Source organism: Pseudomonas arabinosi, from assembly GCF_047758675.1.
In the GTDB taxonomy this organism is placed as follows: Bacteria; Pseudomonadota; Gammaproteobacteria; order Pseudomonadales; family Pseudomonadaceae; genus Aquipseudomonas; species Aquipseudomonas arabinosi.
Genome location: NZ_CP180480.1, coordinates 1,081,816 through 1,137,356 on the forward strand (window position 1 = coordinate 1,081,816; position 55,541 = coordinate 1,137,356).

56 protein-coding genes (2 of these 56 only partly in view) are annotated in these 55,541 nt (G+C 60.4%); 32 read left to right on the forward strand and 24 right to left on the reverse strand.

Translation table 11 applies throughout. From position 1 onward, the window contains the following. From ACMXYJ_RS04915 to ACMXYJ_RS04925, 3 genes are all read right to left on the reverse strand, one after another. A protein-coding gene (locus ACMXYJ_RS04915; RefSeq protein ID WP_024164579.1) for an ABC transporter permease crosses the window boundary here: on the reverse strand, positions 1 to 1,167 show its 5' portion. It extends 99 nt beyond the left edge of the window; only the first 1,167 of its 1,266 coding nucleotides appear in the window; it begins with the start codon at positions 1,165 to 1,167; its stop codon lies beyond the left edge, outside the window. Position 1,168: 1 nt separating this feature from the next. After that, on the reverse strand, positions 1,169 to 1,879 hold the full coding sequence (locus tag ACMXYJ_RS04920; RefSeq protein ID WP_415758967.1) for an ABC transporter ATP-binding protein: 711 nt from the start codon (positions 1,877 to 1,879) through the stop codon (positions 1,169 to 1,171). Between the two features lie 138 nt (positions 1,880 to 2,017). After that, positions 2,018 to 2,596 carry a DUF2796 domain-containing protein gene (locus ACMXYJ_RS04925; protein WP_415758968.1) on the reverse strand — a complete coding sequence of 193 codons (579 nt, stop codon included), beginning with the start codon at positions 2,594 to 2,596 and terminating at the stop codon, positions 2,018 to 2,020. Between the two features lie 135 nt (positions 2,597 to 2,731). Here ACMXYJ_RS04925 and ACMXYJ_RS04930 point away from each other — a divergent pair, with 135 nt between their 5' ends. Continuing rightward, the gene (locus ACMXYJ_RS04930; protein WP_415758969.1) at positions 2,732 to 3,073 is read left to right on the forward strand and encodes a hypothetical protein; all 342 of its coding nucleotides are present in this window, start codon (positions 2,732 to 2,734) and stop codon (positions 3,071 to 3,073) included. A 102-nt stretch (positions 3,074 to 3,175) separates the two neighbouring features. Here ACMXYJ_RS04930 and trxA read toward each other — a convergent pair whose 3' ends face one another. The 3 genes from trxA to ACMXYJ_RS04945 are packed head-to-tail and all read right to left on the reverse strand — an operon-like array spanning position 3,176 to position 5,205. Then, positions 3,176 to 4,048, reverse strand: a complete 873-nt coding sequence (gene trxA / locus ACMXYJ_RS04935) for a thioredoxin (protein WP_056743673.1) — start codon at positions 4,046 to 4,048, stop codon at positions 3,176 to 3,178. A 39-nt stretch (positions 4,049 to 4,087) separates the two neighbouring features. Continuing rightward, positions 4,088 to 4,744, reverse strand: coding sequence for a class I SAM-dependent methyltransferase (locus tag ACMXYJ_RS04940; RefSeq protein ID WP_415758970.1), 657 nt, complete (start codon positions 4,742 to 4,744; stop codon positions 4,088 to 4,090). Next, positions 4,741 to 5,205 (reverse strand): YbaY family lipoprotein, encoded by a 465-nt coding sequence (locus tag ACMXYJ_RS04945; RefSeq protein WP_415758971.1) that lies wholly within the window; start codon positions 5,203 to 5,205, stop codon positions 4,741 to 4,743. Before ACMXYJ_RS04945 ends, ACMXYJ_RS04940 begins: the two co-directional genes overlap by 4 nt. A 128-nt stretch (positions 5,206 to 5,333) precedes the next feature. On the opposite strand from ACMXYJ_RS04945, the gene nrdR reads away from it, so the two are divergent. The 12 genes from nrdR to ACMXYJ_RS05005 all read left to right on the forward strand — a co-directional run bounded on the left by nrdR (position 5,334) and on the right by ACMXYJ_RS05005 (position 14,120). Beyond that, a complete protein-coding gene (gene nrdR / locus ACMXYJ_RS04950; protein WP_003228656.1) occupies positions 5,334 to 5,798 on the forward strand; it encodes a transcriptional regulator NrdR in 465 nt (154 codons plus the stop codon). Then, positions 5,795 to 6,928 carry a bifunctional diaminohydroxyphosphoribosylaminopyrimidine deaminase/5-amino-6-(5-phosphoribosylamino)uracil reductase RibD gene (gene ribD / locus ACMXYJ_RS04955; RefSeq protein ID WP_415758972.1) on the forward strand — a complete coding sequence of 378 codons (1,134 nt, stop codon included), beginning with the start codon at positions 5,795 to 5,797 and terminating at the stop codon, positions 6,926 to 6,928. The genes nrdR and ribD overlap by 4 nt, the downstream gene beginning before the upstream one ends. Positions 6,929 to 6,974: 46 nt before the next feature. Beyond that, positions 6,975 to 7,637: a riboflavin synthase gene (locus ACMXYJ_RS04960; protein WP_008042951.1), complete on the forward strand. Its 663-nt coding sequence runs from the start codon at positions 6,975 to 6,977 to the stop codon at positions 7,635 to 7,637. 16 nt (positions 7,638 to 7,653) lie between these two features. Next, entirely contained in the window at positions 7,654 to 8,745 is a 1,092-nt protein-coding gene (ribBA, locus tag ACMXYJ_RS04965; protein WP_033059428.1) for a bifunctional 3,4-dihydroxy-2-butanone-4-phosphate synthase/GTP cyclohydrolase II, read from the forward strand. A 91-nt stretch (positions 8,746 to 8,836) separates the two neighbouring features. After that, positions 8,837 to 9,313: a 6,7-dimethyl-8-ribityllumazine synthase gene (gene ribH, locus ACMXYJ_RS04970; protein WP_074871273.1), complete on the forward strand. Its 477-nt coding sequence runs from the start codon at positions 8,837 to 8,839 to the stop codon at positions 9,311 to 9,313. Next, entirely contained in the window at positions 9,310 to 9,810 is a 501-nt protein-coding gene (nusB, locus tag ACMXYJ_RS04975; protein WP_008153530.1) for a transcription antitermination factor NusB, read from the forward strand. The genes ribH and nusB overlap by 4 nt, the downstream gene beginning before the upstream one ends. Before the next feature lie 18 nt (positions 9,811 to 9,828). Further along, positions 9,829 to 10,794, forward strand: coding sequence for a thiamine-phosphate kinase (gene thiL, locus ACMXYJ_RS04980; RefSeq protein WP_415758973.1), 966 nt, complete (start codon positions 9,829 to 9,831; stop codon positions 10,792 to 10,794). Further along, the gene (locus tag ACMXYJ_RS04985; RefSeq protein ID WP_003228639.1) at positions 10,791 to 11,294 is read left to right on the forward strand and encodes a phosphatidylglycerophosphatase A family protein; all 504 of its coding nucleotides are present in this window, start codon (positions 10,791 to 10,793) and stop codon (positions 11,292 to 11,294) included. The genes thiL and ACMXYJ_RS04985 overlap by 4 nt, the downstream gene beginning before the upstream one ends. Before the next feature lie 22 nt (positions 11,295 to 11,316). Then, positions 11,317 to 12,054 carry a substrate-binding periplasmic protein gene (locus ACMXYJ_RS04990; protein WP_415758974.1) on the forward strand — a complete coding sequence of 246 codons (738 nt, stop codon included), beginning with the start codon at positions 11,317 to 11,319 and terminating at the stop codon, positions 12,052 to 12,054. Positions 12,055 to 12,286: 232 nt separating this feature from the next. Next, positions 12,287 to 12,904, forward strand: coding sequence for a GTP cyclohydrolase II (gene ribA, locus ACMXYJ_RS04995; protein ID WP_027924335.1), 618 nt, complete (start codon positions 12,287 to 12,289; stop codon positions 12,902 to 12,904). Next, complete coding sequence (locus ACMXYJ_RS05000; RefSeq protein ID WP_415758975.1) at positions 12,901 to 13,320, forward strand: MFS transporter; 420 nt, start codon at positions 12,901 to 12,903, stop codon at positions 13,318 to 13,320. Before ribA ends, ACMXYJ_RS05000 begins: the two co-directional genes overlap by 4 nt. Beyond that, positions 13,320 to 14,120 (forward strand): cobalamin-binding protein, encoded by an 801-nt coding sequence (locus tag ACMXYJ_RS05005; RefSeq protein ID WP_415758976.1) that lies wholly within the window; start codon positions 13,320 to 13,322, stop codon positions 14,118 to 14,120. The genes ACMXYJ_RS05000 and ACMXYJ_RS05005 overlap by 1 nt, the downstream gene beginning before the upstream one ends. Positions 14,121 to 14,239: 119 nt before the next feature. On the opposite strand, the gene ACMXYJ_RS05010 is transcribed toward ACMXYJ_RS05005, so the two are convergent. The 4 genes from ACMXYJ_RS05010 to ACMXYJ_RS05025 form a co-directional block, all read right to left on the reverse strand. Further along, a complete protein-coding gene (locus ACMXYJ_RS05010; protein ID WP_415758977.1) occupies positions 14,240 to 16,123 on the reverse strand; it encodes a TonB-dependent receptor domain-containing protein in 1,884 nt (627 codons plus the stop codon). 171 nt (positions 16,124 to 16,294) lie between these two features. Then, on the reverse strand, positions 16,295 to 18,193 hold the full coding sequence (gene dxs, locus ACMXYJ_RS05015) for a 1-deoxy-D-xylulose-5-phosphate synthase (protein ID WP_415758978.1): 1,899 nt from the start codon (positions 18,191 to 18,193) through the stop codon (positions 16,295 to 16,297). 92 nt (positions 18,194 to 18,285) lie between these two features. Beyond that, the gene (locus ACMXYJ_RS05020; RefSeq protein WP_415758979.1) at positions 18,286 to 19,188 is read right to left on the reverse strand and encodes a polyprenyl synthetase family protein; all 903 of its coding nucleotides are present in this window, start codon (positions 19,186 to 19,188) and stop codon (positions 18,286 to 18,288) included. Further along, the gene (locus ACMXYJ_RS05025) at positions 19,185 to 19,427 is read right to left on the reverse strand and encodes an exodeoxyribonuclease VII small subunit (protein ID WP_056743654.1); all 243 of its coding nucleotides are present in this window, start codon (positions 19,425 to 19,427) and stop codon (positions 19,185 to 19,187) included. The genes ACMXYJ_RS05020 and ACMXYJ_RS05025 overlap by 4 nt, the downstream gene beginning before the upstream one ends. A gap of 424 nt (positions 19,428 to 19,851) precedes the next feature. Between ACMXYJ_RS05025 and ACMXYJ_RS05030 the strand changes: the two genes are divergently transcribed. From ACMXYJ_RS05030 to ACMXYJ_RS05060, 6 genes are read left to right on the forward strand one after another with little or no spacing between them, the layout of a single operon-like run. Next, positions 19,852 to 20,643, forward strand: coding sequence for a YfaP family protein (locus ACMXYJ_RS05030; RefSeq protein ID WP_415758980.1), 792 nt, complete (start codon positions 19,852 to 19,854; stop codon positions 20,641 to 20,643). A 37-nt stretch (positions 20,644 to 20,680) separates the two neighbouring features. After that, positions 20,681 to 22,393 carry a DUF2138 domain-containing protein gene (locus ACMXYJ_RS05035; RefSeq protein WP_415758981.1) on the forward strand — a complete coding sequence of 571 codons (1,713 nt, stop codon included), beginning with the start codon at positions 20,681 to 20,683 and terminating at the stop codon, positions 22,391 to 22,393. After that, complete coding sequence (locus tag ACMXYJ_RS05040; protein ID WP_415758982.1) at positions 22,378 to 23,028, forward strand: DUF1175 domain-containing protein; 651 nt, start codon at positions 22,378 to 22,380, stop codon at positions 23,026 to 23,028. The genes ACMXYJ_RS05035 and ACMXYJ_RS05040 overlap by 16 nt, the downstream gene beginning before the upstream one ends. Further along, positions 23,025 to 27,590, forward strand: coding sequence for an alpha-2-macroglobulin family protein (locus ACMXYJ_RS05045; protein WP_415758983.1), 4,566 nt, complete (start codon positions 23,025 to 23,027; stop codon positions 27,588 to 27,590). The genes ACMXYJ_RS05040 and ACMXYJ_RS05045 overlap by 4 nt, the downstream gene beginning before the upstream one ends. A gap of 1 nt (position 27,591) precedes the next feature. Beyond that, positions 27,592 to 29,211, forward strand: coding sequence for a DUF2300 domain-containing protein (locus ACMXYJ_RS05055; protein WP_432760544.1), 1,620 nt, complete (start codon positions 27,592 to 27,594; stop codon positions 29,209 to 29,211). Positions 29,212 to 29,214: 3 nt separating this feature from the next. Then, entirely contained in the window at positions 29,215 to 30,030 is an 816-nt protein-coding gene (locus ACMXYJ_RS05060) for a YfaP family protein (protein WP_415758984.1), read from the forward strand. Between the two features lie 483 nt (positions 30,031 to 30,513). On the opposite strand, the gene ACMXYJ_RS05065 is transcribed toward ACMXYJ_RS05060, so the two are convergent. The 9 genes from ACMXYJ_RS05065 to exaC form a co-directional block, all read right to left on the reverse strand. Beyond that, positions 30,514 to 31,266, reverse strand: a complete 753-nt coding sequence (locus ACMXYJ_RS05065; RefSeq protein ID WP_415758985.1) for a S24 family peptidase — start codon at positions 31,264 to 31,266, stop codon at positions 30,514 to 30,516. Between the two features lie 223 nt (positions 31,267 to 31,489). Next, positions 31,490 to 32,017 (reverse strand): inorganic diphosphatase, encoded by a 528-nt coding sequence (gene ppa, locus ACMXYJ_RS05070; RefSeq protein WP_054052377.1) that lies wholly within the window; start codon positions 32,015 to 32,017, stop codon positions 31,490 to 31,492. 113 nt (positions 32,018 to 32,130) lie between these two features. Then, positions 32,131 to 32,943 (reverse strand): zinc-dependent peptidase, encoded by an 813-nt coding sequence (locus ACMXYJ_RS05075; RefSeq protein WP_415758986.1) that lies wholly within the window; start codon positions 32,941 to 32,943, stop codon positions 32,131 to 32,133. Between the two features lie 6 nt (positions 32,944 to 32,949). Beyond that, positions 32,950 to 33,606, reverse strand: coding sequence for a DedA family protein (locus ACMXYJ_RS05080; RefSeq protein ID WP_095130797.1), 657 nt, complete (start codon positions 33,604 to 33,606; stop codon positions 32,950 to 32,952). Between the two features lie 294 nt (positions 33,607 to 33,900). After that, complete coding sequence (locus ACMXYJ_RS05085; RefSeq protein WP_095130795.1) at positions 33,901 to 34,362, reverse strand: GNAT family N-acetyltransferase; 462 nt, start codon at positions 34,360 to 34,362, stop codon at positions 33,901 to 33,903. Between the two features lie 118 nt (positions 34,363 to 34,480). Beyond that, complete coding sequence (gene eutC, locus ACMXYJ_RS05090) at positions 34,481 to 35,305, reverse strand: ethanolamine ammonia-lyase subunit EutC (RefSeq protein WP_415758987.1); 825 nt, start codon at positions 35,303 to 35,305, stop codon at positions 34,481 to 34,483. An 8-nt stretch (positions 35,306 to 35,313) separates the two neighbouring features. Beyond that, positions 35,314 to 36,708, reverse strand: coding sequence for an ethanolamine ammonia-lyase subunit EutB (locus ACMXYJ_RS05095; RefSeq protein ID WP_415758988.1), 1,395 nt, complete (start codon positions 36,706 to 36,708; stop codon positions 35,314 to 35,316). Between the two features lie 201 nt (positions 36,709 to 36,909). After that, complete coding sequence (eat, locus tag ACMXYJ_RS05100; protein ID WP_046047379.1) at positions 36,910 to 38,280, reverse strand: ethanolamine permease; 1,371 nt, start codon at positions 38,278 to 38,280, stop codon at positions 36,910 to 36,912. 193 nt (positions 38,281 to 38,473) lie between these two features. Continuing rightward, complete coding sequence (gene exaC, locus ACMXYJ_RS05105) at positions 38,474 to 39,994, reverse strand: acetaldehyde dehydrogenase ExaC (protein WP_024164580.1); 1,521 nt, start codon at positions 39,992 to 39,994, stop codon at positions 38,474 to 38,476. Positions 39,995 to 40,436: 442 nt separating this feature from the next. Between exaC and ACMXYJ_RS05110 the strand changes: the two genes are divergently transcribed. From ACMXYJ_RS05110 to ACMXYJ_RS05125, 4 genes are all read left to right on the forward strand, one after another. Further along, positions 40,437 to 42,356: a sigma-54-dependent Fis family transcriptional regulator gene (locus tag ACMXYJ_RS05110; protein WP_415758989.1), complete on the forward strand. Its 1,920-nt coding sequence runs from the start codon at positions 40,437 to 40,439 to the stop codon at positions 42,354 to 42,356. Between the two features lie 95 nt (positions 42,357 to 42,451). Next, positions 42,452 to 43,801: a UDP-N-acetylmuramate:L-alanyl-gamma-D-glutamyl-meso-diaminopimelate ligase gene (mpl, locus tag ACMXYJ_RS05115; protein WP_008152785.1), complete on the forward strand. Its 1,350-nt coding sequence runs from the start codon at positions 42,452 to 42,454 to the stop codon at positions 43,799 to 43,801. Continuing rightward, positions 43,798 to 44,430 (forward strand): flavin prenyltransferase UbiX, encoded by a 633-nt coding sequence (gene ubiX, locus ACMXYJ_RS05120; RefSeq protein WP_415758990.1) that lies wholly within the window; start codon positions 43,798 to 43,800, stop codon positions 44,428 to 44,430. Before mpl ends, ubiX begins: the two co-directional genes overlap by 4 nt. Beyond that, positions 44,423 to 44,707, forward strand: coding sequence for a YceK/YidQ family lipoprotein (locus ACMXYJ_RS05125; RefSeq protein ID WP_415758991.1), 285 nt, complete (start codon positions 44,423 to 44,425; stop codon positions 44,705 to 44,707). Before ubiX ends, ACMXYJ_RS05125 begins: the two co-directional genes overlap by 8 nt. A gap of 85 nt (positions 44,708 to 44,792) precedes the next feature. Here the strand turns inward: ACMXYJ_RS05125 and ACMXYJ_RS05130 are convergent, their stop codons facing one another. From ACMXYJ_RS05130 to ACMXYJ_RS05140, 3 genes are all read right to left on the reverse strand, one after another. Further along, the gene (locus ACMXYJ_RS05130) at positions 44,793 to 45,434 is read right to left on the reverse strand and encodes an oxidoreductase (protein ID WP_415758992.1); all 642 of its coding nucleotides are present in this window, start codon (positions 45,432 to 45,434) and stop codon (positions 44,793 to 44,795) included. Positions 45,435 to 45,461: 27 nt separating this feature from the next. Further along, a complete protein-coding gene (locus tag ACMXYJ_RS05135) occupies positions 45,462 to 47,180 on the reverse strand; it encodes a C13 family peptidase (RefSeq protein WP_415758993.1) in 1,719 nt (572 codons plus the stop codon). Positions 47,181 to 47,292: 112 nt separating this feature from the next. Beyond that, complete coding sequence (locus tag ACMXYJ_RS05140) at positions 47,293 to 47,748, reverse strand: MaoC family dehydratase (RefSeq protein WP_008152797.1); 456 nt, start codon at positions 47,746 to 47,748, stop codon at positions 47,293 to 47,295. A gap of 195 nt (positions 47,749 to 47,943) precedes the next feature. Between ACMXYJ_RS05140 and ACMXYJ_RS05145 the strand changes: the two genes are divergently transcribed. The 4 genes from ACMXYJ_RS05145 to ACMXYJ_RS05160 all read left to right on the forward strand — a co-directional run bounded on the left by ACMXYJ_RS05145 (position 47,944) and on the right by ACMXYJ_RS05160 (position 49,901). Beyond that, entirely contained in the window at positions 47,944 to 48,306 is a 363-nt protein-coding gene (locus ACMXYJ_RS05145; RefSeq protein ID WP_415758994.1) for a CidA/LrgA family protein, read from the forward strand. Next, positions 48,303 to 49,019 (forward strand): LrgB family protein, encoded by a 717-nt coding sequence (locus ACMXYJ_RS05150; RefSeq protein WP_415758995.1) that lies wholly within the window; start codon positions 48,303 to 48,305, stop codon positions 49,017 to 49,019. The genes ACMXYJ_RS05145 and ACMXYJ_RS05150 overlap by 4 nt, the downstream gene beginning before the upstream one ends. Before the next feature lie 10 nt (positions 49,020 to 49,029). Further along, positions 49,030 to 49,620 carry an LON peptidase substrate-binding domain-containing protein gene (locus ACMXYJ_RS05155; protein ID WP_008152802.1) on the forward strand — a complete coding sequence of 197 codons (591 nt, stop codon included), beginning with the start codon at positions 49,030 to 49,032 and terminating at the stop codon, positions 49,618 to 49,620. Positions 49,621 to 49,742: 122 nt separating this feature from the next. After that, on the forward strand, positions 49,743 to 49,901 hold the full coding sequence (locus ACMXYJ_RS05160; RefSeq protein ID WP_415758996.1) for a hypothetical protein: 159 nt from the start codon (positions 49,743 to 49,745) through the stop codon (positions 49,899 to 49,901). A gap of 144 nt (positions 49,902 to 50,045) precedes the next feature. Here the strand turns inward: ACMXYJ_RS05160 and ACMXYJ_RS05165 are convergent, their stop codons facing one another. Further along, positions 50,046 to 51,362 (reverse strand): bifunctional DedA family/phosphatase PAP2 family protein, encoded by a 1,317-nt coding sequence (locus tag ACMXYJ_RS05165; RefSeq protein ID WP_415758997.1) that lies wholly within the window; start codon positions 51,360 to 51,362, stop codon positions 50,046 to 50,048. Between the two features lie 177 nt (positions 51,363 to 51,539). Continuing rightward, positions 51,540 to 52,238 carry a DNA-3-methyladenine glycosylase gene (locus tag ACMXYJ_RS05170; protein WP_415758998.1) on the reverse strand — a complete coding sequence of 233 codons (699 nt, stop codon included), beginning with the start codon at positions 52,236 to 52,238 and terminating at the stop codon, positions 51,540 to 51,542. 189 nt (positions 52,239 to 52,427) lie between these two features. Here ACMXYJ_RS05170 and ACMXYJ_RS05175 point away from each other — a divergent pair, with 189 nt between their 5' ends. From ACMXYJ_RS05175 to mrdA, 5 genes are all read left to right on the forward strand, one after another. After that, positions 52,428 to 53,699 (forward strand): glutamate-5-semialdehyde dehydrogenase, encoded by a 1,272-nt coding sequence (locus ACMXYJ_RS05175; RefSeq protein ID WP_415758999.1) that lies wholly within the window; start codon positions 52,428 to 52,430, stop codon positions 53,697 to 53,699. A gap of 64 nt (positions 53,700 to 53,763) precedes the next feature. Continuing rightward, on the forward strand, positions 53,764 to 54,390 hold the full coding sequence (gene nadD, locus ACMXYJ_RS05180; RefSeq protein ID WP_415760681.1) for a nicotinate-nucleotide adenylyltransferase: 627 nt from the start codon (positions 53,764 to 53,766) through the stop codon (positions 54,388 to 54,390). A gap of 72 nt (positions 54,391 to 54,462) precedes the next feature. Then, the gene (gene rsfS, locus ACMXYJ_RS05185; RefSeq protein WP_033054148.1) at positions 54,463 to 54,957 is read left to right on the forward strand and encodes a ribosome silencing factor; all 495 of its coding nucleotides are present in this window, start codon (positions 54,463 to 54,465) and stop codon (positions 54,955 to 54,957) included. 9 nt (positions 54,958 to 54,966) lie between these two features. Further along, a complete protein-coding gene (rlmH, locus tag ACMXYJ_RS05190; protein WP_415759000.1) occupies positions 54,967 to 55,434 on the forward strand; it encodes a 23S rRNA (pseudouridine(1915)-N(3))-methyltransferase RlmH in 468 nt (155 codons plus the stop codon). A gap of 10 nt (positions 55,435 to 55,444) precedes the next feature. Next, on the forward strand, positions 55,445 to 55,541 hold the 5' end (the start) of the coding sequence (gene mrdA, locus ACMXYJ_RS05195) for a penicillin-binding protein 2 (RefSeq protein WP_415759001.1). It continues 1,799 nt past the right edge of the window; 97 of the gene's 1,896 nt are visible here — the first part of the coding sequence; it begins with the start codon at positions 55,445 to 55,447; the stop codon falls past the right edge of the window.

The window sequence follows — 55,541 nt, forward strand, 5'->3', positions numbered from 1 at the left end:
CAGCGTCCATTCATATTCGCTCGGCCAGGCCAGCGGCAGGTACAAGCCGTAATTCGCTTGCACATAACCTTGGGCCAAGGCGATGCCCACATACAACAGCGCCACACCGGCAATCACCCCCGACAGCGCCAAGGCAAACGCCTCCAGCACCAGCAAGGTTGCGATGTGCCACGGGCGGGCACCCACCGAACGCAGAATCGCCATCTCCCGACGGCGCTCGTTGAGACTGGTGAGGATCGCCGTGAGCATGCCGATCAACCCGGTCAGCACCACGAACAGCGAGACCACGAACAAGGCTTTTTCCGCCGTGCTCATCAAACTCCACAGCTCTTGCAGCGCCACGCCCGGCAGGATCGCCAGCATCGGCTCACCCCGAAACTCATTGATCTCACGCTGTAGCGCGAAGGTCGAAATCTTGCTGTTGAGGCCGAGCATGAACGCGGTGATCGCTTGCGGCGTGAGGTCCATGTTGCGCGCCTGATCGGCACTGATCCGACCGTTGCCGCGCGCCGGCACACCGTTATGCCAGTCGATGTGAATCGCTTCCATGCCGCCGAGGCTGATGTGCAACGTGCGGTCCACCGGGGTGCCGGTGCGTTTGAGAATGCCGACCACGGTGAACGGTTTGTCGTCGTGCTTGACCAGGCTGATCACTGCCACGCCGTGGGCCAGCACCAGTTTGTCGCCGAGTTTGTAATGCAGCGCATCGGCCACTTCGGCGCCGAGTACCACTTCGAAAGGGTCGGTGGCGAACGCGCGGCCGTCGGCCAGTTCCAGGTGTTGTTGATGGCCGTACTGGTAATGCTCGAAGTACGCCTCGGTGGTGCCCATCACTCGATAACCGCGATGGGAGTCGCCGAGGGACATCGGGATTGCCCACTTCACTTTCGGGTTGTTGGCGAAGTGCTCGAAGCTGTCCCAACGGATGTTGTTGGTGGCGTTGCCGATGCGGAACACCGAATACAGCAGCAGGTTCACCGAACCGGAACGTGCGCCGACGATCAGGTCGGTACCGCTGATGGTGCTGGCGAAACTGGCCTTGGCTTCGGTGCGCACCCGTTCCACGGCCAACAGCAGGCAGACCGACAGGGCAATGGCGAACGCGGTGAGGATCGCGGTGAAGCGGCGGTTAGCCAGGCTGGCCATGGCTAGACGAAACAAATACATCTCAGACCTCGGACGGGGTGGCGGCGCGATTGAGATCGGCCAGCGACAAGTGGCGATCGAACAGCGGTGCGAGGCTTTGGTCATGACTGACAAACAGCAGGCTCGACCCGGCTTCGCGGCATTCGGCGAACAGCAAGCGAAGGAAGTTCTCGCGGGCGTCGTAATCCAGGGCCGAAGTCGGTTCGTCGGCGATTACCAATTCAGGCTGACCGATCAACGCGCGCGCAGCGGCAACCCGTTGCTGCTGGCCGATGGACAGCGAATCGGCGCGGCGACTTAGGATGCTTTCATCCTTCAGACCCAAGTGGGCGAGCAGGGTGGCCGCCGCCTGATCGACGCTGCCGTGGCGCTGTTTCGCTCGTTCGGCGCGCAGCTTGGAGAAGTGGCAGGGCAGCTCGACGTTCTCGCGCACCGAGAGAAACGGCAGCAAGTTGAACTGCTGGAAGATGTAGCCGGTGTGATCGACCCGGAAGCGGTCGCGAGCGCCGGCACCGAGGTCGGTCAGTTCCTGGCCCAGCAATCGGATGCTGCCGCGATCGGGCTTCTGCACACCGCCGAGCAGGCCGAGCAGGGTGGTCTTGCCGCTGCCGCTGGGGCCTTTGAGGAACAGGGTTTCGCCGGGTTCCAGGCGAAACGCCGGGATATCCAGCAGCGGCGGATGACCGGGCCAGCTGAAGCCCAGGTCGGACAGTTCGATGAGTGCTTGGGTCATTTAACCAGTTTCATGAATGTTGATGACCTGTAGGAGCTGTCGAGTGCAACGAGGCTGCGATCTTTTGATCTTGATCTTTAAAGTCAAAAGATCGCAGCCTCGTTGCACTCGACAGCTCCTACAGGGGATCGGGGTGGGTCAGAATTTCAGGGCGGCAGCCTTGGCCGTCACTTCTACACCTTGCTGCCCGCTCGGGCTGATCAGTTGTACCTGAATCTTCTGGGTCGCCGGGAAGGTGTTGAAGATGTTTGCCAGGTCCAGGTTTTTCAGCGCGCCGGGTGCCGAGCAGCTGAATTGATAATGCGCGTGGATTTCGCTGTGGTCGTGGTGATGCTCGCCCTTGGCATCTTCGTCGTGATCATCATCGGCATCCGGCTTGTCGCCGAACAACGGGCTTTCCAGTTCCTGAGTCGCAATCACGCAACCGGCGGCTTTCGGCAGGTTGAACAGCACCAGCGGTTTCTCTAGCTGCGCACGAACGGCGGCGACTTTGGCTTTGTCGGCGTCGGTGGTGGCGGCGTGTTCGAAACCCACCAGGTTCATCGCCGGGCTTTCCAGCTCCAGCTCCAGGGTCTGACCATCCAATGCTGCGTTCAGGCGACCGACGCCATGTTCGTGGGCGCTGAGGCTGCCGTGCTCATGATCATGTTCATCAGCGGCGTGGGCGACGGCCAGCGGCAACAGGGCAAACGGCAGAGCGAGAAGCAGACGGCGCATGGCGGGTCTCCGAAAAGTAAAATGAAGAGTTTGTTATGTAATCTTATAACGTAAGTGCCGAGAGTTTGACCGCCTGCTTGGCGTTGCACAAGTCCCATGGGAGCATGCAAGTCAGAAATGTGCAGGGGCAGACTTATGTTGCGTATACGCGGAAGCATTGGCGACTGGCCGGTGGATTTGACGCTGGAGATGGATGACGGCGACTGGGCACGGCTCGGTGCGCAGTTGCAGGTGATGAAACCGGAGGCCAGTACAGCGCCGGCAAAACCGATCAATCAGGATGATGCGCTGTGGCAGATCGCCAAGGACTTACTGCGCAAGGCCGGGCAATTGAGCGGGCCGGATTTGCTGGATCAGTTGGAAGGACTGACCGGCAGTGCGGCATCGGGCAAACGCTTGCTGGTGCGTTTGCGTCACTGCTCTGATGTGCAGGTGACGAGCGGCGGGGATACGCCGCTCTACAGCTGGATCGAGTAAATCGCAAAGATCGCAGCCTCGCTTCGCTCGACAGCTCCTACAGGGAAACAAGATCCCATGTAGGAGCTGTCGAGTGAAACGAGGCTGCGATCTTTTGATCTTTCAATAAAGAGCAGCAAACAACTTGCGGCGGTACGTGGTCACCAGTGGGTGATCGTTGCCCAGCAGTTCGAACACCTGCAGCAAGGTCTTGTGCGGCAAGCCTTCGCTGTAACTGCGATTGCGTACGAACAGCTTGAGCAACGCATCCAGCGCCGCGTCGTACTGCTGGCGGGCCAGTTGCTGGATCGCCAGTTGATAAACCGCTTCATCGTCCTGCGGATTTTTCGCCAGGCGCGCTTTCAGGTCTGCCGCATCCGGCAAATCCTTGGCCTGGCCGAGAAACTGGATCTGCGCCTTGGCGCCGGCCAGGGCGGCCTTGTGCTCATCGCTCGTGACCGCATCGAGCACGATTTGCGCTTCGCCCAACTCGCCACGTTCGGTCAGGCAGCGAGCGTAGAGAATCAGCGCCTTGGCATTGGTGTTGTCTTCGCCCAGCAACACTTTCAGTGTGGCTTCGGCGTCGGCAAAGCGGTTGTCATCAAACAGCGCCTGAGCCTGTTCGAACGGATCGGCAGCAGCCGGTGGCGGCATTTGCACGTGAGGCTCAAGCATCGCGCGCACCGCAGATTCCGGTTGTGCTCCGGCGAAACCATCCACCGGCTGACCGTCCTTGAACAGCACCACCGTCGGCAGGCTGCGAATACCGAAGCGCGAAACGATGTCCGGCTCGACGTCGCAGTTGACCTTGGCCAGCAGCAACTCGCCCTGATAGCTCTCGGCGATGGTTTGCAGCATCGGCATCAAGGCCTTGCACGGCGCACACCATTCGGCCCAGAAATCCACCAGCACTGGTTTGTGGAAAGAGTTTTCGATCACCGACTGCTCGAAATCGGCAGTCGTGGCGTCGAAGATGTACGGCGTTTCCTGACTCATGGGGGATCTCGTAAAAGCGTGAATGGGGCAACTATAAGGCTAGCCGCGCCGCGCGTGGTAGAGGCTCACATGCCGAAACTCTTCGGGTTCGGCCAGATCCGGCAATGTCATCGCTTCCAGCATCTCGATGCGTTGATACAACGGGTGGCGAAAATCCCTTACACGTGAATCCGCCACCAGTGCTTGCTGGCCGCGACTCAGGAATTCATCGAGCAACGGCAGATTCGCCCGGTCGTACAGCACGTCGGCCACCAGAATCAGATCAAAGCGATCCGCCTCGGCGAAAAAGTCCGTTGAGTAGTTGAGGTGTACGTCATTGAGTTCGGCATTCGCCCGACAGGCAGCAATCGCCAGCGGGTCGAGGTCACAGGCCACCACTTCGAGCGCTCCGGCCTTGACTGCCGCGATCCCCGCCACCCCGGAACCGGCGCCGAAATCCAGCACCCGTTTGCCCTCGACCCAGTGCGGGTTCTGGGCGAGATAACGGGCGACCGCCAGGCCGCTGGCCCAGCAGAAACTCCAATAAGGCGGCTCATGCAGAATCCGCCGGGTTTCTTCCGGGCTGAACGCGCGGTCCATGTTGTCGCCGTCGATCAGCCAAAGCTTCAGGTCGGTGTCCGGCAATTCACAGGCAACAAGCTGTGCGTCACCGAGCAGTTCGCCTAACGCCTGTTGCAGGTCGAACGGTGCAATCATGGCGCTTTGACGAATTGCAGCTGACCCAACACTTGCGTCGTTGGCTGGCTGATGACTTGCGATGGCAGATGCAAAATCAGCTGGCCGGACTGGCTGGCGCGGCCGCGCAGTTCAACGCGGGCACCGACCGGGAAGGATTCCGGGTTGAAACGCAGGTGAAACGGCAGAACCTGATTGGTGCCAATCAGGCTGGAACTGGCCAGCAATTGTTGCGGACGGTCCTTGTCGTCGATCACCAGCAGCGCCAGCTCGACTTCGGCACCGGCCGGCACGCCTTGCAGGGTGCCGCTCAATTCACGCTGATAAGCGGGCAGCGGGCCAAGATTGGCTGACTCCCTGGCTTTCTTCTGTGCCTGTTGCGGCGCGGGGCCTGGCGTCGGCGGCTGGGGCTTGGGCGCATCGCTGCTGCAGGCCACCAGCAGGCTGAAAAGACTGAGCAAAACGAGCGGTCTTAGGGACATTTTCGGCTCCAGCAAGGTGAAATCCATGGATCTAGCTCTATAGCCCGTCTGTATACCGCAAACCCTATGGCTTGTCTTGCCACGGGGATGCGCTACCATGGCCCTCCCTTTTTTTGTTGCCTGCCACCATGCACTGTCCCTTCTGCGGTGCCAACGACACCAAGGTCATCGACTCGCGTCTGGTCGCCGAGGGCGAACAGGTGCGCCGCCGGCGTGAATGCCTGGCCTGCGGCGAGCGTTTCACGACGTTCGAGACCGCCGAACTGGTGTTGCCGCGCCTGATCAAAACCGACGGCAGCCGCCAGCCGTTCGACGAAGAAAAACTCCGCGCCGGCATGCAGCGTGCGCTCGAGAAGCGCCCGGTGAGTGTCGAACGCCTGGAATCGTCGTTGGTGCACATCAAACATAAACTGCGCGCCACCGGTGAGCGAGAGGTTAAATCCCTTGTCGTCGGTGAACTGGTGATGGCCGAGCTGCAAAAGCTCGACGAAGTCGCCTACATTCGTTTCGCCTCCGTGTATCGGCGCTTCCAGGACCTCAACGAGTTCCGCGAAGAGATCGATCGCCTGGCCCGTGAGCCGGTGAAAGAATGACCACCTCTGTAGAACAAGCCATCTTCGACGCCCATTACATGGCCCGTGCCCTGGAACTGGCGCGCAAAGGTCATTACACGACACACCCCAACCCTCGGGTTGGCTGCGTGATCGTGCGTGACGGGCAAATTGTCGGCGAAGGCTGGCACGTGCGCACCGGCGAACCCCACGCCGAAGTCCACGCCCTGCGCGCCGCCGGCGATAAGGCTCGAGGCGCCACCGCTTACGTGACCCTCGAACCTTGTAGTCACCACGGACATACGCCGCCCTGCGCCGATGCGCTGGTACATGCCGGTGTGGCTCGGGTAGTGGCGGCGATGCAAGACCCGAATCCGTCGGTTGCCGGTCGTGGCATGCAGCGCCTGGCCCAGGCCGGCATCGCTACCGAAAGTGGTGTGCTGGAAGGCGAAGCGCGCAAGCTTAATGAAGGTTTCCTCAAGCGCATGGAGCACGGCTTGCCGTTCGTGCGGGTCAAGTTGGCCATGAGCCTCGACGGCCGTACGGCGATGGAAAGCGGTGAAAGCCAATGGATCACCGGTCCTGCGGCGCGTTCGGCGGTACAACGCCTGCGCGCCCAGGCCAGCGTGGTACTGACTGGCGCCGACACGGTGCTGGCAGACAACGCCCGTCTCACCGTGCGTGCCGATGAGCTGGGCCTGGATCCTGAGCAAACTGCCCTGGCCATGAGCCGTCCGCCGCTGCGTGTGTTGATCGACGGTCGTCTGCGAGTGCCGCTGGATGCACCGTTCTTCAAGGCTGGCCCGGCGCTGGTCGCCACGTGCATGGCGATCGAAGAGCAATACGCCAACGGTCCGGAATGCCTGATCGTGGCGGGCGAGGACGGCTTGGTCGACCTGCGCAAACTGCTGGTCGAACTCGCCGCCCGTGGGGTCAACGAAGTGCTGGTCGAAGCGGGACCGCGTCTGGCCGGGGCTTTCGCTCAGCAAGGGCTGGTCGACGAATTCCAGATTTTTATCGCGGGCAAGTTTTTAGGTTCGTCTGCGCGTCCGTTGCTGGATTGGCCGCTCGCGCAAATGAAGGATGCGCCTGAACTCAAAATCACCGAAATTCGCGCGGTTGGCGATGACTGGCGAGTCATCGCCATTCCTGTGCCAGCAGCGAGCGTATAATTCCCGGCCTGCGCCAAGCGAAGGTCTTGTTCTCGAGGAGGACTCCATGTTTACCGGCATCATCGAATCCATCGGCAGTATTCGTGCATTGACCCCAAAAGGCGGAGATGTGCGGGTACACGTAGAAACCGGCAAGCTCGACCTGAGCGACGTCAAACTGGGCGACAGCATCGCGGTCAACGGCGTGTGCCTGACCGCGGTTGAATTGCCAGGCAACGGCTTTGCGGCGGACGTCAGCCGCGAAACCCTCGACTGCACCGCGATGAACGACCTGAAAAGCGGCAGTCCGGTGAACCTGGAAAAAGCCCTGACACCGACCACTCGCCTCGGCGGGCATCTGGTCAGCGGCCACGTCGATGGCGTGGGCGAAGTGGTTGCCCGTACCGAGAATGCTCGCGCGGTGGAGTTCCGCATCCGCGCCCCGAAAGAGCTGGCCAAGTACATCGCCCATAAAGGCTCGATCACCGTCGACGGCACCAGCCTGACCGTGAACGCGGTCGATGGCGCCGAGTTCCTGCTGACGATCATTCCGCACACCCTGAGCGAAACCATCATGGCGTCTTACCAGCCAGGTCGCCGGGTGAATCTTGAAGTTGACTTGCTGGCACGTTATCTGGAACGCCTGTTACTAGGTGACAAGGCCGCAGAGCCTACGTCCAGTAACATCACCGAAAGCTTTCTGGCCGAGAACGGCTACCTCAAATCCTGACCCAAGGGGGTGCCTTGTGGCGCTCAATAGCATCGAAGAACTGGTTGAAGACATCCGCCAAGGCAAGATGGTCATCCTCATGGATGACGAAGATCGCGAGAACGAAGGCGACTTGATCATGGCCGCCGAGTGCTGCCAGCCAGAACACATCAACTTCATGGCCAAGCACGCCCGTGGCCTGATCTGCATGCCGATGAGCCGCGAGCGCTGCGAACTGCTGAAGCTGCCTTTGATGGCGCCCCGTAACGGTTCCGGTTTCGGCACCAAGTTCACCGTGTCCATCGAGGCGGCCACCGGCGTGACCACCGGCATTTCCGCCGCTGACCGTGCGCGTACCGTGCAGGCCGCTGCCGCGAAAGACGCCAAGGCTGAAGACATCGTCAGCCCCGGCCACATCTTCCCGCTGATGGCCCAGGCTGGCGGCACCCTCGCTCGCGCCGGCCACACCGAAGCGGCGTGCGACCTGGCGCGCATGGCCGGTTTCGAGCCGAGCGGCGTGATCTGCGAAGTGATGAACGACGACGGCACCATGTCCCGCCGCGCGGAACTGGAAGCGTTTGCTGCCGAACACAACATCAAGATCGGCACCATCGCCGACCTGATTCACTACCGGATGATCCACGAACGTACCGTTCAGCGGATTGCCGAGCAGCCGCTGGACAGCGAACTGGGCCAATTCAACCTGGTGACCTATCGTGATTCCGTGGAAGGCGATGTGCACATGGCCCTGACTCTGGGCACCGTGTGCGCCGAAGAGCCGACCCTGGTTCGGGTGCACAACATGGACCCGTTGCGCGACCTGTTGATGGTCAAGCAACCTGGTCGCTGGAGCCTGCGCGCCGCGATGGCTGCGGTTGCCGAGGCTGGCAGCGGTGTCGTGCTGTTGCTCGGTCACCCGCTCGATGGCGACGTGTTGCTGGCGCATATCCGCGAAACCGCGGAGCACGTACCGGCGAAAAAACCGACCACCTACAGCATCGTCGGTGCCGGTTCGCAGATCCTTCGGGACCTGGGCGTGCGTAAAATGCGCCTGATGAGTGCGCCAATGAAATTTAATGCGATATCCGGTTTCGATCTGGAAGTTGTAGAATACGTGCCCTCCGAATAATGACCGGTTGTTTCCAGTCCTTGATTCGCGGTTAACACATCACTGAGGGACGCGTAGAAAACGCGTCCCGGCTCTTTAAGAGATCTAACGAATGACCCTGAAGACCATCGAAGGTACCTTCATCGCCCCTAAAGGCCGCTACGCTTTGGTAGTAGGCCGTTTCAACAGCTTCGTCGTTGAAAGTCTGGTCAGCGGTGCAGTTGATGCCCTGGTTCGCCACGGCGTGAGCGAAAGCGACATCACCATCATCCGCGCACCTGGCGCCTTCGAAATCCCGCTGGTTGCGCAGAAAGTCGCTCAGAAGGGCGAATACGCGGCAATCATCGCCCTGGGCGCGGTCATTCGTGGCGGTACTCCGCACTTCGAATACGTGGCTGGCGAATGCACCAAGGGCCTGTCCCAGGTGTCCATGGAGTTCGGCGTTCCAGTCGCATTTGGCGTGCTGACCGTTGATTCCATCGAGCAAGCCATCGAACGTTCCGGCACCAAGGCCGGTAACAAAGGTGCTGAAGCTGCCCTGTCCGCTCTGGAAATGGTCAGCCTGCTGGCGCAGTTGGAGGCCAAGTGATTAGCGACGAAAGCGATCGTTTCAACCCGCGCGATCCAAAGCCTGCGGATGCCGGCAAGCCATCGAAAAGCGTCAAGCGTCGCGAAGCCCGTCAGCTTGCGACTCAGGCGCTGTACCAGTGGCACATGGCCAAGCAATCTTTGAACGAGATCGAAGCGCAGTTCCGGGTCGATAACGATTTCAGCGATGTCGATGCCGCTTACTTTCACGACATCCTGCACGGCGTTCCGGCCCACAAGCCTGAGATCGACGCTGCACTGACGCCGTGCCTGGACATCACCATCGAAGAGCTGGACCCGGTTGAACTGGCCGTTCTGCGCCTGTCGACCTGGGAACTGCTCAAGCGCGTCGACGTGCCGTACCGCGTTGTGATCAACGAAGGTATCGAGCTGGCGAAAGTCTTCGGTTCCACCGACGGTCACAAGTTCGTCAACGGTGTACTCGACAAGCTGGCCCCGCGTCTGCGTGAAGCTGAAGTGAAGGCGTTCAAGCGCTAATCGGCGCTTGAATTTGCGATGGGTGAGTTTGAGCTGATCCGCAATTTCTTCGCCGCCGCGCCTTGTGCGCAAGGCGGCGAAGGCGTTGCCCTCGGGATCGGCGATGACTGCGCCTTGCTGGCTGTTCCCCCCGGGGAGCAGTTGGCCATTTCCACCGACACACTGGTTGCCGGTGTGCATTTCGCAGATCCTTGCGACCCGTTTCTGCTCGGTCAGCGTTCGCTGGCCGTGGCCGTCAGCGATCTGGCTGCCATGGGCGCTACTCCCGTTGCCTTTACCCTTGCGCTGACTTTGCCGACGGTGACCGCCGATTGGCTGGACGCCTACGCCCGTGGTTTGAACATCATGGCGCAGCACTGCGGTGTGGCGCTGGTGGGCGGTGATACCACCCGTGGGCCGTTGAGCCTGACGATGACCGTGTTCGGCCGTGTGCCGGCAGGTCTGGCGTTGACCCGCAGCGGTGCGCAGCCTGGCGACTTGCTGTGCGTTGGCGGTGAACTTGGCAACGCGGCGGGGGCATTGCCGCTGGTACTCGGCCAGCGGACGGCTGAAGCCGCCATCGCCGATCCGCTATTGGCACACTACTGGTCGCCGCAGCCGCAGCTTGGGCTGGGAATGGCGCTTCGCGGCAAAGCGACCTCGGCGCTGGACATCTCCGACGGCCTGCTCGCCGACTGCGGGCATATCGCCCTCGCGTCACAGGTCGGCATTCAGGTTGAGCTGGACACGCTGCCATTGTCGAACGCTTTAGTCGCCTTCCTCGGCCAGTCGGGTGCCGAAAAAGCGGCCCTGAGCGGTGGTGATGATTACGTGCTGGCCTTTACCTTGCCGTCCGTCGAGCTGCCGCAATTGTTGAGCGACGGCTGGCCGATCCATGTGGTCGGGCGTGTTGTGACGGGGCAGGGCGTGGTGCTGCTGGACGCCGACGGTCAAGACATCACCCCGCAAGCCCGGGGCTATCAACATTTTCGGGAGACACCGTGACAGATCATCCCAAGCAGGTCCCGGCGGAATTCGTACCGCCGTCGGTCTGGCGCAATCCGTGGCATTTCCTGGCGTTCGGCTTCGGCTCGGGCACCCTGCCAAAAGCACCGGGCACCTGGGGTTCGTTAGTTGCGCTACCCTTTATCCCGTTGTGGCAGATGCTGCCCGATTGGGGTTACTGGCTGATGCTCGGCATCACCATGCTGTTTGGCTTCTGGCTGTGCGGCAAGGTCGCCGACGATTTGCGGGTGCACGACCATGAAGGCATCGTCTGGGACGAAATGGTCGGGATGTGGATCACCTTATGGCTGGTGCCGGAAGGTTGGTACTGGTTGTTGGCGGGGTTTCTGATGTTCCGCTTCTTCGACATCCTCAAGCCGTGGCCGATTCGCTGGATCGACCGGCATGTGCACGGCGGCGTCGGGATCATGCTCGATGACGTATTGGCCGGGGTATTTGCGTGGTTGGCGATGCAGGGGCTGGTATGGATTTTTGCCTGACGGGCAAAACAGGGGACTAGGGATGGCTCGACGCTGGTTGGCTGTGATGATTTTCGCGATGTTTTGCTCGCTCGCCCAGGCGAGTGACGAGGCGACGCCGCCGTCGGTGATTCATCTGGCCAGCGAAGACTGGGAAGACTACACCGCCGCCGATGGCCGCGGTCTGGGCTGGGACGTGTTGCGGGAAGTCTTCGAGCCGGCGGGGGTCAAACTGGACATCCGCAGCGAACCCTACATCCGCTCCATGGGCCTGGCCCAGCGCGGCGAAGTGGATGCCTGTGTCGGCTCCTATCTTGATGAGTCCAGCGATCTGCTCTATCCGCGCTGGAACTTCGATACCGATCACATCTATGCCTTGGGCCTGGCCAGCAACCCCGCGCCGACCCCGGAAACCCTGGGCAGCTATCGACTGGCCTGGGTCCGCGGCTACGATTATCAGGATTACCTGCCCAACGTACGCCGCTATAACGAAGTCATGCGGCGTACCGGGATTTTGTCGATGTTGACCCACAACCGAGCGGACTTTTACATCGACGCGCTGACCGAGGTCGACTATGTCCTCAAGTGGGCCAAGGATCCGTCACAGTTTCGTCGCACCCACATCGCGGAATTGCCGCTGTATCTGTGCTTTGCCAAGACCCCCAAGGCTCGCTCCCTGATGGCGCTGTTCGATCAGCGTATGGAACAACTGGTGAAAAACGGCCAGCTGAAACCGATCTTCGAGCGCTGGAAACAACCCTATCCGTTCGACCCGAACTAAACACGGTCAATGTGGGAGCGGGCTTGCTCGCGAATGCGGTGTATCAGCTAGCATTGATGCCGGCTGACATACCGCATTCGCGAGCAAGCCCGCTCCCACACGGTCGACGGCAGGGTCGATATCTAACTTTTTGATTGTTATGCCCCATAATTCAGCCTAAGCGTCTGTCGGAACGTGCTGTTACAATGCCGCCTCTGCGAATCTCCAGTACTTATTGATCAGGAGCACACCGGTGCCTGTCGTTTTTGTCGCCGCTTCCAAGCTGCCAACGCCTTTTGCGCAATTCACCATGCACGGCTTTCTCGATGAAGAAAACGGGCGCGAGCACGTTGTGCTGAGCCTGGGTGAGTTCGCCGACGGTGCCCCGGTACTCGGCCGGTTGCACTCCGAATGCCTGACCGGCGATGCCTTGTTCAGTCAGCGTTGCGACTGCGGCTCGCAACTCGAGGCTGCCTTGCAGGCCATCGCCCGTGAAGGCCGTGGCGTGTTGCTGTACTTGCGTCAAGAAGGTCGTGGCATTGGCCTGTTGAACAAGATCCGCGCCTATGAATTGCAGGATGGCGGCGCCGATACCGTTGAAGCCAACGAGCGTCTGGGCTTTGCCGCCGACCAACGTGACTACGCCATGTGCCTGCCGATGCTGGAGCACCTGGGCGTGAAATCCCTCCGTTTGATGACTAATAACCCACGCAAGGTCAAAGCCTTGACCGACATGGGCATCGTGGTCGCCGAGCGTGTGCCGCTGCACACCGGTCATAACCCGCATAACAAACTCTACCTGGCCACCAAGGCCAGCAAGCTCGACCACATGATGGGCAACGAGCATCAGGGTGAGGCTGACCGGGCGTGACCCGCGGTCAGGTTCGGCGGCGACTGTCCGTCAATTGGTGGCAATACCTGGCGCTGGCCTTGGTGCCGCTGATTGTGATCAACGGCGTATTTGGCCAGAGCGAGGAGATCCTGCCGGTGCTGGCGATGCCGTTGTTCATCGCGGGTGTGGCGTCGATGTTTGTCAGCCTGAAATTCTTTGGCGGATACAAACACGCGTTGATCGCCACTCAAAAAGCCCTCGATACCCCTGAAGAACCTGCTGCCTGGATCGCCCTGGCTGCCAAGCGTCGCACGGCATTCCTGGCTGCCGGCCTGCCGGCCTGGATCGGCGCGCTGGCGGTATTCGTCGGTCTTGAAGCCGTGCCGTTGATGCTGCTGTCGCTGTCGACCCTGGTGCTGTTTTACCTCTACCGTATTCCGCGTCAACTCGGCTGATGCGACCCGTCTGGCTGGCGGTTTTGCTGCTGGCCGTCAGCGGCCCGGCGGCTGCGGTCGAACGCGTTGTCAGCCTCGCGCCGTCTCTCTCTGAAATCGTTGTTGAGCTGGGTTCAGCCGACCTGCTGGTGGGTGTGCTGGATGCCGGTGAGCGTCCTGACGAGCTCAAAGACCTTCCTTCGGTTGGCCGCTACGGCCAGTTGGACATGGAGCAGTTGCTCAGTCTCAAACCCGATCTGCTGTTGCTCTGGCCCGGCAGCGTTGGCCCGGCCCAGCGTGAACAGCTCAAACGGTTGAACCTCCCGACCTACGTTGCAGAACCCCATAACCTCGAACAACTCACGTCGCAGATTGAGGCGATTGCCTCACAGCTCGGCCGTCTGGAACGTGGCGTTTTATTGGCTGAAAAGTTGCGTCAACGATTGGATTCGCTGCGCCAGCGCTATCGTCGGGATGTGCCATTGCGGGTGTTTTATCAGGTCTGGGATCGGCCGCTTTACACCGTTGGTGGTGGGCAGATCATCAGCGATGCGCTTGAAGTGTGCGGGGCGCGCAATGTGTTTGCCGACCTGACATTGCCGGCGCCGCAGGTCAGTGTCGAGGCGGTATTGCAGCGTAATCCAGACGTGATTCTGGCCAGTGATCAGGCGCAACTCGATGCGTGGAAAGCCTGGCCGCAGGTTGCAGCAGTGGCGCAGGGGCAATTGCTGCTGGTGACGGATAAGGGGCTGGAGCGGCCGAGTGGGCAGATGATCGAAGCGACGGCCAAGTTGTGCCAGGTGATCGCACCCGATCGCTGAAACCGAGGTGCCTGCATCGCGAGCAAGCTCGCTCCCACAGGGTTTTATGCCGATCACAGAACCAGTGTGGGAGCGAGCTTGCTCGCGATGAGGCCAGCCCAAACGCCACTAACCTCAGGTCAGAGCTCCGGCGTCCAGGTCACGCCAAACATCCACGCCCGACCTTCCTCGCGATACCCATTCTGGCTGCCATCATGGCTGTACAGCGCCCGGCTGTAACCCTTGTCCAGCAGGTTATCGACCTTCAGCTCAAGCTTGATCTCACGATTCAATTCCCAGCTACTGCGCAACCCCAGCAACGCATACCCGCCCAACGGCTGCTGATTGTTCTCATCGTCGTAGCTGCTGCTCACAGCCTGCCAACTGGCGCCGAGTCCTAGCCGGTCGAATTGCCGATCCAGATCCAGACTCAAGGTCCGCCGCGCGCGCCGAGCCAGGGTGTGACCGCTGTCGCGATCCCGTGGGTCGATGATCGCCACGCCGAGGTTGCTCTGCCAGCCAAACAGTTCCTGTTTCAATGCCGCTTCAAACCCGTTGATCCGTGCCGAGGCCACGTTCTGCGGCCGTGAGTTGCTGCCGAAAATAATCGCGTCTTCCAGGTCCGTACGGTAAAGCGAAGCCTCCAGGCGAGCGGTGTCGGTCAGTTGACTGCGCCACTGCAGCTCATAGCTTTTCGAGGTTTCTGGTTTCAGATCAGGATTACTGAAGTCGGGGTAATACAGATCATTGAACGTCGGCGCGCGGAAGCCTTCGCTGTAGGTCAGCAGCACATCGTTGTCCGGATTCAGCGGCAGGGTGAAGGTGCCGCTCCAGCTGTTCTGGCCGCCGAACTGCTGGTTCTGATCCCGGCGCAGGCCCAGTTCGGTGGAGAAACTATCCGCCTGGTAATGATGTTGAATGAACGCGGCACGGTTCCAGCGGCTGTCCTCGTCGAATGGCGTGCTGCTGTTGATCCGGTCTTCGTACCAGTCGCCGCCGAGGATCAGGCTGTTGCGCTCGTCTAGGGTCAGGTCGTTCTGCCAGTTCACCGAATCACGGTAAGTGTTGAACACACTGAGTTCGTCACTGAGCTTGTCCAAAGTCTTCTCGCGGTTTTCGCTGTGGCCGAACTCGACGCGGGTTTTCCACAGGTCATTGATCCGCGCATCGACGTAACTGCTGACGCTGCTGACCGTGAAGTCGCTGTAGGGTTGCTGCTGGACTGACTCGAACGTGTCCATGTCGAAGCGGCCGAACGGATTGTCGAACTCACTTTTGCCACGGTTATCCAGCAGGTTGGCGCCGATTTCGATGTCGTCGGTGAGGGCGTGACTCAGGCTCAAACTCACCGATTTGTTGCGGTACTCGTCATGATCGCCATCGCTGGGATACGACTCACGGGTGCGATTGATCCCGGCGGTCTCATCGAGGCTGGCGCCCAGATTGAAGCGAGTTTGCTCATCGCCGCCGGACAGCCCGAGGCTGCGTTCCCAGGTCTGGTTGCTGCCAAAGCCCACGTGCATTCGCGGTTGCAAACCTTGCTCGCCACCGCGACGAGTGAAGATCTGGATCACCCCGCCAATCGCATCGCTGCCATAAATCACCGAGCGGGAGCCGCGCAGCACTTCCACGCGCTCGACCTGTTCGATGTTGATGTGTTGCAGGTTGCTGTCGCCCGAGGTGGAGTTGCCGATGCGCTGGCCGTCAACCAGCACCAGGCTTTGGGCCGACTTGGTGCCGCGAATGTAAATCCCCGGCAGACTCCCGCGCCCGCCGGTTTGTCCGACCTCCACACCCGGCACACGACGCAGCAAGTCAGTCACGCTGCTCGGTTGCAGACGATCAATGTCTTCGCGGGTGAACACGGTGTTGGCGGCGCTGCTGTCATTGCGCGCTTCGACCTGACGGTTGGCGCTGATCAGCACGTCGGGAAGCTTCAGGGCCTGGTCGCGTTCGAAGGGGGCGGCCAGCAGTTGGCCGGCCGGCAGCAGGGTCAGCGTCAGGGCGAGGGGAGAGAGTTTCATCGACAGTCCATTGGCACTTCAGGCCGAACACAAATTTTGAAGGACACAGAAAACCAATGTGGGAGCGAGCCTGCTCGCGATGACGGTGTGTCAGTCAATGAATAAGTTGACTGTCAGTCCGCTATCGCGAGCAGGCTCGCTCCCACAAGGGGTTTTGCATAAGTCTGAGGTTTAGATGTTCAGCAGTTGCAAGCGCTCACGCACCGAAGCCTCGATCCCGGCCTCATCCAGCCCGCACTCGGCCAGCATTTGCGCAGGCTTGGCGTGCTCGACGTAACTGTCCGGCAAGCCCAGCTGCAGCATCGACTTGAGGATGTTTTCGCGGGCGAGAAACTCGCTGACGGCGCCACCGGCACCGCCCATGATCGCGTTCTCTTCGATGGTCACCAGCAACTCGTGGCTGCCGGCGATCTCGCGAACCAGTGCTTCATCGAGCGGTTTGACGAAACGCATGTCGACCACGGTGGCATCCAGCGTCTCGGCGACTTTCAGCGCCTCGGCCAGTTGCACGCCGAACACCAGCAGGGCGACTTTGCTGCCCTGACGACGAACCACACCCTTGCCGATTTCGATCGGCTCGAGGTTTTTCTCGATCGTCGCGTTCGGGCCAGAGCCGCGCGGATAACGCACCGCCGCCGGGCCGTTGAACAGGTGGCCGGTGGTGAGCATTTTGCGCAGTTCGTTTTCGTCGCTCGGGGTCATCACCAGCATGCCGGGGATGCAGCGCAGGAACGACAGGTCGAAGCTGCCCGCGTGAGTCGGACCGTCTTCGCCCACCAGGCCCGCGCGGTCGATGGCGAACAGCACGTCGAGGTTTTGCACCGCGACGTCATGAATCAATTGATCGTAGCCACGTTGCAGGAACGTCGAATAAATCGCCACCACCGGCTTCGCGCCTTCGCAGGCCATGCCGGCCGCGAGGGTCACGGCGTGTTGCTCGGCAATCGCCACATCGAAATAGCGCAGCGGGAAACGCTCGCTGAAGGCCACCAGATCGGAGCCTTCTTTCATCGCGGGAGTGATGCCGACCAAGCGCGGATCAGACGCGGCCATGTCACACAGCCATTCACCGAACACACCGGAATACTTCGGTCCGCCCGCTTTCTTCGGCGCGGCGGCCGGAGCGTCCAGCGGTTCGAGTTTGGTGATCGCGTGGTAACCGATCGGGTCGACTTCCGCCGGGGCGAAGCCTTTGCCTTTCTTGGTGACGATGTGCAGGAACTGCGGGCCTTTGAGATCACGCATGTTGCGCAGGGTGGCGATCAGGGTCGGCAGGTCGTGGCCATCGATCGGGCCGATGTAGTTCCAGCCCAGCTCTTCAAACAGCGTGCCGGGAACCAGCATGCCTTTTGCGTATTCTTCGGTGCGACGGGCGATTTCCCAAGCGCCGGGCAGGCGCGACAGGACCTTTTTGCTGCCTTCACGCATGCTCGCGTAAGTGCGGCTGGAAAGGATTTTCGCCAGGTAATTCGACAGCCCGCCGACGTTGCGCGAGATCGACATGTCGTTGTCGTTGAGAATCACCAGCATGTTGGCGTTCACTTCCGGCGCATGGTTCAGCGCCTCGAAAGCCATGCCGGCGGTCAGTGCGCCATCGCCGATCACGGCAATCGCCTTGCGATCACTGTTTTGCAGGCGGGCGGCAATGGCCATGCCCAGCGCTGCGCTGATCGACGTGCTGGAGTGGCCGACGCCAAAGGTGTCGTACTCGCTCTCGGAACGACGCGGGAAGGCTGCGACGCCGTCCTTCTGGCGCAGGGTGCCCATGCGCTCGCGACGGCCGGTGAGGATTTTGTGCGGATAGGCCTGATGACCCACGTCCCACACCAGCCGGTCGTCCGGGGTGTCGAAGACGTAATGCAACGCGATAGTCAGCTCGATGACGCCCAGGCCGGCACCGAAATGCCCGCCGGTCTGACCGACCGTGTAGAGCAATTCCTGGCGCAACTCATCAGCCAGGGTTTCCAGCTCGGCTTCGCCTAACCGGCGCAGGCCGTCCGGCGTGTTGGCACGGTCGAGCAGGGGCGTGGTCGGGCGCTTGCGGGGAATCTCATGAAACGTCGTGGGCATCAGGCGAATCGTTATAGGTATAAAAGATGCGGCAGTTTACCTGATGCATCGCCCCCTGCCCACGCGTTGCTTTTAACTTGGCGGATACGCCATCAGCTGCGCCGGTCAACGATGTACCGGGCCAGATCGCGCAACGGCTCGGCCGCCGCGTCAAACGGTCGCAGCGCATGCAGGGCCTGATCGCGCAGTTCCAGGGCGTAGGCCTTTGCTGCGTCGAGACCGAGCAGGGCCGGGTAGGTTGGCTTGTCGCGTGCGATGTCGGCGCCCTGGCGTTTGCCGAGGGTTTCGGTATCGCTTTCGACGTCGAGAATGTCGTCCTGCACTTGGAACGCGAGGCCGATGGCCTGTGCATAAGCCTGCAAAGACTTCAGTTCGTCCTTCTCGGCACGACCGCTGGCCAGGGCGCCGAGCTTGACGCTGACTTCGATCAGCGCGCCGGTCTTGTGCCGGTGCATGTATTCGAGGGCTTTTTGATCGAGTTTCAGACCGACCGAACCGAGGTCAATGGCTTGACCGCCGACCATGCCGGCCGGGCCTGCGGCCAATGCGAGAGCGCTGACCATTTGCAGGCGGAGGTGATCGGAGGTGAGAGCAGCGTCAGAGTTGCTCAGGCGTGGATCAAGCAGGGCGCTGAAGGCCAGGCTCTGCAAGCCGTCACCGGCCAGAATCGCGCAGGCTTCATCGAATTTTTTGTGAGTGGTCGGCTGACCGCGACGCAGATCGTCGTCGTCCATGGCCGGCAAATCGTCATGCACCAGGGAATAAGCGTGAATCAGCTCCACCGCGCACGCCGCACCGTTGGCTTGCTCAGCCTTGCCGCCCAGCGCTTCGCACGCGGCGTAGGCCAGCAGCGGGCGGACCCGTTTGCCGCCATTCATCACGCTGTAGCGCATGGCTTCGTACAGACGCGCGAGCTCAGGGCTCGGCGCGTTGAACAGGGTTTCCAGTGCAGCATTGACGCGGGCCTGGCTGGTCGCCGAATACGCTGCAATCATTCTGGCTGATCCGCTTCGAAGGGTTCCTCGGCCAGCTCGCCATCACGCTCGAGCAGCACCTGAACCTTTTGCTCGGCCTGGGCCAGCGCCGCCTGGCAATCGCGGGTCAGACCGATGCCTTGCTCGAAAGCCGTCAGCGAGTCTTCCAGCGACAATTCGCCGTTCTCCAGACGCTCTACCAGCGTTTGCAGGTCAGCGAGAGATTGTTCGAAATCCAGTGCAGCTTTTTTGCGGGCCATGGCGGCTATTTCCGGTTGACGTTAAACCGGCGCGACACTAGCAGACATGGGGGGTATGGGCAAATGAGACGGGCATTTCGGCCACTGCGCCGGCGGCAACTGGTTCAGCTATGACGCACTCTTTGTAGCAGCTGGCGAAGCCTGCGTCCGGCTGCTACAGATCGCATTACGGCTTAACGGAGCGATCTTATTCGGCTCATTTTGTGAGCCGAATAACCTCGCTATTCGGCTCACGCCCAACAATCACCGTGAATCCCACCGCAAATATAGATGTATCCGATTGTTAAAAAACCGCCGAATGGCTAATCTTCGCGCCTTCTACGACCCGATAGTCACGGGTCTTTCTGACGAAACGCAGTTTTTGGATCTGTAACGCGCCGAGGATCGGGCGCAAGGTTTCGTTATGCATGGCAGGAGGCGTCACATGCGTTCATTTCTTCTATTGCTGATGGGGCTCGTCTGCGCGACCGCGGCGTTGGCCGAGCCTTCGGCCGAGGTGTCGGAACCGGTGGGTGGCTGGCGTTATTCCGGCCTGCTGGACCGCAGTGAAAATCCTCAGGTCGCCTATCCCACGCCACCCATTGATCGCGGTGTGCAGCGCAATCGCACCATGATCCAGGGCCAACTCAAGGCCATCGGCACCCAGCGAGGGCCGCACACCCTGGCCGTCAACGGCAATCCGCTGAATCTGTACACCGACGACCAAGGGCGTTTCGCCCGGCCGTATGCGTTTGGCGCTGGCTCCAACAGCGTTGAAGTGCGCAGCTCTGAAGGCAAGTCGCTCAAGCGCGTTCAATTCTACGAAGCCAACAACCTGCGCACGCCGGCGCGGATTCGCGTGGTCCTGGGGTGGGATGACCCGAAGGCCGAACTCGACCTGCACATCATTACTCCCGACGGCCAACACGCGTTCTGGGCTCGCCCGGCGATGAGCAACGGCGGCGGTCTGGACCCGGACGGTGTAGATGGCCCCGGCCCGGAAATGTTCACCATGACCGCGCCGATGCATGGCACCTATCTGGTTTACGTGAACTATTGGGGCAACTTCGGCAGTGGCGGCTATAACTTCGATGAGACCAGCAACCAGAACGAGGTGATCACTTCGCAGATCAACCTGGTGCTCAACGAAAACACCGTCGACGAAAAACGCGAGACCTTCATCGTGCCCCTGCGGGCCATCGGTGACCTGCTGCTGGTCAAGACTTTCAACTATTAAGCATCCCGCTCCACGGATGACATCGGGTTTTGTGAACATGAGCGATAACACTGTTTCTCCGGCCGCCGAAACGCCTGCAGCCAAAACTCCTCGCCGCTGGCCGGCGCTGTTGGTCGGGCTGGTCCTGGTGGCCGGTGTCGCGGCCGGGTTGGGCTGGTTCATGCACAAACCCAAGGCGCCTCCGGCGGAGTTGGCCAGCGACAAACTGGGCATGAGCCGGCCGGACGGTCTGCTCGAAACCCATTCCTTGAGCCAATTGCCCAAGGACTTGCTGGCGGTGCCGTTCCTCAAGGAAACCCTGACCGAAGATTTCGTCTTCTATTACGAAGCGCATGCGGATCGTCTCGGTTTGATCGGCAGTCTGCGGCGGATCATTTACGAGCATGACCTGAAGTTGCAGGACAGCCTGATCGAACAGATCTTCGATCAACCAGCGGATGTGGCGCTGTGGCGTGGGGCGGATGGTCGCCTGAAAGACTTTTTGTTGGTGATGGATCGCGGTGGTCTGGCCAAGGTGCTGGAGCCGCTGGCGAAAGTGGCGCTGGATGATTCGCAGTTGAGCAAGCTCAGTGAAATCAAGGTCGCGGGCGATGTGGTGCCGCTGTATCAGCTCACTTACAACAACAGCAAAGCGCTGCTGTTCGCGTCCCATGGCGACAAACTGGTGGTGTTGTCCAACCCGGCGAAGCTGTACGAGACCGGGCACGGCCCGGTCGATGAGCCCGGCATGGTCTCGATGGAATCCCTGGAAGCGTTGCTTGGCGGCCAGAAACTGTTTCCCGAAGCCTTTGGCCTGCCACCGCGCGCACCTGAAGTGAAACAACGCCTCTCGGTCAACTCCAGCGTCCTGGCCATGGGATATCAGCGTTTTATCCCGAACTTCGCCGGCCTGCGCTTCGACATGGACGACAAGGGCTGGCACAGCTTCCTCGCCATGGACGAACTGGACGACCAGCCGGACTTCGATTTCAAACCAATCTGGCAAGCCATGCCGATGGGCGCCAGTGCCTGTGTCGCCTTGCCGCTCGCCGCCGAACAACAGAAACCGCTGCTGGTGAAACTCGGCGCCGAAGAGTCTGTTGCCCAGGCCCTGACCGAACACATGGCCGGTGCCGCCGGCCTGTGCTGGTACGCCGATTCGCGGTTGTACACGCCGTTGCTGGTGGCCAGCCTGAACGATGATGACAGCGCCAAACTCGACGGCGACCTGGGCAACCTGTTCGGCTCGATGGTCGGTGCTTACGAAGGCAACGTCGAAGAGCACGCGTTCCCGGTGGTCGAGAAACAGGAAGGCCCAACCCACCAATGGCAACGCCAGGTCAGCTCCAACTTCGGTCCTTACAAGGCCAAAGATGCCGAGCAACCGGACGCGATCACCGGCAAGGCGTTCATGAAAGTCAGCCTGGCGCGCCACGGTTCGACGCTGCTGTTTTCCCTCGACGACAAACTCGTGGACAAGGCCCTCGGTACTCTCGACAAACGCTTCCCGCCGATGGCCGACGTGGTGCCGAAAGACCTGCTGATGCCGGTTTACTTCGGCCCGGATTCGATGGCGCAACTGATGCAACAGGAAACCCTCGACAGCTTGCCGCAGGACATGGAACCGGTGTTCTACAACGCCGCGCAAACCTACCTGATCCCGAAACTGCGCAAGCTCGGCGGCTACGGCAAATACGCCCTGACCTTACCGGAAGGCAGCGAACCCGACGGCCACTGGCAATGGCTGCCACTGGAATGGAAAGCCCTGTGACCGCACTCATCCGAGGCCTTGGCCTGCTGGCGATGTTGCTGGGCAGTCGCGCATTTGCCAGTGAAGCCGCAGCGCTGGATCCGCAGCAATCCCAGGTGTTCCGCGCCTGGTTCGTGCGCATCGCCCAGGAACAACTGACCCAAGGCCCGAGCCCGCGCTGGTATCAGCAGGACTGCGCGGGCCTGGTGCGTTTCGCCGCCAACGAAGCGCTGAAAGTTCATGACGATAAATGGCTGCGCAGCAATGGCTTGTCCAACCGTTACCTGCCGCCAGAGCTGCAATTGAGCGAGGCCCAGCGCGGTCTCGCCCAGCAATGGCAGCAGGGCGGCGGCAAGGTCGGACCGTACGTCAACGCGATCAAACTGATTCAGTTCAACAGCCATCTGGTCAGCCGGGACGTGTCGCAAGCCCGGCCCGGTGACCTGATGTTTTTCGATCAGGGCGACGACCAGCACCTGATGATCTGGATGGGCCGCTACATCGCCTATCACACCGGCACCACCACCCCGACTGACAACGGCATGCGCTCCGCAAGCCTGCAGCAACTCATGACATGGAAGGACACCCGATGGATACCCGACGCAGCCAACCCCAACTTCATCGGCGTCTATCGACTGAACTTTCTCTCCCAATGATCGGTGCCCGCATGCTGCGTTTACTGCCTCTGCTGTTGGTCTTAGTGCTTCCTTTTTCGGCGGTCAACGCCGAAGACACCGTCGAGCCGAGCGGCTACACGCCGGTGGCCGGTGAAAGCTTTTTCCTGTTGGCCGACAGCAGTTTCGCCGCCGATGAGCAGGCGATGGTGCGCCTCGAAGCGCCGGGCCGCGACTACCGCCGGTTCCGCATGGAGCCTTACGGTGGCGCCGACATTCGCGTGTACCGCATCGACAAGCCGCTGGATTTTCTCAAGCGCCAGAAGAACCTGCACCGCGTCGTCAGCGACGGCCAGTTCAAGGGCGAAGGCCTGTCGAACACCCTCGCGTACCTGTGGGACAACTGGTACCGCAAATCCCGTCGCGTGATGCAGCGAGCGTTCTCCTACGAATCGCGTAAGCAAGTCACCGAGGAAGTGCCGGAACTAAAGATGGGCACCGCGATGGTCGCGCCAACGCCTTACGACGCTCAGCCGCAATTCGCGCTGATTCCGGGCTTGCCGGTGGTCAGCCAATTCCGCTATCCGCTGTGGCAAGCCAAACCGATCCAGCCGCCTGAAGGCGTGAACCTGGCCGGTTCTTCCAGCGACTTCGTCAGTGTCTCGCCGGGCAACGTTTACATTCCTTTGGGTAACCTGAAGCCGGGCCTGTACCTGGTGGAAGCGCTGATCGGCAAGTACCGTGCGACCACCATGGTCTTTGTGTCCAACACCGTGGCCGTGAGCAAGATTGCCGGTGATGAATTGCTGGTGTGGGCTGCGCGCAAACATGAAGGCAGTTCGGTGCCGAAGGTGAATGTGCTGTGGACCGATGGCCTCGGCGTGATGAGCAGCGGCACCACCGATACCGATGGTTTGCTGCGACTGAAACACGTCAGCCCCGAGCGTTCGTTTGTGATTGGCGAGGACGAAGAGGGCGGGGTGTTTGTCTCCGAAAACTTCTATTACGACAGCGAAATCTACGACACCAAACTTTATGCCTTCACCGACCGGCCGTTGTATCGGCCGGGGGATTGGGTGTCGCTGAAAATCGTCGGTCGTGAGTTCAAGAACGCTCGTGATTCGGTGCTGCCGACTGCAGCCGACGTCAACGTGACTGTGCTCGATGCCACCGGCACGGCGCTGCAATCGTTGGCGCTGAAACTCGATTCCAAGGCGGGCACTCAAGGCCGGTTCCAGTTGCCGGACAACGCGGTGGCGGGCGGTTATGAGCTGCGTTTCAGCTACAAGGATCAGGCCTACAGCAGCGCCTTCCGCGTCGCCGAATACATCAAGCCGCACTTCGAAATTTCCCTGAACCTGGCCAAGCAGGACTACCGCACCGGCGAACCGGTAAAAGGCAGCCTCGTGCTGCTGTACCCGGACGGCAAACCGGTGGCCAACGCCAAGTTGAGCTTGAGCCTGCGCGCCCAACAACTGTCGATGGTCGACAACGAACTGCAATACCTCGGGCAATTCCCGGTGGAGTTGACCAGCACCGAACTGACCACTGACTCCAAGGGCAACGCGACGCTGGATCTGCCGGCTGCCGAGAAGCCGAGTCGCTACATGCTCACCGTGTTCGCCAGCGACGGCGCAGCGTATCGGGTCAAGACCACCAAGGAAATCCTCATCGACCGCGGCGCGGCGAGTTTCAGCCTGCGCGCGCCTAAGCGTTTTAGTGCGGTGGGTGACAAGGTTGCGTTCAGTTACTTGAATGAAGGCGGCAGCGAGCAAAGTAAAGCCGTCACGCCAGGCAGCTACAGTTGGGTGCGTCTGGAAGACCAGTCCACCGGCGAGGGCAAACTTGCCGCGAAAGACAAAGGTTTCACCTTGGCCTTCGACCGTCCGGGTACTTACAACCTGACTTTGAAGGATGACCATGGCCGCGTGGTGGGTGCCACCGGGCATTCGGTCACGGGCGACGGCGTCAAAGCCGTGCCGGGCACCGTGGAAATCGTCCTCGATAAACCCGAGTACAAGGCCGGCGACGAAGCCCTCGCATTGATCACGTTCCCTGAGCCGATCATCGATGCACTGCTGTCGCTGGAACGCGACAAAGTCGAGGCCACAGCGCTGCTGTCCAAGGGCGGCGACTGGCTGAAGATGGAAAAACTCAGCGAGACCCAATACCGCGCGCGGATCTCGGTGAAGGACAATTTTGCGCCGAACCTGACGTTCTCCGTGCTTTACACCAAGGGCGGTCAGTACAGCTTCCAGAACGCCGGCATCAAGGTGATCGCGCCGCAAATCGACGTGGCGATTGCTACGGACAAAGAGTCGTATCAGCCGGGCGATACCGTGTCGGTCGACCTGACCACCCAGTTCGCTGGCAAGCCTGTTCCAGCGCACCTGACGGTCAGTGTGGTGGATGAAATGGTCTACGCGTTGCAACCGGAAGTTGCGCCGACCATCGACCAGTTTTTCTACCACCCGCGCCGCAACAACGTGCGCACCAGCGCCAGTCTGTCGTTCATCAGCTACGACGTGGCATTGCCGGGCAGCCCTGGCGCGCCGGGCAAAGCCAACCGTAGCGAACGGGGCGTGAAAGTGCTGGAGCGACCGCGTCGTGAAGACGTCGATACTGCCGCGTGGCAGCCGGAATTGATCACCGACGCCAACGGCAAAACCCGTTTCACCTTCAAGATGCCGGACTCGCTGACCCGCTGGCGCATCACCGCCCGGGCCATCGCCGATGACGGTCAGGTCGGGCAGAAGAAGCAATTCGTACGCTCGGAAAAGCCGCTGTACCTGAAGTGGAGCGGCCCGACCAAATTCCGCACAGGCGACAAACCGGATCTCGGCGTGTTTGCTTTCAGCCAAGCGGAAAAACCGGCCAAGGCTGAGCTGGTGATTCATTTCGGCGGTACCGAACAACGCGTCCCCGTGACGCTGAACAACGGCATCAACTACATCGCGCTGCCAGCGTTCGCGTTGGCCAGTGGCGAGTGGACGGCTGAGCTGGTGCAAGACGGCAAAACGGCTGATGCCTTGGCTGTGCGGCTGACCGCGACCGGCGAAGGCTGGCAGGTGACCCAGAGCCAAAGCCTGGACGTGGCCAGCGGTGATACGCCGCTGACCTTGCCGGCAGATGCCACGGATATTCGCCTGCGTCTGGACGACAGTCCGCAAGCGTTGTTCCGCTCGGCACTCGACGATCTGTTGAGTTATCCGTACGGCGGCGTCGAACAAACGGCCAGTCGTTTGCTGCCGCTGAGCATCGCGTATCCGACCTTGTCGTCGAACCCACAGATTCGTGATCGCTTGCGCCTGATCATGCAAAACAGCCGTCTGCGCCTGGTGCAAATGGCTGGTCCATCGGCGAGCTTCACCTGGTGGGGCATGGACGGCGAGCCGGATGCATTCCTCACTGCTTACGCTTACTACGCTGACTGGCACGCCAGTAAAGCCTTGGAACTGAGCCTGCCGCCGGAGCATTGGCAGCGGGTGCTGGAGGTCTATTCGAAACAGGCCAAAAACACGCCGCTGTTGCAGCGGGCGCTGATTCTGTCGTTCGCCAAACAGATGCAATTGCCGGTGAACACCTTGCTCAGCGGCTTGATGGATGATCTGGCGAAAGCGGGCGACGGCAATGCGGCGAACCTGATGGACGATGGCGAAGACAGCATCGTCATGAGCGATCCGGATTCGGCGCTCGGTCTGGCGGCTGCTCGTGCGTTGACTGCCTCGTTGGCGAAGCAATCGAAGGTGACTCTGCCGGACGCATTCAATCGTCAATTGCCAGACGCGCAACAACGATTGGCGGTCAGTTCGCAGCCGTTTGCCGAAGCCTTGAACCTGTCGCTGCAAGCCTTCGATCAGGCTCACGCGCAAGCGTTGTTGCAACGATTGTTGCCACAGCAATCGACCCTGGAACGTGCATTGGCGCTGACCTGGTTGCAACGCAGCATCGAGCAGGCTTCGCCCACCATCGCACTGGCTCCGGGTGAAGGCTGGAAGAAAAAATACGGTGATACCGGGGAAACTTATTGGACGTGGCAGGGGGCTGCGCCAGTGCCTGCGGTGCTGTCGCTGAGCGGTGCGCAAGAGCGTCCGTTGCGAGCGGCTTTGAGCTTCCAGACCAAGCAACCGCTGGTTGATCCGATGGCCGTGACCATCACCCGTCGCCTGTCGCGTCTGGTGCCGGGCGACGAAGCCTTCACCTTCAAACTGGAAGCGGTCGGCAACAAACCGTTGTCCAGCGACAGCCTGTATCTGGACGAAGTGATCATCACCAGCAAAGCGGCCAAACCACTGCGCTACGGGATGATCGAAGTACCGCTGCCGCCGGGTGCCGATGTCGAGCGCACCACGTGGGGCATCAAGCTCATGGGCAAGGCTGGCACCGAACCGTCCGCGTTGGAGAAAGCGCGTTTTGAACCGGGGCAAATGGCTTACGCGATTCCGGTGGATGCCTTGAGTGGCGAGTTGCGTCTGCGTCATCTGGTGCGCTTCTCGCAGAAAGGCCAGTTCAACCTGCCGCCGGTGCGTTTCACTCAGGTTTACGCGCCGCAGCATCAGGCTCAGGAACAGAAGCCGGCCTTGGGCCAGGTCACAGTCAACTGACATGACCCGGCGTTTGCTCTGGTGGTGGCTGTGTCTGATCCCTGCGCTGGCGACAGCGCAGGAGGAGCCGCTGCGGCTGGCTTTTAAAGGTGAGTTGCTGTCGTTAAGCCGGACTCAGGTGATCGCGCGCGAGCCGTTGCCTGCTGATGTGCAGACGCCGCTGGGCAGTGTGTGGAAGTTGTTTGTGTATGGCTGGTTGGTGGATACCAACGCCCATGAGCCGGCTTACGAATGTCGCGGTCAGTCGAAAGACGAAGTTTATTGCTGCACGGCGGGCGGCAAGATTGAGCGCGATCAGGCGTTGGTGAAGTCTTGCGGGTTGTACTTTGAGCCGCAGCGATTGGGCATCGCTGACGCTGATTGGCGGGCGTATTGGCAGACACGGCAGGCGCCGGAGTGGTTGATGGACTTGGCTTCGTTGCAGCCTTCCACGCGCGTTTCAGTCACTGAGTTGCTGCGAATGCTGGCCGTGATGCCGGCGCAGGATCAAGCGCGGCGGGTGTTGCTGGATGTGGTGTTGAATGCGGCTGACGGCAATGTTGTGGGCGAACTCGGTGGCCGGTTGCGGGTGAAAACCTGGAGCTGGTTGGGGGATCAGGACCCTTCGTCACGTCAGGGCGGATTTGCTGGGTGGACGGCGGACGGTACGCCGATTTGGGCCGGTGGGCGTGGGACCAGTCAGATGGTCTTGCGTAGCTACGGTGGGGCGTTGGCTTCGGTGTTGCCAGTGAATTGGCCTTTGGAGGCGGGACGCTGTGTTGAGGTGGGGCTGTTTTCACGCTATCCCATCGGGCGCGTTCTGGCGGGGGATCGTATTGTCGAGTCCGGGCCCTTGCAGGGCGACTACCGCGTCGAATTCACCAACGGCAATCAACTCGATATCCACAGCGACGGCGAGCTCTTTTTGCTCAAAGACAAACTCGTCGCTCGCCTGGACCGCGAAGAATATGTCGCCCGCGTCCTCCAGCGCGAAGCCAAACCCGAACCCGCCGAAGCCGCCAAAGCCCTGGCCGTCGCGATCCGCACGTACCTGCTGCAAAACGCCACCCGCAACGGCGACTGCCTGAGCATCGACGACAGCAGCAGCCGGCAACGCGTCGCCCCACGTCCAGCCACCGCCGAATCACGCAACATCGCCGCCTGGACCAGCGACCTGGTCCTCGCCGGCAGCACCGTCACCTACCACTCCGACCAGCCCGGCCCGGACAAGCTCTCCTGGCAGCAAGCCGTCGAACAAGCCAACGCCGGCCAACGCTACGATGCCATCCTGCTCCACGCCTACCCCCGCGCCAGCCTCAGCCGCTGGGACAATCCAGTCGCCTCCTGCGAAACACTCCCCGCCGCGCAAGACTGGCTGCAACACCAACGCCGCGGCTGGCGTCCGCGGTTGGAAAGCGAGGTGGGCTACAACGAAGTCAGCACCTTCGCCGTCTGCCGCCTCGCCTTCGGCCGCCCCTATGTCGACCGCGAACGCCAGCGCATTTACGTGCGCGGTGTGCTGTCGCTGCAAGACCGCCTCGACCTGACCCACGAATACCTGCACCTGGCCTTCGAAGCACACCCCAACGGCCAGGATGAAACCTACATCGAAGGGCTCGCCCGCCACCTCTTGCTGGAATAGGCCATGAAACTCCGTTATCCACAGGTCTTCCTGTTCCTCTGCTCTGTTTGCGTATGGCCGACAACGTTCGCCGCCGAAAGCACCGCCAAACTCGACACACCCGTTGGCGGCTGGCGCACCGGCGCGCCGGAAGGCGAAGGCGAAAGCTTTCGCCAGATCGTCAACTACCCGGCCTCCTCGGTGAACACCCCGGTGGGGCAGGCCAACACGGCACGCATCACCGGGCAAATCAACGCCTCGCCCAAGTCCGGTGAGCCGGGCCGTTTGATCGTCAACGGCGTCAGCATGCCGCTGAAGATTGATCCCACTGGCCGCTTTGATCGCCCGTTCTCATTTCCGAATGGCAGCAACAGCGTTGAAGTCCGCAGCCCCGATGGCCAGCAACGGCATCGCACGCAATTCCTGAACGCCAGCGGCGGGGCCACTCCGGCGAAGTTGCGGGTGCTGCTGGCTTGGGACAGTGATGGCACGGACCTCGACTTGCACCTCATCACACCCGACGGCGCCCATATCTGGTACGGCGACCGCGTTGTTCCCAATGGTGCTGCGCTCGATGTGGACGTGACGACGGGGTATGGCCCGGAAATCTTCGCCATGCCGGCGCCGATCAAGGGGCAGTATTTGGTGTATGTGAACTACTTCGGGGGCGGGTATCGCAGTGATGAGGAAGGGCAAGAGGATGCGGTTCAGCCGCTGACGACGGCGCAGGTGACGGTGATTACGGAGGAAGGGACGCCGAACGAGAAGATGGAGACGTTCCTGGTGCCGATGCGGGCGGTGGGGGAGTTGACGTTGGTTAAGGGGTTTAGTTATCCGTGAGGGGGATTGTGCAAGTAGCTCTTGCACAATTGAATTGGGCAGCAGCTTGCTGCCCGATTGCATGAAGGGTGACCTTGACTCAAAACGCAGACATTAAAAAGCCGGCTTGTGGCCGGCTTCTCGGGGACTGGCTTGGTTCATTTTTGGTAAACCGCGCCAGCCTTCAAAACGTACACCCGGATCTTGCGTCCGGCTGTGGGACTCGGCGAGAAAATCATCTGCCTTGTCGGTGCGATCTGACGCCGTGGGGCGGGTCGATGCGCAAATGTGGGGCGCAGCATACTGATTTTTTTGCAGAATTCCCAGCGTGGCGTGCGCCCTAGAGCGATTGCGGTTACGCGTAGCAGCTGGCGAAGCCTGCGTTCGGCTGCGCAGCAGTCGTGAATCCAGTATCCGCGGTGTACCTGAAACACCGGGTTGGATGGTTATACGACTGCTGCGCAGCCGAACGCAGGCTTCGCCAGCTGCTACACAGTCATGTGTTTACAGAAAAGGTATAGGTGGCCTGCGTTTGTTCAGGGTCGACCACCAGAACACCCATCCCAGAACTCTTATGTTTTGCTCTTCGATTTGCGGAGGTCTGAAGACTTCATCCGGGTATTCGGAGCTGTTGTGGCTGCGCATGCGTATCGCGTTGCCTGGTACCCGGCTCAGGTATTTGATGCGCAACATGCCGTCGTGCTCGATTGCGTAAATCTCTCCGTCGACAATTTGCGTGAGCCCGCGGTCGATGGCGACGATGGAGCCATCTTCAATTTTTTCGGCCATGCTGTTTCCAACCATGCGGGCGCAGATGGCATTGGCGTGGTTGATTTCCAGGGAGTCAAGATCGCTGCGCGGCAGGCGGATCGTTTCGCTGGGGTCTTTGATGACATGGGTTTTGTCGGAGCCGGGGGCCGTGGTCGCTTCTTTGTAAAAAGGTAGTTCGATATCGACTGGGTCGATGACCCGATAGGTGCCCCGGATTGACTGGGCGTCGAAGGTGTTGCCGGATGCATCGATCAGATGCAATGCCCTGGCGTCTTGCGGTCCTTCGCCGGTTTTCAGCCATTCAGTGTTCACGGACAGTCTTCTGGCGACATCCTCCATGCGGTAGTCAGGAACTCCGCGGGTATACCAGTTATGGACAGTTTGAGGGTCGGAAATACCCAGGAATTCGGCAAATCGCGTTGTCGAGATTTGGAGCTCTTTCAGGAGCATTCTGAATCGTGGGCCGCAGGTTTTGTTCTTTTTCATAAACACGAGTCTAGCCTTGCGGCATAAGGCTTTTATTCAACAAAACGTTCAAATCTGGCGTGAAATTTAAGTCCTGATGTAAGACGTCTTTTGTAAAAATTAAACAAGAAAAAACCGCTTTGCCCGCCCGTTAAATGTGCTGTTGAGCATGATTTTCAAACGCCCACAAAAAACCCCGGATCAACCGGGGTTCTTCGTTATAGCCGTTCGTGAGAGACGGCTATCAGCCTTTATAGGCAGCAACCGACTTCATGATCTCGGTGCGAGCGGCTTCTGAGTCGCCCCAACCTTCGATCTTCACCCATTTGCCTTTTTCGAGGTCTTTGTAGTTCGCGAAGAAGTGCTCGATCTGCTGGATCAGCAGCTGTGGCAGGTCGCTGCATTCCTTCACGTCGACGTACAGCTGGGACAGCTTGTCGTGTGGCACTGCGATGACTTTGGCATCGCCGCCGCCGTCGTCGGTCATGTGCAGAATGCCGATTGGACGGGCGCGGATGACCGAACCTGGAGCAACCGGGTAAGGGGTCACGACCAGCACGTCGAGGGGGTCACCGTCGTCAGCCAGGGTGTTCGGGATGAAACCGTAGTTGGCCGGGTAGAACATCGGGGTGGCCATGAAACGGTCAACGAACAGGCAATCGCTGTCTTTGTCGATTTCGTATTTGATCGGCGCGTGGTTGGCCGGAATCTCGATCGCGACGTAGATGTCGTTCGGCAGGTCTTTGCCAGCCGGAATCTTGCTGTAGCTCATTGGGCGTTGCCCCCGTTAGTTGACCAAAAACACTTGGCCGGATTGACCAAAAAGTGGCGGCGATTATAGGCATATTCTGCCGCCGATGCTATGTGCCAGAGGTCGTAGAGACCTTAGTCGCGTGCCTGATAGACCGGGTCTTCGGCCAGAAGTTGCCGCAGCCGGGCCAGAGGGTCCTGACGATAAAACAGCTTCAGTTGCTCATAGACCTGAGGATACGCCTCGTGCAGCAAATCCGGGGCGCTAAAGAAGTATTCGCTGGTGACCGCGAAGAACTCGGCCGGGTTTTCCGCAGCGTACGGGTCGATGGCTGTGTCAGCGTCGGGATTGCGGTCCAGTTGCCGATCAAGGTCGTCGTAGGCCTCTTGCATGACCTTGGCCCAGTCGCTGACCCGCATGTTGGCGTGCAGCGGCGGCAGGCCATTGGCGTCGCCGTTGAGCATGTCGAGTTTATGCGCGAGTTCGTGGATCACCAGGTTGTAGCCTTCCCAGCCACCGCTGGCCATCACACCGGGCCAGGCGAGGATGATCGGGCCTTGCTGCCAGGCTTCGCCGCTGTGTTCGCCATCCCATTCGTGTTCGACGCCGCTGGCATCGCGATGGCGTTGGGGGCTGAGGAAGTCGTCGGGATAGAGGACGATTTCGTGGAAACCCTGATACCAGTTCAGATCGCCCAGGTGCAGCAACGGCAATTGCGCCTGGGCGGCAAGCAGCAGGCGCTGTTCCTGGTGGAGTTCGACGCCGGGCAGGGCGGTCAGGTGTTTGTCCTGGAGGAACAGCACGCTGGCTTCACGCAGCCACTGGTCTTCGGTGGCGCTGAGGCCATCGAGAAAACTCAGGTGATGACGCACCCGCTGCCACATGTCGTCGGCAATCGGGTGTTTGGCCAAGGTGCGCTGGCGACGCCAGGCGCTAAGGGACCACATGGTGAATCAGCGCGATTGAGCTTTGGACGCGGCGTTGCCGAAGCGGCTGCGGATGATGCCGATGATCATCGGCACCAGCGACAGCAAGATGATGCCCACGACCAGCAGCGACAGATTTTGCTTGATGAACGGTACGTTGCCGAAGAAGAAACCGAGGGTCACCAGGCCACCCACCCACAGAATAGTGCCGAGGACGCTGAAGGCGAAGAAACGCGGGTAAGGCATTTTGGCGACACCGGCGACGAACGGTGCAAAGGTGCGGATGATGGGCAGGAAGCGCGCCAGGGTCACGGTTTTGCCGCCGTGTTTGTCGTAGAAGTCGTGGGTTTGCTGCAGGTAGTCGCGGCGGAAGATTTTCGAGTTCGGGTTGCTGAACAAACGCTCACCCGCCGTTCGTCCGATCACATAGTTGGTGCTGTCGCCAAGGATCGCCGCCAGCATCAGCAGGCCGCCCAGCAGCACCGGGTCCATGCCGCCACCGGCCGCAACGGCACCCGCGATGAATAGCAAGGAATCGCCCGGCAGGAACGGCATCACCACCAGACCGGTTTCGCAGAAGATCACCAGGAACAGAATGGCGTAAATCCATGGCCCGTAGTTGGTTACCAGCAAATCGAGGTAAACATCGAGATGCAGGATAAGGTCGAGCGGGTTGAAATCCATGGAGAGCACCTGAGGTGACGGCCCGACTCGGCAGGCCTGTGCGGATGACTTCGCGAAAGGCTACAGACGGGTGTAGTTTTTCTTACAAGCCGGAAAGGTCGGCATTATACGGGCTGAGAGGTGAAAAGCGCGTTGAGTTTGTAGCGGGGGATGTCTAGGGTTCCTCACCGGTTGGAGTGGTGCAATCGATTCCTGTGGGAGCGAGCTTGCTCGCGATTCAGGCACCTCGGTGTGTCAGTCATCCCGAGGAGAAGCTATCGCGAGCAAGCTCGCTCCCACAATGTTCGATGCAGATCAGAGCTCGTCGCTGATCGGCAACACGTAGTTCTTGAATTCGGTGTCTTCCTTGAACCCGATGGATTCGTAGGTTTTCTGTGCGACTTCGTTGTTGCTGCTGGTGGAAACGCGCATGCGTACAGCGTTGGTTTCCTTGGCCATTTTCTTCGCGGTGCGGATGAGGTTGTCGGCCACCAGCTGGCGGCGGGCCTCTTCGGCGACGTAGATGTCGTTGAGGATCCACACGCGCTTAAGCGAAAGGGACGAAAAGCTCGGATATAACTGACAGAAACCCATCAGTTTGTTGCTGTCGTCATCGGCCAGGGCCAGGTAGATCACCGACTCCTTGCGACGCAGGCGCTTTTCAAGGAACGCTCGGGACGAGTCCGGATAAGCCAGGGAGCCATAAAACTCGCGATATTTGACGAACAACGGGGTCAACAGGTCCAGGTGTTCGAGGGTCGCTTGAATAATCCGCATGGTAGGTCTCGTCTTCAAGTGGCTGTCTTCACGTACTGTGACGGCGAACGGTTCTCACTCGGGCGGCCGTGTTTCGATCCTGCCTGAAACTGGATCAGAAACGCAATGCGGAAACGGTTCAGGCATCCGACGAACTCAGTAGGAAATTACCTTTCATGTCCGCTCCTGCGTCCGACTCCAGTGTCAGAACCTGGGCTTCGTCCTTCAGATTGACCCCTGACAGCTGCCGCCGGCAGGCTTCGCGCATCAAATACAGCAAACGGTGTGCCGCCATGCCGTAACTCAGGCCTTCGAGCCGGACATTGGAGATGCAGTTGCGATAGGCGTCCGTCAAACCGACCTTTGGATTGTAGGTGAAATACAGCCCCAGGCTGTCCGGGGAGCTGAGGCCAGGGCGTTCGCCGATCAGGATCACCACCATTTTGGCACCCAGCAGTTCACCGATCTCGTCGGCTACGGCGACCCGGCCCTGTTCCACCAGAATGACCGGTGAGACGGACCAGCCGTCATTCACAATCTGATCTTCCATCCGCGCCAGAATCGGCAAGGTATGGCGATGAACGGCCAGCGCCGATAATCCATCGGCAACGACAATTGCCAGATCAACACCGCCGGGATTGGCCAATGCGTAATCGCGCAGTGTCTGCGCCGAATCATCACTGAGCTTTCGCCCCAAATCGGGGCGCTGTAAATAACTGTTCCGGTCCGTAGCGGCGCTGTGTAGCAGCAGGCTGGCACGCCCGCGTTCCGCCAGTTGTGAGCTGAGGCCCACATGGTCGAACGGCAAGTGCACCGCATCCCGTGCCTGAGCGTGGGCGTACTGGAAGTCCAGCTGCGCGCTGGTCGGCATGCTGGTGCCCGTACGACCAAGGGCAATCCGTGCCGGTGTCAGGCGGCGCAGTTCCAGTAACGGGTTTTCTGGATCAGCAGGTGGTTTGTCCATTTCAACACTCATCCCAGTTGCCCCATCGCTTGGCGGAAAGCCGGCGGCAGGCTGTCGCCGAAGTGAATCTTGCCGTCTGTCTGGGTGAAAATGCCCATTCTCGCCAGCCACTGTTCGAATTCCGGCGCCGGTTTCAGGCCCAGCGTCTGGCGGGCGTAAAGGGCGTCGTGGAACGAGGTGGTCTGGTAGTTGAGCATGATGTCGTCGGAGCCGGGGATGCCCATGATGAAGTTAATTCCGGCCACGCCCAACAGGGTCAGCAGGGTGTCCATGTCGTCCTGATCGGCTTCGGCGTGGTTGGTGTAACAGATGTCGCAACCCATGGGCACGCCCAGGAGCTTGCCGCAGAAGTGGTCTTCGAGGCCGGCGCGGATGATCTGTTTGCCGTTGTAGAGGTATTCCGGGCCGATGAATCCTACAACCGTGTTCACCAGGAACGGTTTGAAATGTCGCGCCACGGCGTAGGCGCGGGTTTCGCAGGTCTGTTGATCGATGCCATGGTGGGCGTTGGCTGACAGGGCGCTGCCTTGGCCGGTCTCGAAATACATCAGGTTCTGGCCCAGAGTGCCGCGATTCAGGCTCAAACCGGCGTCATAGCCTTCCTGCAGCACGTTCAAGTTGATACCGAAACTGGCGTTGGCCGCCTCGGTGCCGGCGATCGACTGGAACACCAGGTCCAGCGGAACGCCGCGATTTATTGCCTCAATGGACGTGGTGACATGCGTCAGCACGCAGGCTTGGGTCGGAATTTCGTAGCGCTGGATAATCGCATCGAGCATTTCCAGCATGGCGCAGATAGAGGCGATGCTGTCGGTGGCCGGGTTGATGCCGATCATCGCGTCGCCGTTGCCGTACAGCAGGCCGTCCAAAATGCTCGCGGCGATGCCGGCCGGTTCATCGGTGGGGTGATTGGGTTGCAGGCGTGTGGATAACCGGCCGCGCAAACCCATCGTGCCGCGGAATTTTGTAACTACACGGATTTTTTGCGCCACCAGCACCAGATCCTGCACGCGCATGATCTTCGACACGGCAGCGGCCATTTCCGGGGTCAGACCGGGCGCGAGGGTGCGCAGGCTCTGTTCGTCGGCGGCATCGCTGAGCAGCCAGTCGCGGAAGCCGCCGACGGTGAGGTGGCTGACGGCGGTGAATGCTTGTTTGTCGTGAGTGTCGATGATCAGTCGGGTGACTTCATCGGCCTCGTAAGGAATGAGTACTTCTTGCAGGAAGTGGCTGAGCGGGATGTCGGCGAGGGCCATCTGCGCGGCCACACGCTCGCCATCGTTGAGGGCGGCGACGCCGGCCAGAAAGTCCCCGGAGCGCGCCGGACTGGCCTTGGCCATGACGTCCTTGAGACTCTCGAAACGATAGGTCTGGGCACCGACGGAATGGGCAAATGCGGCCATGGGACGGAGTTCTCCTGATCTATAAATAATTCAAATACACCACCGAACCATTGTGGGAGCGAGCTTGCTCGCGATAGCGGTGTGTCATTCAGCACATATGTCGGATGTAACACCGCTATCGCGAGCAAGCCCGCTCCCACAGGGGATTGTTGTGCACTTCAATATGGCAGGCGCCGGGAATCAGCCCGGCGCCGGTGCAACTCAGACGCCTTCGAGCATCGCGTCCGCCGGCGCATCGAAGCGCTGCTTGGCGGTCAATTGGAAATACAAGTAACCGACAGCCATAAACCCGAGGAACACACACCCGATCAGTGTGTTGAACCAGGCCATCGCCACCAGGCACACCACCGCCAGAAACAGCGCAATCCCCGGCACGATCGGATAACCCGGCGCGCGGAAGGTACGTTCAAGGTTCGGCTCGGTTTTCCGCAGTTTGAACAGGCTCAGCATACTGATGATGTACATCACGATGGCACCGAATACCGACATGGTGATCATCGCTGCCGTCAGGGTCATGCCTTGCAGGTTGACCAGGCCGTCGCTGTAGATCGCCGCGATGCCGATCACGCCGCCGGCCAGGATCGCCCGGTGCGGAGTCTGGAAGCGCGAGAGCTTGGCCAGGCCGCGAGGCAGGTAACCGGCCCGGGCCAGCGCAAAGAATTGCCGTGAGTAGCCGAGAATGATCCCGTGGAAGCTCGCCACCAGACCGAACAGGCCGATCCACACCAGCATGTGCATCCAGGACGAATTGTTGCCGACCACTGCTTTCATCGCCTGCGGCAACGGGTCGTTGATGTTCGACAGTTGACGCCAATCGCCTACGCCGCCTGCCATCACCATCACGCCGATGGCCAGGAACACCAGGGTCAGAATGCCACTGACATAAGCCCTGGGAATCGTGCGTTTCGGGTCCTTGGCTTCTTCGGCCGCCATCGCCGCGCCTTCAATCGCAAGGAAAAACCAGATCGCAAAGGGGATCGCCGCAAAGATGCCAGGGATCGAGCCCATGGTGAACTCGTTGGCGCCCGACCAGCCGTTAAGCGCGAAATTACTGAAGCTGAAGCCCGGCGCAACGACGCCCATGAACACCAGCAACTCGGCGACTGCCAGCACGGTGACCACCAGTTCAAACGTCGCGGCGATGCTGACGCCGAGGATATTCAAACCCATGAACACGAAATAGGCGCCAACGGCGGCGATCTTCGGGTCCAGTTCCGGGTATTGCACGTTGAGGTAGGCGCCGATGGCCATGGCAATCGCCGGGGGCGCAAAGACGAACTCGATCAGCGTGGCGATGCCGGCGATCAGTCCGCCTTTCTCACCAAAGGCCCGCCGGCTGTAGGCAAACGGCCCGCCGGCGTGGGGAATCGCGGTAGTCAATTCGGTGAAGCTGAAGATGAAACAGGTGTACATCGTCGCCACCATCAGCGCGGTGACGAGGAAACCCAGGGTGCCTGCGGTGCCCCAGCCGTAACTCCAGCCGAAATACTCGCCGGAAATCACCAGGCCGACGGCAATGCCCCATAAATGCAGGGTGCCGAGTGTGGGTTTGAGCTGTGTAGTAGAAGTCATAAGTCCTCGCTGTCTTTTTTATTTTTTGATTTGTTGGACTTTCAAGTGCGACGTTTTCGTGTAAAGCGGGCACGCAAAGCTCGTGCCAGAGCGGCAGGGCAATGTTCGGTGTGTCATTGAGGACGCCATCGCGAGCTTGCTCGCGATGGCCATCTGAAGGGCGACGCAGCAACCTCTGCATCGCCCCCGGTTTTTAGAAGAAGCCCAACGGATTGATGTCGTAGCTCACCAGCAGGTTTTTGGTCTGCTGATAGTGGTCGAGCATCATTTTGTGGGTTTCACGGCCGACGCCGGACTTCTTGTAACCGCCGAACGCAGCGTGCGCCGGGTACAGGTGGTAGCAGTTGGTCCAGACACGTCCGGCCTTGATGGCGCGGCCCATGCGATAGGCGCGGTTGATGTCGCGGGTCCACAGACCGGCGCCGAGGCCGAACTCGGTGTCGTTGGCGATGGCCAGCGCTTCGGCTTCGTCCTTGAAGGTGGTGATGCTCACCACCGGGCCAAAGATTTCTTCCTGGAACACACGCATTTTGTTGGTGCCCTTGAGCAGGGTCGGCTGGATGTAATACCCGGTCGCCAGGTTGCCCTCGAGTTTTTCCACCTTGCCGCCAGTCAGCAGCTCGGCGCCTTCGCCCTTGGCGATTTCCAGGTACGAAAGGATTTTGTCGAATTGCTGCTCGGACGCCTGGGCGCCGACCATGGTGTCGGTGTCCAGCGGGTCGCCACGTTTGATCGACAGCACTTTTTTCATCACGACTTTCATGAAGTCGTCGTAGATCGACTCTTGCACCAAGGCGCGGGACGGGCAGGTGCAGACTTCGCCCTGGTTGAAGAACGCCAGCACCAGGCCTTCGGCGGCCTTCTCGATGAAGGACGGTTCGGCCTTCATGATGTCTTCGAAGAAGATGTTCGGCGACTTGCCACCCAGCTCCACGGTGGACGGAATGATGTTTTCGGCGGCGCATTTCATGATGTGCGAGCCGACCGGGGTCGAGCCGGTGAAGGCGATCTTGGCGATGCGTTTGCTGGTGGCCAGGGCTTCGCCGGCTTCTTTGCCGAAGCCTTGCACCACGTTCAGCACGCCCGGCGGCAGCAGGTCGCCGATCAGTTCCATCAGCACGGTAATGCCCAACGGGGTCTGTTCGGCAGGCTTGAGTACCACGCAGTTACCGGCGGCGAGGGCCGGGGCGAGTTTCCAGGCGGCCATCAGGATCGGGAAGTTCCACGGAATGATCTGCCCGACCACGCCCAGTGGTTCATGGATGTGATAGGCCACGGTGTTGCCATCGATCTCGGCGGCGCTGCCTTCCTGGGCGCGGATGCAACCGGCGAAGTAACGGAAGTGGTCGGCGGCCAGCGGGATGTCGGCGTTGAGGGTTTCACGCACGGCTTTGCCGTTGTCCCAGGACTCGGTGATTGCCAGGACTTCCAGGTTCTGTTCGATGCGGTCGGCGATTTTCAGCAGCACCAGCGAGCGAGCCTGGGCGGACGTGGCGCCCCAGGCATCAGCCGCCGCGTGGGCAGCGTCCAGGGCCTTTTCGATGTCTTCGGCCGTGGAGCGCGGGAATTCGGCAATCGGTTGGCCATTCACTGGCGAGGTATTGGTGAAGTACTGACCTTTAACAGGCGCGACGAACTCGCCGCCGATGTAGTTACCGTATTTGCTCTTGAACGAAACGATAGCGCCTTCAGTACCGGGGTGAGCGTAACGCATGATATTTCTCCTTGGCTTTTGTACTTATAAGGATCAGTACGCAAACGGCCTGCGCGACGATCATGCTGCGTTAAAAACAGGCTCGGAATGCTCATTTAGGTTCCCTAAACTCCGCTTCCTCGCCTGTTTTTGCCTTGCCTGATCGCCGCTCGGCGAGTTTTCGTACCGATCCTGCGGAGGCGCATGTGCGCTTGTTATAAGCGTAGAGCAAAGGTCGGGCCACTGCCTTGTAGGTAAGGAAAATCAAGGCCTTACGCGGTTTATGTCGGACCGACGGCCTCTGCCTGTGACGGTTTTGGTACGGCCCCGGTGACACTTTGTACCGCTTCTGGCACAGCATGTGACGGGTCGGTCTCGCCAGCATTGCAATGCGCCGATGGCAGGAGGATGCTGGGCGTCACCTCAAGCACGGGTCGCCGAGCCCCGGGGAGAACAATAAGAAATGCACGACAACCATTTGAGTCGCCATGCCCAGCAGGTCCTGACTGTCACTCAGGGCAAATCCCACCTGCACGGTCCCGGCAGCGATCCGTCGATTGCCCGTTCCTGGCTGCGTTGTCTTGAGGATTATCACCTCGACCCGGCCCTGACCATGGCGCCGACGGTGCTGGAACATGGCCGCGTACTGGAAAGCCGCGAGCGCTTGCAGCAAGTGCTGCACATCGCCGGCAGCGAAATGACCAGCCTTCATCAGCAACTCTCCGGCGCCGGCCACGCGGTCCTGCTGACCGACGCCCGCGGCGTGATCCTCAATTGCGTTACCGCACCTGCCGAGCGGAGGATTTTCGAGCGCGCCGGCCTCTGGCTCGGGGCTGACTGGAGCGAAGCCTGCGAGGGCACCAACGGCATTGGCACCTGTCTGGTGGAGCGTCAGTCCCTGACCATCCACCAGGACGAGCACTTTCGTGGCCGCCACACCGGCCTGACCTGCTCGGCGAGCCCGGTGTTCGACCCGCATGGCGAACTGCTGGCGGTGCTCGACGTGTCCTCGGCGCGTCACGAAGTCTCGCGTCAAAGCCAATTCCACACCATGGCGCTGGTCAATCTTTCGGCGAAGATGATCGAGAGCTGTTATTTCCTGCGCTATTTCGACAATCAGTGGTTGCTGCGTTTTCACCTTCAGGCCGAATCCGTCGGGCTGTTCAGCGAAGGGTTGCTGGCGTTTGACGGGGAAGGGCGGATCAGTGCGGTCAACCAGAGTGCGCTGAACCTGCTGGGGCATATTCGCGGTGGGTTGCTGGGCAAACCGGTGGAGGCGTTTTTCGACTGCTCGCTGGATGAATTGCTCGGCCGCGCCAGCGTCAATGCCAGCGCCAGCTGGCCGTTGCGCACGCGCGACGGACGGAGCCTGTTTGCGCTGTTGCGCGGGCAGCCACGCAGCATTCCGGTGCCGGTGGTGCAAAGTGCTGTGATCGCCGCACCTTCGCGTTTGTCGGGCATCTGTCTGGGCGATACAGGGTTGCAAGAGGACTTCCGCAAATCCTTGCGCGTTTTCGAGCGGGACGTACCGCTGCTGATCAACGGCGAAACCGGGTCCGGCAAAGAAGCGTTTGCCAAAGCCGTCCACCAGGCCAGCCAGCGAGCAGAAAAAGCCTTCGTCGCCCTCAACTGCGCCGCCATCCCCGAAAGCCTGATCGAGAGCGAACTGTTTGGCTATCGCGGCGGCAGTTTTACCGGTGCGCGCAAGGAAGGCATGCGCGGCAAGTTGCAACAGGCTGATGGCGGGACACTGTTCCTCGATGAAATCGGCGACATGCCCTTGGCTATGCAGACCCGGCTATTAAGGGTGCTGGAGGATCGTCAGGTGGTGCCGATCGGCGGTGAGCCGGAATCGGTCAATGTGCGGATCATCAGCGCCACTCACCGTAACTTGCTGGAGCGGGTGCAGGACGGCAGCTTCCGCGAGGATTTGTATTACCGGCTCAACGGGCTGGAAGTTGCGCTGCCGGCGCTGCGTGATCGCAGTGATAAGTCTCAGTTGCTCGACTTTTTGTTGGCCGAAGAGGCGGGCGGGGAAACCGTACTGATCGACGGTCCGGCACGCCAGGCGTTGCTGGCCTTCGCCTGGCCGGGGAACGTGCGGCAGTTGCGCAATGTGCTGCGCACGTTAGCGGCGCTGTGCGACGGTGGGCGGATCGGACTGGAGGATTTGCCGGCGATGATTCGTCAGGCTCGGCCGGTTCCGGTTGTTGCCGTTGAAGAGCCGTCGGACTATCCGCTGGATGACGCTGAGCGGCTGGCGTTGCTGAATGCGCTGGAACAGACGCGCTGGCATATGACCCATACGGCTGAACAACTTGGCGTCAGCCGTAACACCCTTTACAGAAAACTGCGTAAACACGGCATCGCCCGTTCTGCGTGACTGATCGTTCCCACGCGTGGGAACGATCATTAAAGACAGAGTGCGAATTTTCCCACCCTAAGCTAACCTGCGGCCATGTTTTACGAGGTCGACTAATGCACATTCATATTCTTGGTATCTGCGGCACTTTCATGGGTTCGATGGCGGTTCTGGCCAAAGAGCTGGGCCATCATGTGACGGGCTCTGATGCCAACGTCTATCCGCCAATGAGCACTCAGCTGGAGGCCCAGGGCATTGAGTTGACCCAAGGCTATGACCCGGCGCAGCTCGATCCGGCACCGGATCTGGTGGTGATCGGCAATGCCATGTCCCGCGGCAACCCGGCTGTCGAATACGTGCTGAACAAAGGCCTGCCGTACGTCTCCGGCCCGCAATGGCTGTCAGATCACGTGCTGCAAGGTCGCTGGGTGCTGGCCGTCGCCGGTACTCACGGCAAAACCACCACCAGCAGCATGCTCGCCTGGGTGCTGGAACACGCGGGCATGAGCCCGGGTTTCCTGATCGGTGGCGTGCCGCAAAACTTCTCGGTGTCCGCTCGTCTGGGTGACACGCCATTCTTCGTGATTGAAGCCGACGAGTACGACAGCGCATTTTTCGACAAGCGCTCCAAGTTCGTTCACTACCGCCCGCGCACGGCGATCCTGAATAATCTGGAATACGATCACGCCGACATCTTCCCCGATCTACCGGCCATCGAGCGGCAGTTCCACCATTTGGTGCGGACCATCCCGAGCGAAGGCCTGGTGATCCACCCGACCACCGAACCTGCGTTGCAGCGTGTGATCGAGATGGGCTGCTGGACCCCGGTGCAAACCACCGGCGCCGGCGGTCAGTGGCAGGTCAAACTGCTGAGCGAAGACGGCTCGAAATTCGAAGTGATGTTCGAAGGTGTCGCTCAAGGTGTGGTCGAGTGGGACATGACCGGCCAACACAACGTCGCCAACGCCCTGGCCACGTTGGCTGCGGCCCGTCACGTCGGTGTTGTGCCGTCCATGGGCATCGCTGCGCTGAGCGCATTCAAAAGCGTCAAGCGCCGGATGGAGAAAGTCGCGGAGGTCCGTGGCATTACCATCTATGACGACTTCGCTCACCATCCGACGGCCATTGCGACGACCCTTGACGGTCTGCGCAAGCGCATCGGCGATGCACCGTTGATTGCGATCATCGAGCCGCGCTCCAACTCCATGAAGCTCGGTGCTCACCGCGACGGCTTGCCGGAAAGCGTGGTCGATGCCGATCAGGTGATCTGGTACGCGCCGGCCAACCTCGGTTGGGATCTGGGGGCGACTGCTGCGTTGTGCACCGTGCCGTCGATCGTCAGCGATTCGCTGGAAGGCATCATCGAGCGCGTGAAGAGTCAGGCCCAGCCCGGCACTCACGTGGTGATCATGAGCAACGGCGGCTTCGGTGGCCTGCACGGCAAACTTGCCGAGGCGCTGCAATGAACAACAGCCCGGAACGCATCACGCTGGCGATGACCGGTGCTTCCGGCGCCCAGTACGGTTTGCGCCTGCTTGACTGCCTGATTCGTGAAGACCGCGAAGTGCACTTCATGATCTCCAAGGCTGCGCAACTGGTGATGGCCACCGAAACAGACGTTACGCTGCCGCCGAAAACCCAGATGATGCAGGCCTTTCTCACCGAATACACCGGGGCTGCCGCCGGACAGATTCGGGTGTACGGCAAGGAAGACTGGATGTCGCCGGTGGCCTCGGGCTCCGGCGCGCCGGCAGCGATGGTGGTGGTGCCGTGTTCCACCGGGACTTTGTCGGCTATTGCGACGGGGGCCTGCAACAACCTGATCGAGCGTGCCGCCGACGTCACCTTGAAGGAGCGCCGTCAGCTGATTCTGGTGCCGCGTGAGGCGCCGTATTCGAGCATCCATCTGGAGAACATGCTCAAGTTGTCGAACATGGGCGTGACGATTTTGCCGGCGTCGCCAGGCTTTTATCATCAGCCGCAAACCATCGACGACTTGATCGATTTTGTCGTGGCGCGAATTCTCAATCTGCTGAACATTCCCCAGGACATGCTGCCGCGTTGGGGCGAACACCATCTGACCAGCGATGAATAAGCTGCTGGCGATTGTGCTGGCGCTGCAATTGGCTGGCTGCGCCACGGCGCGAACGCTTGATGCCGCCAAACCTGGTGCGCCGGTGGTGTATTCGGGGACGCGTCTGGATTTGTATGCCCTGAACGGCGGTTGCTGCGCCATGGACCGCTTCGGCGCCGAAGCCCCTAGCTACCCCGGCGTCGACCTGCCGGCCAGTGCGTTGCTCGACACGCTGCTGTTGCCGCTGTCGCTGCTTACGGTGATCGGGGTCAGTTTTCAGGCAACGGGCGGATTGTAAAAAGCAAAAGATCGCAGCCTTCGGCAGCTCCTCAGGTGTACGCAATACCAATGTAGGAGCTGCCGAAGGCTGCGATCTTTTGATCTTATTTACCTAACTTGCGCAACTCATCCGACTCCACAATCCGCACCCCATCCTGCTCTTCCAGCGCCAGTCGCCACATGGCGCGGGCCAGTTGGCAGGCTTCGATACCGCGGTATTTGCCGGGGATCAAGCGGGACAAAGGCCCGACGAATTGCTCAGCCATACGCGGTTCCATACGCTCGCCCAGCAGCAGCGAAGGTCGGCAAATGGTCAGTTGCGGCCAGTCCTGCGCGCGCAATGCATATTCCATCTCGCCTTTGACCCGGTTGTAGAAAATAGGGGATCTGCGATCAGCCCCCAATGCACTGATCACGATCAGGTGCCGAGCGCCCATCTCCCGTGCACGTTTGGCGAACGCCACCACCATGTCCAGGTCCACCGCGCGAAACGCCTGTTCCGAGCCGGCTTTCTTGATGGTGGTGCCCAGGCAGCAGTAGGCGATGTCGACGCGACCATTCAGTTGCGGCAGAAACTCCGCTGGGTCGCCGACCGGGTTTTCCAGATGGGGGTGCTCGGCCAGTGGCCGGCGTGAGGGCGCCAATACCCGTGAAATCGTGGGCTCATTGAGCAGACGGTCAAGAAGATGTTCACCGGTCAAACCGGTAGCTCCGGCAAGCAGTACGTGCTGAGGCGTCAAGTACATAGTGTTTCCCCCTTGATACTATTCAGCTTAGTTGTTCTTTGCGTCCTTGCTGCCGGTAGAGACACTTTGCAACGCCTTTCGTGCTTGCTGTTTGCGTAATAGCTGCCAGTGAGAGAGAACTGTTTTCGGCGCCCAGATCTGCGGTTCAGAGGCTTCGAAGCTGTCCGCCAGTTCGCGTTCCGCAACGGTGGCCTTGGCCAGTTTGAAGGCTTGCTCCAGGTCGTCGGTCTGGTTCAGTGCCTGGGCGAACAGCGCATCGCCGAAGTAGGTGAAGTTGGCTTCTTCCGAGCAACCGAAGGACACGCGGTCAGCGCGCGAGGCGGTCATGATCAGGGTGCGTTCATCCTTGAGCGCGGGAATGAAGCCACCGGAGTAGCAGGACGAAATCACGATGATCTTGTCGCGGTTTTTCAGCGGAGAGAGCACTGCGGCGAGTTCGTCGGCCGGCAGATCGGACAGTTCCATGCGCGGCTGGTCGAGTACCAGTTCGTGTTCGCTGGTGCCGTGGCTGGTCAGGTAAATGAAGATCAAGTCTTCCGGGCCACTGCGTTCGGCCAGGGCGGCAGCGGCGCGGCGCAGGTTTTCCCGGGTGGCCATCGGCCGGTCGACGAGGTGGTCGCGATGGTTCACCAGGCGGATCTGGCCAAACGCACCAAAGCGACTGTTGAGCATGTTGCTGACGTAATCGGATTCGCGCAGGAACACGCTTTGCTTGCCGTCACCGCCGAGTGTCAGGGTGTACAACTCGACTGCCGGGGTCGAAGCCGGCACGCTGGACAATGCATCGTCGAGCAAACGGCCCTGGGCCAGCAAACCGAGTTCCAGGCTGTCGGGCAGCAACTTGCCATCGGCATCGCGAACACGCTGGCCATTGATCCACGTACCGCTTTGCACCGTGCCGTCAGTCAGCACCAGGGTGCCGCGCCCCGAGTAACTGTCACCGTCAAACTGGCCGATGTAGAAGCTGCCGTCAGACAGGTTCAATCGACCTTGGCCGGTGAAGCGCCAGTCACTGAACTGGCCAATGTAATGGCTGCCGTCGGCGCCGATCAACTCGCCCTTGCCGTTCAGCGTTCCTTCCTTGAATTGACCGAGCCAGACATCACCGTCGGCGTTCTCGTAGCGGCCCTTGCCGTGCAGTTGGTTGTTCTTGAAGCCGCCGACATAGATATCGCCATCGGCGCTGTTGAAAGTCCCATTGCCTTCGAGCTGACCGTCAACGAAATGCCCGGTGAACTGATTGCCGCTGGCGTCGCCGCGTTGGCCTTCGCCGTTGGGTTTGCCGTGGGCGAACTGGCCCTGATACGAGCTGCCGTCTTCGAGTTCGAGACGACCGAGCCCTGAATATTGATCGGCCTTGAATTCACCGCGGTAGGTCATACCGTTTTCTTTGAGGGTGCCTTCGCCGTCCCGTCGACCGGCTTTGAAACCGCCGGTGAAGCTGCTGCCGCTGGTGGTCAGTGTGCCCTTGCCGTCGAACAGCCCCAGATTGAATCCCCCGCGATAGACTTCGCCGTTGCTGCCGTGCCATTCGCCCTGGCCATGCCATTGGCCCTTGTCGAAATCGCCGGCGTACCAGCTGCCGTTCGGGTAATCGATACGGCCCTGGCCTTGCAGCAATCCGTTGACCAGTTCACCGCGATAGCGTCCGCCGTCCGGCAAGCGGGCGTCGGGGGGCAACAGCGATTCGCCGTCGCCGCAAGCGGTGAGCAATAGGGTCAGAGCGAGGAGTGCAAGTGGGCGCATAGCGGGATCCGGGCAATTAGGCGACCGAGTATGCCGCAGCTGTTTGACCTTATATAGCCAGGAAACAGGAGAGGGTGCGAAACAGCGTGAGCTGCTTCGCATCCGGGATGGGTTACACGAAGCAGAGCGACAGTGGCTCGGCGATGTAGGCCGGTTTGTCCGAGCCTTCGATCTCAAGCGTGGCGGTGGCCTTGAGCAGCCATTGGCCGGGTTTCTTCTCGGTGACTTCGTTCATGTCGACCTTGAGTCGTACCCTGGAATTGACCTTCACTGGCTGGATGAAACGCACGGTATCCAAGCCGTAGTTGACCACCATCTTCGCCCCTTCAGGCAGGATCAGGATGTCTTCCATCAGTTTGGGGATCAGCGACAGCGACAGGAAACCGTGTGCAATGGTGCTGCCAAATGGCGTTTGCGCGGCTTTGACCGGGTCGACGTGGATGAACTGATAGTCCCCTGTGGCTTCGGCGAACAGGTTGATGCGCTCCTGATCGATGGTGAGCCATTCGGAACGTCCGAGTTCCTTGCCGACATAATCTTTGAGCTCTGCAACGGGAACATAGGGCATTGAGACTCTCCTTGGGTTCATCGGTTTTATAGTTTTGAGGTGGGGGGATTTGACCTCCCGGATTACCACTTTAGATCAACATGGCAAATGGCTCCGGTCAACTGACCATGATTTTGGCGAATGCCGGTCTATAGCGTTGACGTGCTTATAATGCTCGGCCCGCTTGTGCGGGATGATATTGGCGGGAGATGACGGATGTTGTTACGTGGCCTGACCTGGCTGGTGCTGTTCCAATTGCTGGGCACAGCCATCAACCACTTGTTTTTACCGATCCTGCCGGGGCCGATTGTCGGGCTGCTATTGCTGCTGGTGTTCCTGATCAGCCGTGGCCAGGTCGGAGAACCGCTGAACCTCGCGGCGAGCAGTCTGCTGCGTTACCTGCCGTTGCTGCTGGTACCGCCAGCCGTGGGTGTGATGGTTTATGCCAAAGACATTGCCGCAGATTTCTGGGCCATCGTCGGCGCGCTGGTGTTGTCACTGTTGCTGTCCCTGGCCTTCGCTGGCGTGCTGATGCAAAGCATGGTCAAGCGTCACGCTCATCGTGAGGACGGCCAATGATCCTCGACTGGCACGGCGCCTGGGCGTCGGTGATTCATCATCCGTTGTTCGGTATCGGCATTACGCTGGGTGCTTATCAGCTGGTGCTGGCGGCGTACGAGAAAACCCGCTGGATCTTTTTGCAACCGGTGCTGGTCTCGATGCTGCTGGTGATCGGCGTGCTGGTGGGTTGCGGGCTGACCTATGCCGAGTACCGCAAGAGCACTGAGATCCTCAGCATCCTGCTGGGGCCTGCGACCGTTGCGCTGGCTGTGCCGCTGTACCTCAATCTGCGACGCATTCGGCAGTTGTTCTGGCCGATATTTACTACGCTGGTGATAGGTGGCGTCGTCGCCACTGGCATGGGCGTATTGCTGGGCTGGTCGTTTGGTGCCGAACACATGATCCTGATGACCATGGCGCCGAAGTCGGTGACGTCGCCGATTGCCATGCTGGTGGCGGAGCAGATCGGTGGTGTTGCGGCGCTGGCGGCAGTGTTCGTGTTGATTACCGGGGTGATCGGGGCGATATTCGGGCCGAGTCTTTTGACCCGCCTGGGTGTGCACAGCCCTGAGGCGCGCGGTATGGCACTGGGCATGACGGCGCACGCGGTCGGCACTGCGGTGGCCATGCAGGAAAATGAAGAGTGCGGCGCCTTCGCGGCGCTGGCGATGAGTCTGATGGGCGTGGCCACGGCAGTTTTCCTGCCGTTGGCGGTGTCGATGGTGGTGTAAGGAAATGTCTATGAGCTTGCCGCTTTTTCCGCTGAACACGGTGTTGTTTCCTGGCTGCATCCTCGATTTGCAAATCTTCGAGGCGCGCTACCTGGACATGATCAGTCGCTGCATGAAACAGGGCGGCGGCTTCGGCGTGGTGTGCATCCTCGACGGCGAAGAGGTCGGCATCGCCCCGGCGGGCTACGCGCTGGTCGGATGCGAGGCGCTGATCACTGATTTCAAACAGCAGGACAATGGCTTGCTGGGCATTCGGGTGCAGGGCGGACGGCGTTTCCACGTGTTGCGCACCGAGATTCAGCGCGATCAGCTGACCGTCGCCGAGGTCGAGTGGCTGGAGGACGAACCTGAGCAACCGCTGCAGGACGAGGACGCCGACCTGGTTGCGCTGCTCAAAGCTTTGGCCGAACACCCGATGGTCGAAGCGTTGAACATGGGTACTGAGGCAACCGGGCAGCAGTCACTGGCCAATCAGTTGGCGTACCTGTTGCCGTTTGCCGAAGTGGACAAGATCGACCTGCTGCAACTCGATGATCCGCAGCAGCGACTGGATGCGATTCAGGCGCTGCTGGATGAGTTGCAGGGTGAGTTGTTTGCTTAGTTGCATTTTGATGCAACTAAGCTAGACGGGTACTGTTGCCTTTATCGCCTGCTTTAATTAAATTAAGTTTCGCTTGCATGAAGCGGGTGGTTAACTAATTAAATTAAAATGGATGTTGATAGATGACTATTTATTCGAATGAAAAAGCACTCTGGGAAGCGGTAGCAGTTGGATACATGCTGGCAAAGTACTCGAGCAGTTCCCGTGAAGAAACGGCCGAATTCGCGGGCAAATTGGCCGATGCCCTGGTGCTGGAAATGCGTAGGCGTGAGCGCGCTTAAATAGCGTTCTGCCACGTATTGCACGTGCAGTAAAAACCCCATTTTGAGAATGGGGTTTTTTATGGAAGGGTGTTTTATTTGCCTGCTGTTAGTTAGTGGTTGTACGAAACACTAATATGTTTCTCCAGTCGTAAGTTTCGACAGTCAATAGGCATACCGCAACATAGCGTGCGGTAGATGCCGTAATGCGAAGAATGCAAACAATGCAGTCAATGCCGGCAACACCAGCCACCAAACCTTGAGCGGCATGGCATTCAGCGGCGTCCGTCGCTGACTCAGCCACAGGCTCGCCGCGCAGACACACGCCGCCAACATCGCACCGGCCAGTACATCTGATGGCCAGTGCGCGCCCAGATACACCCGCGACAAAGCGATGGCCAGTGCCGGCAGGCAACCCAGCAGCAGCCAGGTCAGGCGCATCCGCAGTGGTTGGCCGCGGCCAGCCAACACTGCCAACGTCAAGAAAAGTGCAAAGGCACCCGAAGCGTGGCCACTGGGCATGCTGTAACTGACCAGCGGATCACTCAATACTTCCGGGCGCACGCGGGCGAAAAACTGTTTGGTGAACGTGTTGCCGAGTGCAGTGCAGAGCAGGGTGCCGCCCGCAAAAATTGCCTGCCGCCATTGGCGTGTGATCAGCAGCAAGCCGGTCAGCAGGGCGCTGAACATCAGCATATTGCGGAATTCGCCGATCAGGGTGAACGTCACGGCCACTTCATCGAGTGTCGCGCTGCGGTGTTCCTGCACGAGGGTCATCACGCCTTGATCGAGGGCGGTCAGGTATGGATAGCCAATAAACAGGCCCAGCAGAATCAACGACCCCAGGCCCGCTATATAGGCGGTAGCGTGGCGATGTCGGCGCAGGCTACTGGTGACGCTCAAACCGATCATCACCGCGATGCTACCGGCAACGATCCCGGCCTCGGGCCAGAAACCCTCTGGCAACGGCAGGCGAATCGCCGCCCCCGTTGCCCAGCCGGGCAGCAGATAGGCAACGGTCCAGCCAGCGGCGGCCAGCAGACTGACGGCGGCGAAGCGCGGGAAGGGCATGTCGAACATCCCCGCGACCATCGGCAACATCGGCCGCAGCGGACCGATGAAACGCCCGACCAACAGGCTGGCGATGCCGTAGCGCTGGAAATACGCCTCGGCCCCGGTGATCCATTCCGGATGATGGCGCAACCCTGGCAGGCGCCGGATGTTCTGATGGAAATGTCGTCCGAGGAAGTACGAAATGATGTCGCCCAGCACGCCGCCGAGGAACCCCAGCAGCAGCGTTTCGCCCAGCGACAGCGCACCGCTGCCGGCCAGTACCGCGACGGCAAACAGCAACACCGTGCCGGGCACGATCAGCCCGGCAATCGCCAGGCATTCCACACAGGCCACTATAAACACCGCCGCGGCCAGCCATTGCGGGTTGACCGTCAACCAACCGGTCACGCTATCGAGCCATGGGCCCATAAAAACAACTCCATCGACTATTCAATTGGTCCCAAGGGACGAACACAATCTTCAAAACACTATAAATCCCCTGTGGGAGCGGGCTTGCTCGCGAAAGCGGACTGACAGTCAACATTGATATCGACTGGCATGGCCCCTTCGCGAGCAAGCCCGCTCCCACAGGGGGATTTTCATTGTTCATGTCAGCAAAAAATAATCGCGACCTTCGACCTGCCCCCGTCGCAGCGGGTTGCGCGTGCAATACGGCGCGTAAGCCGCATCGACGAAGCGGTACATCAAATGCTCATCGCGCCCGTGCGGAATGCCCAGGCGCGTGGTTTGTATGATGTGAGCCGGCGCCGGGCCGACATCCTCCACCAGCAGCACTTCATGGTCGAAGCGCTTGGCGTCCCACACCGGCACCTTCAGGCCCAGCGCCTTGCAAAGCAAAGTCTGTCCGGCGCAAAGCTTTTGCGAGGGGCGAGGGCGACCTTGGGCGTCGGGATTGTTCAACAGCATCTGCGCCAGGCTCGCCGGCCCGCTCAAGTCATCAATCCATGGATAGGCGGATTTGATCAGCACTGCATTGCCCGGACCCTGGGCGCTGAAGTTCAGGGAATCGCCGCCACGGGCGTAGTACATATAGATGTGGCCGCCATCCAGAAACAAAGCCTTACGTTTTTCTGTGTAGCCGAGGGAGGCGTGGCTGCCTTTTTCTTCGAAGTAATAAGCCTCGGTCTCGATAATCCGGGCGCTGAGCCACAGGTCACCGACCCGGTGACGGATGACTTTGCCGAGTAAATCCTGGGCCAGCGTTTGGGCATCTCTGTCGAAAAAAGCGTCCGCGAGCCCCTCGGGCAGGCTCGTTGTGGACGTGGGAACAGTCAGGTTAGTCATGATGAACGGCGTTTATCAGGGCTGATTGAGTCGCGATGATAACAATTTGCAGCTTAATCACGGCTGAACGTCGGCAAATTGCCCTCCATTTCGACCATCCGCCCGTCACCGCTGTTAGTCCCGGGACGCGACAGCTATAATCTGCCGCTTTACTCTTTACCAAGATCTTAGCAAAGACCACTCCAGACCATGACTGAGTCCGTTCTTGACTACATGACCCGATTGGGTCGCGCTGCCCGCGAAGCTTCTCGCGTCATCGGCCGTGCCAGCACCGCGCAGAAAAACCGCGCCTTGCAGGCTGCTGCCAATGCGTTGGACGCCGCACGCGCCGAGCTGACGGCTGCCAATGAACTGGATTTGGCCGCTGGCCGCGCCAATGGTCTTGAGCCTGCATTGCTTGAGCGTCTGTCGCTGACCCCGGAACGCATCGACGGCATGATCGTCGGTTTGCGTCAGGTAGCGGCTCTGCCGGACCCGGTCGGCGCGATCCGCGACATGAGCTTTCGGCCATCGGGCATTCAGGTCGGCAAGATGCGCGTGCCGTTGGGCGTGATCGGGATCATCTACGAATCCCGGCCGAACGTGACCATCGATGCCGCCAGCCTGTGCCTGAAGTCCGGCAACGCGACCATCCTGCGTGGCGGCTCCGAGGCGATTCATTCCAACCGTGCCATTGCCGCCTGCATCCAGCGCGGTCTGGCCGAAGCCGAACTGCCTGCTGCCGTGGTGCAAGTGGTCGAAACCACTGATCGCGCCGCCGTTGGCGCGCTGATCACCATGCCTGAATACGTCGACGTTATCGTGCCCCGTGGCGGCCGTGGCCTGATCGAGCGCGTTAGCCGTGACGCCCGCGTGCCGGTTATCAAGCATCTGGACGGCATCTGCCACGTTTACGTCAGTGCCCATGCCGATCTGCCGAAAGCCCAGCGTATCGCGTTCAACGCCAAGACTTACCGCTATGGCATCTGCGGTGCGATGGAAACGCTGCTGGTTGATCAAACCGTTGCCAAAGATTTCCTGCCTTCGATGGCGGCACAGTTCCGCGAAAAAGGCGTCGAGCTGCGCGGTTGCGAACGCACCCGGGCGATCATCGAGGCGGTGGCGGCCACTGAAGAAGACTGGAACACCGAGTACCTGGCGCCGATTCTTTCGATCCGTGTGGTCGACGGGCTGGACCAGGCCATCGAACACATTAATAAGTTCGGCTCCCATCACACCGATTCGATCGTCAGCGAAAACCTTGCTGACACCCGGCGTTTCGTCGCGGAAGTCGATTCGTCGTCGGTGATGATCAACACCCCGACATGCTTCGCCGATGGCTTCGAATACGGATTGGGTGCCGAGATTGGCATTTCTACTGATAAGCTGCACGCCCGCGGCCCGGTGGGCCTCGAAGGTCTGACCTGCGAGAAGTACATCGTGGTCGGTGATGGCCAGTTGCGCGGCCAGGCGTCGGACTGACTTGGGCGACCACGACCTGGCAGCCCCGGTAACCGCCAGCGAGCCTGCGCCTCGACGCATTGGCATGCTGGGCGGAACCTTCGACCCGGTGCACATCGGCCATTTGCGCAGTGCGCTGGAAGTCGCCGGATCGCTGGCGCTCGATGAACTACGTCTGACACCCAGTGCCAGACCGCCTCATCGCGGTACGCCGCAGGTGTCGGCGAAAGACCGTCTGGCGATGGTCGAGTGCGCGGTGGCCGGTGTGGCACCGTTGGTGGTGGACGCCCGCGAATTGCAGCGGGACAAACCGTCCTACACCATCGACACCCTGGAACTGATGCGCGCAGAACTTGCCGCCGAAGACCAGGTTTTTCTACTTTTGGGCTGGGACGCATTTTGCGGCCTGCCCACTTGGCACCGCTGGGAAGAGTTGCTCCAGCATTGCCACATCCTGGTGCTGCAACGCCCGGATGCCGACAGCGAACCGCCGGATGCCTTGCGCAATCTGTTGGCGGCACGCTCGGTGAGCGACCCGCTGGCCCTCAAAGGGCCGAGCGGACAGATTGCATTCGTCTGGCAGACACCGCTCGCGGTATCCGCCACCCAGATCCGTCAACTGCTGGCCAGCGGTAAGTCGGTACGTTTCCTGGTGCCCGACGCGGTCCTGGCCTACATCGATGCGCACGGTCTCTACCGTGCGTCGAACTGAAAAAGGGCGCGCTTCAAAACACGTGAACGCGTGTACCGAAGCGCCCGAACATACGAGCAAAACGAGTTTTATATGACGAACAAAGACGTAACTAAAGTAAAGCGCAAAGGCACGTTCAAGAGCGCCCCGCTGCCAGTAGAAGTTCCAACCGGCCCTGAACTGCGCGGCGAAGAGCTGGTCAAGGTTGCTGTAGCGGCCCTGGAAGACGTGAAAGGCCAGGACATTCAGGTCATCGACGTTCGTGAAAAGCAGAGCATCACTGATTTCATGATCATCGCTACCGGTACGTCCAACCGCCAGATCGGCGCGATGCTGGATAAGGTCCGCGAGGCGGTCAAAGCCTTGGGCGTCAAGCCGCTGGGTGAAGAAGGCAAGGGCGACAGCGACTGGGTCCTGCTGGATATGGATGACGTCATCGTGCACATGATGACCGCTTCGGCTCGTCAGTTTTACGACCTGGAGCGTCTGTGGTCCGGTGCAGAACAGAGCCGTGCTCTGAACGCGGCTCACCACAGCCCGGAAAACACCCATGAGCATTTCGTCAAGCTCAACAAAGACCAGCAATAAGGGACCGCTGTGCGACTGCGACTGATCGCCGTCGGTTCACGCATGCCCAAGTGGGTGGAAGAAGGCTGGCATGAATATGCCAAGCGTCTTCCGTCCGAGCTGGCGCTGGAACTGGTGGAAATACCGCTCAACACCCGTGGCAAGAACGCCGACGTGGCGCGCTTCATCCGTCAGGAAGGCGAAGCCATGTTGGCCAAGGTCGGGCCGAACGAGCGTGTTGTGACCCTCGAAGTCCATGGCAAGCCCTGGAGCACCGAGCAGCTGGCAGTCGAGCTCGATCGCTGGCGGCTGGACTCGCGCACGGTGAATTTCATGGTCGGCGGCCCCGAAGGGCTGGCGCCGGAAGTCTGTGCCCGAGCCGATCAGCGCTGGTCATTGTCGGCGTTGACGTTGCCGCACCCGCTGGTGCGAATTCTGATCGGCGAACAGCTGTATCGTGCCTGGACAGTCCTGTCCGGCCACCCTTACCACAAGTAGTTCTGCCCTCATGCCCCAGCCGATCCGCATCAAGGACCACGAAAAAGACGCCCGTCTGGTGCGTGGCCGCGTCGTGTTCGGGGCAATTGCGGTCGTGACGCTGATCG

Coding starts and splice junctions, on each gene's coding strand:
- ACMXYJ_RS05035 (WP_415758981.1), top strand. CDS start 20,681: ATGAGCGATAACACTGTTTCTCCGGCCGCCGAAACGCCTGCAGCCAAA.
- eutC (WP_415758987.1), bottom strand. CDS start 35,305: ATGGACAAACCACCTGCTGATCCAGAAAACCCGTTACTGGAACTGCGC.
- ACMXYJ_RS05020 (WP_415758979.1), bottom strand. CDS start 19,188: ATGATTGCAGCGTATTCGGCGACCAGCCAGGCCCGCGTCAATGCTGCA.
- ACMXYJ_RS05065 (WP_415758985.1), bottom strand. CDS start 31,266: ATGAAAAAGAACAAAACCTGCGGCCCACGATTCAGAATGCTCCTGAAA.
- ACMXYJ_RS05110 (WP_415758989.1), top strand. CDS start 40,437: ATGCACGACAACCATTTGAGTCGCCATGCCCAGCAGGTCCTGACTGTC.
- eat (WP_046047379.1), bottom strand. CDS start 38,280: ATGACTTCTACTACACAGCTCAAACCCACACTCGGCACCCTGCATTTA.
- trxA (WP_056743673.1), bottom strand. CDS start 4,048: ATGAGTCAGGAAACGCCGTACATCTTCGACGCCACGACTGCCGATTTC.
- ACMXYJ_RS05055 (WP_432760544.1), top strand. CDS start 27,592: ATGACCCGGCGTTTGCTCTGGTGGTGGCTGTGTCTGATCCCTGCGCTG.
- ACMXYJ_RS04990 (WP_415758974.1), top strand. CDS start 11,317: ATGGCTCGACGCTGGTTGGCTGTGATGATTTTCGCGATGTTTTGCTCG.
- rsfS (WP_033054148.1), top strand. CDS start 54,463: ATGACGAACAAAGACGTAACTAAAGTAAAGCGCAAAGGCACGTTCAAG.
- ACMXYJ_RS05170 (WP_415758998.1), bottom strand. CDS start 52,238: ATGACTAACCTGACTGTTCCCACGTCCACAACGAGCCTGCCCGAGGGG.
- ACMXYJ_RS05095 (WP_415758988.1), bottom strand. CDS start 36,708: ATGGCCGCATTTGCCCATTCCGTCGGTGCCCAGACCTATCGTTTCGAG.
- ACMXYJ_RS05010 (WP_415758977.1), bottom strand. CDS start 16,123: ATGAAACTCTCTCCCCTCGCCCTGACGCTGACCCTGCTGCCGGCCGGC.
- ACMXYJ_RS05175 (WP_415758999.1), top strand. CDS start 52,428: ATGACTGAGTCCGTTCTTGACTACATGACCCGATTGGGTCGCGCTGCC.
- ACMXYJ_RS05125 (WP_415758991.1), top strand. CDS start 44,423: ATGAATAAGCTGCTGGCGATTGTGCTGGCGCTGCAATTGGCTGGCTGC.
- ACMXYJ_RS05160 (WP_415758996.1), top strand. CDS start 49,743: ATGACTATTTATTCGAATGAAAAAGCACTCTGGGAAGCGGTAGCAGTT.
- ACMXYJ_RS05155 (WP_008152802.1), top strand. CDS start 49,030: ATGAGCTTGCCGCTTTTTCCGCTGAACACGGTGTTGTTTCCTGGCTGC.
- ACMXYJ_RS05045 (WP_415758983.1), top strand. CDS start 23,025: ATGATCGGTGCCCGCATGCTGCGTTTACTGCCTCTGCTGTTGGTCTTA.
- mpl (WP_008152785.1), top strand. CDS start 42,452: ATGCACATTCATATTCTTGGTATCTGCGGCACTTTCATGGGTTCGATG.
- dxs (WP_415758978.1), bottom strand. CDS start 18,193: ATGCCCACGACGTTTCATGAGATTCCCCGCAAGCGCCCGACCACGCCC.
- ACMXYJ_RS05080 (WP_095130797.1), bottom strand. CDS start 33,606: ATGGATTTCAACCCGCTCGACCTTATCCTGCATCTCGATGTTTACCTC.
- nadD (WP_415760681.1), top strand. CDS start 53,764: ATGCTGGGCGGAACCTTCGACCCGGTGCACATCGGCCATTTGCGCAGT.
- ACMXYJ_RS05085 (WP_095130795.1), bottom strand. CDS start 34,362: ATGCGGATTATTCAAGCGACCCTCGAACACCTGGACCTGTTGACCCCG.
- ribH (WP_074871273.1), top strand. CDS start 8,837: ATGACCCTGAAGACCATCGAAGGTACCTTCATCGCCCCTAAAGGCCGC.
- ACMXYJ_RS05030 (WP_415758980.1), top strand. CDS start 19,852: ATGCGTTCATTTCTTCTATTGCTGATGGGGCTCGTCTGCGCGACCGCG.
- ACMXYJ_RS05130 (WP_415758992.1), bottom strand. CDS start 45,434: ATGTACTTGACGCCTCAGCACGTACTGCTTGCCGGAGCTACCGGTTTG.
- ACMXYJ_RS05075 (WP_415758986.1), bottom strand. CDS start 32,943: ATGTGGTCCCTTAGCGCCTGGCGTCGCCAGCGCACCTTGGCCAAACAC.
- exaC (WP_024164580.1), bottom strand. CDS start 39,994: ATGCGTTACGCTCACCCCGGTACTGAAGGCGCTATCGTTTCGTTCAAG.
- thiL (WP_415758973.1), top strand. CDS start 9,829: ATGGGTGAGTTTGAGCTGATCCGCAATTTCTTCGCCGCCGCGCCTTGT.
- ACMXYJ_RS05145 (WP_415758994.1), top strand. CDS start 47,944: ATGTTGTTACGTGGCCTGACCTGGCTGGTGCTGTTCCAATTGCTGGGC.
- ubiX (WP_415758990.1), top strand. CDS start 43,798: ATGAACAACAGCCCGGAACGCATCACGCTGGCGATGACCGGTGCTTCC.
- ACMXYJ_RS04920 (WP_415758967.1), bottom strand. CDS start 1,879: ATGACCCAAGCACTCATCGAACTGTCCGACCTGGGCTTCAGCTGGCCC.
- ACMXYJ_RS05025 (WP_056743654.1), bottom strand. CDS start 19,427: ATGGCCCGCAAAAAAGCTGCACTGGATTTCGAACAATCTCTCGCTGAC.
- ACMXYJ_RS05165 (WP_415758997.1), bottom strand. CDS start 51,362: ATGGGCCCATGGCTCGATAGCGTGACCGGTTGGTTGACGGTCAACCCG.
- ACMXYJ_RS05135 (WP_415758993.1), bottom strand. CDS start 47,180: ATGCGCCCACTTGCACTCCTCGCTCTGACCCTATTGCTCACCGCTTGC.
- nrdR (WP_003228656.1), top strand. CDS start 5,334: ATGCACTGTCCCTTCTGCGGTGCCAACGACACCAAGGTCATCGACTCG.
- ribD (WP_415758972.1), top strand. CDS start 5,795: ATGACCACCTCTGTAGAACAAGCCATCTTCGACGCCCATTACATGGCC.
- ACMXYJ_RS05060 (WP_415758984.1), top strand. CDS start 29,215: ATGAAACTCCGTTATCCACAGGTCTTCCTGTTCCTCTGCTCTGTTTGC.
- ACMXYJ_RS04930 (WP_415758969.1), top strand. CDS start 2,732: ATGTTGCGTATACGCGGAAGCATTGGCGACTGGCCGGTGGATTTGACG.
- ACMXYJ_RS04945 (WP_415758971.1), bottom strand. CDS start 5,205: ATGTCCCTAAGACCGCTCGTTTTGCTCAGTCTTTTCAGCCTGCTGGTG.
- ppa (WP_054052377.1), bottom strand. CDS start 32,017: ATGAGCTACAGCAAGATTCCGGCTGGCAAAGACCTGCCGAACGACATC.
- ACMXYJ_RS04925 (WP_415758968.1), bottom strand. CDS start 2,596: ATGCGCCGTCTGCTTCTCGCTCTGCCGTTTGCCCTGTTGCCGCTGGCC.
- ACMXYJ_RS05005 (WP_415758976.1), top strand. CDS start 13,320: ATGCGACCCGTCTGGCTGGCGGTTTTGCTGCTGGCCGTCAGCGGCCCG.
- ACMXYJ_RS04940 (WP_415758970.1), bottom strand. CDS start 4,744: ATGATTGCACCGTTCGACCTGCAACAGGCGTTAGGCGAACTGCTCGGT.
- ACMXYJ_RS05040 (WP_415758982.1), top strand. CDS start 22,378: ATGGAAAGCCCTGTGACCGCACTCATCCGAGGCCTTGGCCTGCTGGCG.
- ACMXYJ_RS05150 (WP_415758995.1), top strand. CDS start 48,303: ATGATCCTCGACTGGCACGGCGCCTGGGCGTCGGTGATTCATCATCCG.
- ACMXYJ_RS04960 (WP_008042951.1), top strand. CDS start 6,975: ATGTTTACCGGCATCATCGAATCCATCGGCAGTATTCGTGCATTGACC.
- ACMXYJ_RS05140 (WP_008152797.1), bottom strand. CDS start 47,748: ATGCCCTATGTTCCCGTTGCAGAGCTCAAAGATTATGTCGGCAAGGAA.